Below are 55797 nucleotides of genomic sequence, written 5' to 3'. Positions count from 1 at the left end.
TGCAGGGACGAATGCGGCGGTTGCAGCACGGTCTACTCCTGACGACGGCTTCTTCGCGAGCTGGAGGGAGCCGTGGGGCCCACGTGGGCCGGGGCGACGGGTCCGGAGCGTCCGGTGCGTGCGATCGCAAGGCGCGCGCATGCCGGGCGTACCGGGTTCCGCGTGAAGCCCACGGCACCCTCCAAGAGACGATGCAGCAAGCCCTACCCGCTGTGCGCGCGCCTATGCACTGAGTCCCCGACCGCTGGGGCCCCAAGGCACTGCCGAGGCGTCACGACCTGACCGAATTCCTCCGAGTGCGACCGAATTCACAACCGTCAATGGCCCAGGTGTTTGCGCAAACCCCTGTCGACCTTGCGCGAGACGCGGTCGAGGATGTCCTCGATCACCTTGCCCCGCTTGGGCTTCGCCTCGACGTTGCCGAGTATGGCCAGCCCGTCCACGTAGACCACGGGCGCGTCGGGATCACCCGAATCCAGCGTGCTCACCTCGAAGTTGCCGAGGACACCGCCGCCCGTGCCGCGCAACGAGACATTCTCCGGGACGCGGATCTCGACGTTGCCGAAGACCGAGATCGCCTTGATCACCACCTGCTGGTACTCGAACATCGCCTCGCTGAGGTCGATCTCGATGCTGCCGAAGATGGCGTACGCGTGCATACGGCGGCCCGCGCGCCAGCGGCCCTTGCGGACGGCGCTGCTGAAGACCGCCACCACGTTGTCGTCCGGGTCGAGCGGGATCGCGCCCGGGGTGGGGTGGTTGGGTGCGGGGGTGTATCCCCACCCGGCGGCGGCCCGGGGAGCGTGGGACTGGTGGGACGCGTGGGACTGCTGGCCGGCGGGGAGGTCCCGTACGAAGACCTCCAGTTCGCCGACCGTCTTGGCGCCCAGGACGCCCTCGACGCGCTCGGCGTGCTCGTCGGGCGTGAGACGGCCCTCGGCCAGCGCCTCGCGCAGCAGGTCCGCGATGCGGTCACGGTCGGCGTCCGACGCGCGGAGTTCGTCCACGCGCGGTTCGGTGTGCTTCTGAAGGTCCACGGAAGCAGCGTACCCAAACGCGATAGATCGCGACTAGGGGTGTGGACGGACGGAGTGGATGGACGAAGTGGACATGTGGAGTGGACATGTGGAGTGGGCGGCGGGTCGTCTCGTTCGAGCCTGCTCCCTCTCAACTGAGTCTTACCTAACAAGCTGTTCCCGTCCGGCAGGTCATACGCTGGTGGGCGCCCGCCGATGAAGGCAGGCCGCTGTCTTCGTCGAGTGAGGAATGGGCGAGATGCCTGAGTTCGCGTACACCGATCTGCTCCCCATGGGAGAGGACACCACCCCGTACCGGCTGGTGACCTCCGAGGGTGTCTCCACCTTCGAGGCCGACGGGCGGACGTTCCTCAAGGTCGAGCCGGAGGCCCTGCGCAAGCTCGCCGCCGAGGCCATCCACGACATCCAGCACTATCTGCGGCCCGCCCACCTGGCGCAGCTGCGGCGCATCATCGACGACCCCGAGGCGTCGAGCAACGACAAGTTCGTGGCGCTGGACCTGCTGAAGAACGCCAACATCGCGGCGGCCGGCGTGCTCCCGATGTGCCAGGACACCGGTACGGCGATCGTCATGGGCAAGCGCGGGCAGAACGTCCTCACGACGGGCGGGGACGAGGCGGCCCTGTCCCAGGGCATCTACGACGCCTATCTGAACCTGAACCTGCGCTACTCGCAGATGGCTCCGCTCACCATGTGGGAGGAGAAGAACACCGGGTCGAACCTCCCCGCGCAGATCGAGCTGTACGCGACGGACGGGGGCGCGTACAAGTTCCTCTTCATGGCCAAGGGCGGCGGCTCGGCCAACAAGTCGTTCCTCTACCAGGAGACGAAGGCCGTCCTGAACGAGGCCTCCATGATGAAGTTCCTGGAGGAGAAGATCCGTTCGCTGGGCACGGCCGCCTGTCCGCCGTACCACCTGGCGATCGTGGTGGGCGGCACGAGCGCCGAGTACGCGCTGAAGACCGCGAAGTACGCCTCCGCGCACTACCTGGACGAGATCCCGGCCGAGGGTTCGCCACTCGGGCACGGCTTCCGGGACAAGGAGCTGGAGGAGAAGGTCTTCGAGCTGACGCAGCGGATCGGGATCGGGGCGCAGTTCGGCGGCAAGTACTTCTGCCACGACGTGCGGGTGGTGCGGCTGCCGAGGCACGGTGCCTCGTGTCCCGTCGCCATCGCCGTGTCCTGCTCGGCCGACCGGCAGGCCGTCGCGAAGATCACGGCCGAGGGTGTCTTCCTGGAGCAGTTGGAGACGGACCCGGCGCGGTTCCTGCCGGAGACGACGGACGAACATCTGGACGAGGCGTCGGACGTGGTTCGCATCGACCTCAACCAGCCGATGGACGACATCCTCGCCGAGCTGGGCAAGTACCCGGTGAAGACGCGGTTGTCGCTCTCCGGGCCGCTGGTCGTGGCGCGGGACATCGCGCACGCCAAGATCAAGGAGCGGCTGGACGCGGGTGAGGAGATGCCGCAGTACCTGAAGGACCACCCGGTGTACTACGCCGGGCCGGCGAAGACGCCCGAGGGGTACGCGTCGGGGTCGTTCGGGCCGACCACGGCCGGGCGTATGGACTCCTACGTCGAGCAGTTCCAGGCGGCGGGCGGGTCCAAGGTGATGCTGGCGAAGGGGAATCGGTCGGCGCAGGTCACCAACGCGTGTGACGCGCACGGTGGGTTCTATCTCGGGTCGATCGGGGGACCTGCGGCCCGGCTGGCCCAGGACTGCATCAAGAAGGTCGAGGTCGTCGAGTACGAGGAGCTCGGGATGGAGGCGGTGTGGAAGATCGAGGTCGAGGACTTCCCGGCGTTCATCGTGGTTGACGACAAGGGCAACGACTTCTTCAAGGATCCGGCGCCGGCGCCTACGTTCACGAGTATTCCGGTGCGGGGGCCGGGGCTGGGCTAGTCAGGGTGGCTGTCGGGGTGGTGGGGGTGGGCGTAGCGGTTGTCTCGCCCCCGCCGCCCCTACCCGTCCCATCCCCAGGGGCTGCGCCCCTTCGACCCCACCAGGGGGCTGCGCCCCCTGGACCCCCCATCGGCCTGAACGGCCTCGTCCTCAAACGCCGGACGGGCTGAGAAGACGGCCCGGGCGGGCGGGAAAAGGGGGGCGACGTGCCCCGACCCGAGCTTCAGAAGCAGCAGGGGCGGGTGGGTGGGAAAGAAGGCCCGCGTGCCCCGACCTTGGCTGGAGAAGCCTCGGGGCGGGTGGGTGGGAAAAGAAGGTTCAGGTGGCCAGGCCTGCGCTCCAGATGCCCCCGGGCAAGTGATCGTCTTCGGGGGAATACGTCTCCTCAGGCCCGCGCTGTCCCTTCCGGAGGTACGACCATGACTTCGCCCGACCAGCCTCAGCAGCCGCCGCAGTACCGGACCGAGCACGACTCCATGGGGGAGGTCCGTGTCCCCGTTCATGCCAGGTGGCGGGCCCAGACCCAGCGTGCCGTCGAGAACTTTCCTGTCTCCGGGCAACGTATCGAGCGTGCCCACATCGAGGCGCTCGCCCGGATCAAGGGTGCCGCCGCGAAGGTCAACGCCCAGCTCGGGGTGGTCGACAAGGACATCGCCGACGCCATTCAGGAGGCCGCCGGGGAGGTTGCCGCCGGGGACTGGGACGAGCACTTTCCGGTCGACGTGTTCCAGACCGGCTCCGGTACCTCGTCCAACATGAACGCCAACGAGGTCATCGCGAGCCTCGCCAGTGAGCGGCTCGGCAGGGACGTACACCCCAATGACCACGTCAACGCCTCGCAGTCGTCCAACGACGTGTTCCCCTCCTCCATCCACATCGCCGCCACCGCGGCCGTCACCCGCGACCTGATCCCCGCCCTCGACCACCTCGCGGACGCCCTCACCCGCAAGTCCGAGGAGTTCGCCGACGTCGTGAAGTCGGGGCGTACGCATCTCATGGACGCCACCCCCGTGACGCTCGGGCAGGAGTTCGGTGGGTACGCGGCCCAGGTGCGGTACGGCGTGGAGCGGCTGCGTGCCTCGCTGCCCCGGCTCGCCGAGCTGCCGCTCGGTGGCACCGCCGTCGGGACCGGGATCAACACGCCTCCCGGGTTCTCCGCCGCCGTGATCGAGGAGGTCGCCCGGGCCACCGGGCTGCCCCTCACCGAGGCCCGCGACCACTTCGAGGCGCAGGGCGCCCGGGACGGGATCGTCGAGACCAGCGGGCAGCTCCGGACGATCGCCGTCGGGCTGACCAAGATCGCCAACGATCTGCGGTGGATGGCCTCCGGGCCGCGTACCGGACTCGCCGAGATCAGCCTGCCCGATCTGCAGCCGGGGTCGTCGATCATGCCCGGCAAGGTCAACCCCGTGATCCCCGAGGCCGTGCTGATGGTCTCCGCGCAGGTCATCGGCAACGACCTCACCGTCACCACCGCCGGTGCCGCCGGCAACTTCGAACTCAATGTCATGCTGCCGGTGATCGCGAAGAACGTTCTCGAGTCCGTACGACTGCTCGCCAACGTCTCGCGGCTGCTCGCCGATCGGACCGTCGACGGGATCGTCGCCCACCGGGAGCGAGCGCGCGAGTACGCGGAGTCCTCGCCGTCCGTCGTCACGCCGCTCAACAAGTACATCGGGTACGAGGAAGCGGCCAAGGTGGCCAAGAAGTCGCTGGCCGAGAAGAAGACGATTCGCCAAGTCGTCCTGGAAGGCGGGTACGTGGAGCGTGGAGATCTCTCCGTCGAGCAGCTCGACAGCGCGCTGGATGTCCTGCGGATGACGCGCCCGTAACGTCATCCGGCCACTGGCGTGAACCGTGACACGCACTGCGGCGTCGTATGCCTGTGGCACCTAATATCTCTTCATGACAGACGACGGAGCGTTGAGACGAGTGGAAGCGGGCGGATCAGCGGCGTACTGGTCCCCCGGGAGTCAGATCCTGTGGCGATACCGTGAGAACTCCGGGGACCGCTTCCACATCGTGCGTCCCGTCACCGTCGTACGGGACGATTCCGAGCTGCTCGCGGTGTGGATGGCGCCGGGCACCGAGTGCGTCAAGCCTGTACTGGCGGACGGTACGCCCGTGCACGTGGAGCCGCTGGAGTCGCGGTACACCAAGCCCCGGACCGTGCAGCGCGACCGCTGGTTCGGCACCGGGGTGCTGAAGCTGGCGCGGCCCGCCGAGCCCTGGTCCGTGTGGCTTTTCTGGGAACCGGGCTGGCAGTTCAAGAACTGGTACGTGAACCTGGAGGAGCCGCTGGTCCGTTGGGCCGGCGGGGTCGATTCCGAGGACCACTTTCTCGACATCACCGTGAATCCCGACCGGACTTGGGAGTGGCGCGACGAGGACGAGTTCGCACAGGCCCAGCAGGCCGGGCTGATGGACGCCCAACTCGCCGAAAGGGTACGGAAAGCGGGGCGTTCCGCAGTGGAGGTGATCCAGGCCTGGGGGGCTCCGTTCGCGGATGGCTGGCAGCACTGGCGCCCGGATCCGTCGTGGGCTGTACCGTCACTGCCGGAGGACTGGGACCGTACGCCCGCGCACATGTCGTCATGAGACCCTTGATGCGCCCCCGGTACGCAACCGTAGGATCGTCCTCCGCAAGGGCGCACTACCGTAACTCCCGGAACATGCGCTGGGCCTGACCATACGTCACCGAGGGGCGGCAGGACGTGAGCGAGGGGAACGAGGGCAACACCGGTCGGAGCCGAACAGGGCTCGCCGGTGCATCAGGAACAACCTCTGACCACGCCGGTTTTCCGTTCCTGGGGCACGTATTCCGGGTATCGGGAAGTCGGCGGGACCAACTGCGCGCACAACGCGCAGCCCCGGACGGATGGATTCGACACGCGTGACGGAGCAACCCACCTCGCACGAGCGCCCTCGGCCGGGCACCGGCCGGCCGGACATCCCCGCGGACACCCGCGGGGCGCTGCTGCGTTCCCCGGAGGCGGCGGCTCTGCCCCTGCCGAAGCAGACGACAGGGCAGCAAGGGGCCGCCGGCACACCGGAGGCCGCCGCCTGCCTCGGGACGGGCTCCGAGAGCCCCGAGACCGTCGGCAGCGCCGGTACGACCGCGCACGACGCGGGAACATCGGGAACAGCGGGAACAGAGGCGGGAACAGGCGCGATGGCATCCAGCTCGGGTACGGGTACCGGTACGTCAGGCTCCACGGGGCCCAACCCCGCCGGTCCCCCGGCCACCCCCGGGCCGGAGCACTCGCAGTCCGACCAGCCGTCCTCGACCGAACCCGACGCGCACCGCCCGCGTCCGGCGCCGGACAGCATCCCGGTCCAGCCGGGCGCCGAGACGGACCGCCCGGGCACGGAGAACCACGCGACGGAGCACCACGCCACGGACACCCACCCGAGCCCGAACGGCCCCGCCGAGGGCGACAGCGCCGACCCGGCCGCGAGCGATCTCGCGGGCAGGGAGCGGCGTTCCGGGCAGGGAAGTACCACCGGCGCTCCCCTGCCGATGCGGCGGGACGGCGACCGGCTGCGGTTCGTCGGTGCCGCCACCCGGCGGATCGCGCGGGGCATCGACCTCGACGAGATCGTGATGGGGCTGTGCCGGGCCACCGTGCCGACGTTCTCCGACACGATCCTCGTGTATCTGCGCGATCCGCTGCCCGTCGGCGACGAGCGGCCCACCGGCCCGCTGGTGCTGCGGCTGCGCCGCACGGACCGGTTGCCGCAGGAGCGGGACACCGAGAACAGCTTTCTGGCCACCTCCGCCGTCCCGCAGCCGCTGCCCGAGCTGTCCCCGGTCAGCGCCGAACTGTGCGAGGTGCGTCCCGGCGGCGCGCTCGCCGAGGTGCTGCGCGGCGTCCGGCCCGTCTTCGCGGACGCGCCCGCCGCCCGCGCGGCCCTGCCCGAACTGCTCGGCGACTCCTGCGACCTGGACGTACCGGACGGCCAGCGCGCGATCCTCGCCCCGCTGCGCGGCCGGCGCCGCGTCATCGGGGCCGCGCTGTTCCTGCGCCGGCCGGACCGGATCCCGTTCGAGACGGACGATCTGCTGGTCGCCGCCCAGCTGGCCACGCACAGTGCCCTCGGCATCGACAAGGCGGTGCTGTACGGCCGCGAGGCCTACATCGCCGACGAGCTGCAGCGCACGATGCTGCCGGAGACCCTGCCGCGCCCGACCGGCGTACGGCTCGCGTCCCGCTATCTCCCGGCCGCCGAGACCGCCCGCGTCGGCGGTGACTGGTACGACGCCATCCCGCTGCCCGGCAGCCGGGTCGCGCTCGTCGTCGGCGACGTCATGGGGCACTCCATGACCAGTGCGGCCATCATGGGCCAGCTGCGGACGACCGCCCAGACCCTCGCCGGGCTCGACCTGCCCCCGCAGGAGGTCCTGCACCACCTCGACGAACAGGCCCAGCGACTCGGTACGGACCGCATGGCGACCTGCCTCTACGCGGTGTACGACCCGGTGTCGCACCGGATCACCATCGCCAACGCCGGCCATCCGCCGCCCGTCCTGCTGCACCTGGGCGGCCGGGCCGAGGTGCTCAAGGTGCCGTCCGGCGCGCCCATCGGGGTCGGCGGTGTCGACTTCGAGGCCGTGGAGCTGGACGCGCCCGCCGGTGCCACCCTGTTCCTCTACACGGACGGGCTCGTCGAGTCCCGGCTGCGGGACGTCTGGACCGGCATAGAGCAGTTGCGCGAGAAGCTCGCCGCGACCGCCCAGCTGACCGGGCCGGACCATCCGCCGCCCCTCGAAGCGCTGTGCGACGAGGTGCTCGACATGCTCGGCCCGGGCGACCGGGACGACGACATCGCGCTGCTCGCCGCCCGCTTCGACGGCATCGCGCCGAGCGACGTCGCGTACTGGTACCTGGACCCGGAGGACGCGGCCCCCGGCCGGGCCCGCCGGCTCGCCCGGCGCGCCCTGTCCCGCTGGGGTCTGGAGGAGATGACCGACTCGGTGGAGCTGCTGGTCAGCGAGGTCGTGACCAACGCGGTGCGCTACGCGTCCCGGCCGATCACCCTGAGGCTGCTGCGGACCGACGTACTGCGCTGCGAGGTCGGCGACGACGTGCCGCAGCTGCCGCGGCTGCGGCAGGCGCGGGCCACGGACGAGGGCGGCCGGGGTCTGTATCTCGTCAACCGGCTGGCCCGGCGCTGGGGTGCGACCCGGCTGAGCACGGGGAAGGTGGTCTGGTTCGAGTTGGGCCGGACGTGAAACGGTCACGTGAATGAGAGAGGGCTCCCGGTGATCAGGTGATCACCGGGAGCCCTCTCTCGTAGTGCCTACTGCCCGTCGCCCGGGTCCGGCGGCTCAAGGGTGATGCCCCCCGACCCGCCCGTCGGGGTCGGCGTGGGAGTCGGGGTCGGAGTGGGCGTGGGTGTCGGAGTCGGCGTCGGGGTCGGCGTGGGTGTCGGAGTCGGCGTCGGGGTCGGCGTGGGTGTCGGAGTCGGCGTAGGAGTCGGTGTCGGGGTCGCCGTGTCGGTCGGGGTCGGCGTCGGTGACGGCGTGGGCTTCACGCCCGCGCCGAACGAGGTGTCCAGGTCGAACTTGGTGACCTTGCCCATCGTGCCGAAGGTGTACGTCGCCCAGATCTTCGCCGGGTAGCCACCGCCGTTGATCCGGCCGCCGCCCGCGGCGATGAGACCCGTGGCGCCCTTCAGGCTGACCTGCCTCCTGGCCTTCGTGTCCTCGCCGAACAGGCCGACCGAGGTGACCAGACCGGGCGTGTAGCCCGTGAACCAGGCCGACTTGTTCTCGTCGGACGTACCCGTCTTGCCGGCCACCTGCTGGCCCTTGCGGTTGTCCGCCTGCGCCACCGAGACCCGGGCCGTACCGTCGTCGACCACGCCTGTCAGCACCGACGTGACCGCGTCGGCGGCCTCGGGGCTGATGACCTGTTCCCCGATCGGGGAGTCGAACTCGGCGGTACGGTCCTTGTGTTCGGCCGACTTCACGATGGCCGGGGTGACCTTGCGGCCGTGGTTGTCGAGGGTGGCGTAGACGCCGGCCATCTCCATCGGGCTCGCGCCCATCGTGCCGAGGGTCTGTGCGGGCACCGCCGGCAACCCGGTGGTGTCCAGGCCGAGTTCGTCCGCGACCTTCATGACCTCGGACATCCCGACGTCGACGCCCATCTGTGCGAACACCGAGTTGATCGACTTGTTCATCGCGGTCTGGACGGTGACGTCGCCGTAGTCCGCGTCGTCCTCGTTCGGCGGGCCGAAGCCGACCTTCTTGCCGTCGGAGACGACCTGCCGGCCGCTGGTGCCGTCGTAGACCGTGTTCGGGTTGATCTCGTCGCCGTCCTGCGTACGTGCCTGCTCCTCCATGGCCGCCGCGAGGATGATCGGCTTGAAGGTGGACGCGGGCTGGTAGTCACGACGGGTCGCGTTGCTGATGTAGTGCTTGAAGTAGTCGGTGCCGCCGTACAGCGCGAGCACCCGCCCGGTCTTCGGGTCGACGGACACCGCGCCGGCCTGGACGTTGGCGTCCACCTTGCGCTTCTTCGCGTCGAGCTTGCTGGTGAGCTGGCTCTTGACGGCGTTCTCCAGCGCGGTCTGCTTCTTCCGGTCGATGTTGAGCGTGATCGTCCAACCGCCCTTGTCGACCAGCGCGTTCGCGCTGTTGGTGTCGTCGGCCGTGCCCTGGGCGACGAGTTGCCTGGCCAGCTGGGCCTTGGCGGCGTCGACGAGGTACCCGGTCTGGCCCTCCAGGCCCGGGGCGCCCTTCGGTTCCTTCGGCACCGGGAACTTCATGGCGTCGCGCTTGGACTTGTCGAGCCAGCCCTCCCCGACCATGTTGTCGAGTACGTAGTTCCAGCGGGCCGTCACGAGCTTCTTGCCGGTGTCGGAGGCGACCGCCCAGTCGTACTGGCTCGGTGCCTGGAGCAGCGCGGCGAGGTACGCGCCCTGCTCGACGGTGAGGTCCTTGGCGTCGACGCGGTAGTAGGCCTGCGCGGCGGCCTGGATGCCGTAGGAGTCGCGGCCGTAGTAGTTGGTGTTGATGTAGCCCGCGAGGATGTAGTCCTTCGACCTCTTCTGATCCACCTTCAGCGAGATGACCAGTTCCTTCAGCTTGCGCGTGATGGTCTGGTCCTGCTCCAGGTAGTAGTTCTTGACGTACTGCTGGGTGATCGTCGAACCACCCTGCTTGCCCTTGCCGGACAGCGTGTTGATCAGACCGCGGGCGGTGCCCTTGAAGTCGACGCCGGCGTCCTTGTAGAAGGACTTGTTCTCGGCGGCGACGAAGGTCAGCTGGACCTTCTTGGGCACCTCGTCCAGGTCCACGATCTCGCGGTTGACCGTGCCGGTGCGAGCGAGGACGGTGCCGTCGCTGTACTTGTAGACGTTGCTCTGCTTCTCCGCGGCGGCGTTGCCCTCGGGCACGCCGATCATCAGGTAGAGCACCATGAAGGCGCCCATGCCGAGCAGCATGAAGCCGAAGAAGGCGCCGAGGATCTTCTTCCAGGTGAAGAGCCGACGCAGGAAACTCTTACCTTCGTTGCCGTTCTTGCCCTTCTTGGCGCTCTTGCCGCGCGCCGCCGCCCTGCTTGCCGCCCTGCCCGGAGTCAGGGTCGCGGTCGCGGTCCCGCCCTCGGCACCGCCCTCGACTCCTGTCTCCGCTCCGGTCCCGGTCGAGGCATCCCTGGAGGAGCTCTTGGGCGCCGCGCGGCGGCCACCGCGATGCTGCCGCGCTCGTCTCTCGTCCGCTCGTCCCATCGGTCGCTTCGCTCCGCTTCCTTCTTCGCACAGGTTCATGGCACAGGTCAGCTCAGAAAACTAACACCGGCGGATAAGACGACGAGCTTTCGAGCCCCCCTTTTCCGGACGTGACAATCAGCACCCGCCCCACTGGAACCGACTACTGGGGGGTGCGGAAGGTTGCCGCATCGGCTAAAGTGATATCACTTAGCTAGAACGCTGCTAAGCCGTCGGCGGCCAGGACCTGATCGCCGACGCTCACGAAACGGGGGCACCATCCATGACCACACACGACTTGACCCCGACCGCCGATCCCGCGGTCGATCTGCCTGACATGCCCGATCCGCAGGTCCGCGAGATCCCGGCCCGCAGCATCGGCGGTGGCGCCGCTCTCCTGCTGGGACTGCTCGGACTCGTGCTCGGCGTCGGCATGATCATCAGCGCGACAGCCGTCTCCGGCGGCGGAGCCAAGGCGGCTCTGATCGTCCCGGGCGTCCTGATCGGCCTCTGCGCCTTCATCGCCATGTGCGGTCTGAACATGGTCGCGCCGGGCGAGGCCCGGGTGGTCCAGCTCTTCGGGCGGTACCGGGGGACGATCCGGCAGGACGGGCTGCGCTGGGTGAACCCGCTCACCTCGCGCTCGAAGATCTCGACGCGGGTACGCAACCACGAGACGCCCGTCCTCAAGGTGAACGACGCCTACGGCAACCCGATCGAACTCGCCGCCGTCGTGGTCTGGAAGGTCAAGGACACCGCGCAGGCCAGCTTCGAGGTCGACGACTTCCTGGAGTTCGTCGCCACCCAGACCGAGGCGGCCGTCCGGCACATCGCCATCGAGTACCCGTACGACGCCCATGACGAGGGCGGGCTCTCGCTGCGCGGCAACGCCGAGGAGATCACCGAGAAGCTGGCCGTCGAGCTGCACGCGCGCGTGCAGGCGGCCGGCGTCCAGATCATCGAGTCCCGCTTCACCCACCTCGCGTACGCTCCCGAGATCGCCTCGGCGATGCTCCAGCGGCAGCAGGCGGGGGCGGTCGTCGCGGCGCGGCGGCTGATCGTCGACGGCGCGGTGGGGATGGTCGAGGCCGCGCTCGCCCGGATCGCCGAGGAGGACATCGTGGAGCTGGACTCGGAACGGAAGGCGGCGATGGTGTCGAACCTCCTGGTGGTGCTGTGCGGTGACCGCGCGGCACAGCCGGTCGTGAACACGGGGTCCCTGTACCAGTGAGTGATCCCTCCGGGAGTTCGGCCGCCGAGAACCCCGAACACGCCGAGCGCCGGCCGCGGCAGCAGCGCAAGCAGGTGCTGCTGCGGCTGGACCCTGCCGTGTACGACGCGCTGGCCCGGTGGGCGGGGGACGAGCTGCGCTCGGCCAACGCGCAGATCGAGTTCCTGTTGCGGCGGGCCCTGGCGGAGGCGGGCAGGCTGCCCCGGGAGACGGGTCCCATCCCGCGCCGTGGGCGGCCACCCGGGGGCTCCACCCCCGGACCCCCGTCGGCCTGAAGTGCCTCGCCCTCAAGCTCCCCCCTCTGGGGGAGCTTGATGCTCGCCGCGCGAAAGCCCGGTGACAGAACCGTGACAACCAGCTCTGACCTGCACAGTCACCGCCCTTCCACAGCCCGCCCCATGATCTATACACAGCAGGTATACACACCACGTATACCCCGTGCGTATAGTCCTTCTCATGTCCATCGGTCACACCCTTCTAGGACTCCTGGAGTCCGGCCCCCGACACGGCTACGACCTGAAGCGGGCCTTCGACGAGAAGTTCGGTCACGATCGCCCGCTGCACTACGGGCAGGTCTACTCGACGATGTCCCGGCTGCTGAAGCACGGGCTCGTCGAGGTCGACGGCATCGAGGCCGGCGACGGTCCCGAGCGGAAGCGGTACGCGATCACCGACGCCGGTATCACCGACGTACAGCGGTGGCTCGCGACGCCGGAGAAGCCCGAGCCGTATCTGCAGTCGACCCTCTACACGAAGGTCGTCCTCGCGCTGCTCACCCACCGCGACGCCGGTGACATCCTCGACACGCAGCGCGCTGAGCACCTGCGGATGATGCGCATGCTGACCGACCGCAAGCGCAAGGGCGACCTCGCGGACCAGCTCATCTGCGACCACGCCCTGTTCCACCTCGAAGCCGATCTGCGCTGGCTGGAACTGACCTCCGCGCGCCTCGACAAACTCGCCCAGGTGGTGACGTCCCGATGACCGCTCCGCTGACTGCTCCGACGACCGCCCCTCCCGGTTCGCTGCTCGTCGCGAGCGAACTGCGCAAGGCCTACGGTCCGACCAACGCGCTCGACGGCGCCGAGTTCTCGATCCACCCCGGCGAGGTCGTCGCCATCATGGGCCCGTCCGGGTCCGGCAAGTCGACCCTGCTGCACTGTCTCGCCGGGATCGTCCCGCCCGACTCCGGCTCGATCACGTACAACGGGCGTGAGATGGCCGGGATGAGCGACGCCCAGCGCAGTCAGCTGCGGCGCACCGAGTTCGGGTTCGTGTTCCAGTTCGGGCAGCTCGTGCCGGAACTCACCTGCGTCGAGAACGTGGCCCTCCCGCTGCGTCTGGGCGGGACCTCCCGCAAGGAGGCCGAGCGGACCGCGCTCTCCTGGATGGAGCGGCTGGAGGTCGACGACCTCAGGAGCAAGCGGCCCGGCGAGGTGTCCGGAGGCCAGGGGCAACGGGTGGCCGTGGCACGGTCATTGGTCACCAGCCCCCGGGTGCTGTTCGCCGACGAGCCCACCGGCGCCCTCGACTCGCTCAACGGCGAGCGGGTGATGGAGCTGCTCACCGAGGCCGCCCGGTCGACCAACGCGGCCGTCGTGCTCGTCACGCACGAGGCACGGGTGGCCGCCTACTCCGACCGCGAGATCGTCGTACGGGACGGCAAGTCGCGGGACATGGAGCGCGTCATATGAACCTGCGCCAGTGGATACGGGACCTGGGTATGGGGGTCCGATTCGCCTTCACGGGTGGGCGCGAGGGCTGGGGCCGGGTCCTGCTGACGGCCGTCGGGGTCGGGCTCGGGGTGGCGCTGCTGCTGCTGACGACCGCCATCCCGAGCGCGCTGGCGGCCCGGAGCGAGCGGGGCGAAGCACGTACGGACGTCGTGTTCGTCGACAAGCAGCCCCCGAAGGCCGACAACACACTGATCGTCGCCGTCGTCGACACGACCTTCCGCACGGACGACGTACGCGGGCGGGAGCTGCAACCCGAAGGGGTACGGGCGCCCTTGCCGCCGGGGGTCGACAAGTTCCCCGCGGTCGGGGAGATGATCGTCTCGCCGGCTCTCGAACGGCTGCTGAAGTCGGCCGACGGCAAGCTGCTGCGGGAGCGGCTGCCGGACCGGATCGTCGGCACCATCTCAGGCACGGGGCTCGTCGGACCGGCCGAACTCGCCTTCTACCGAGGGGGCGAGGGACTCGAGCACCGTTTCAGCGGTGGTTCTGTGGGGCGGATCGCCCGGTTCGGGGATCTGCATCCGACGTCCGAGGGTATGGATCCCGTCCTGATCCTGCTCACCCTCGTCGTCTTCATCGTGCTGCTGATGCCGGTCGGCGTCTTCATCGCCACGGCCGTACGGTTCGGCGGTGAGCGGCGCGACCGGCGGCTGGCCGCGCTGCGGCTGGTCGGCGCCGACGGCATGATGACCCGCCGGATCGCCGCGGGCGAGGCGTTCGCCGGTGCCGCCGTCGGGCTCGTCTTCGGCGCCCTCTTCTTCCTGATCGGCCGTCAGGCCGCGGGATACGTCGAGCTTCTCGACCTGAGCGTGTTCCCCAGTGATCTGAATCCGGCGCCCGCGCTGGCCGTCCTGGTCGCGGTCGTCGTGCCGGTGGCCGCCGTGCTGGTGACCCTGCTCGCGCTGCGCGGTGTGGTGATCGAACCGCTCGGTGTGGTGCGTACGGCCCGGCCCCCGCGCCGCCGGCTGTGGTGGCGGCTGCTGATGCCGCTGGGCGGGATCGCGGCGCTCTCCCCGATGATCGGGCAGGGCAACGACGCCGGGCAGTTCAACGACCTCCTGGTCATCGCCGGCGTCTCGCTGCTCCTCATCGGGGTGACCGCGCTTCTGCCCTGGGTCGTCGAGGCGGCGGTCGCCCGGCTCGGCTCCGGCGGGGTCGCCTGGCAACTGGCCGTCCGAAGGCTCCAGTTGAGCAGCGGTACGGCCGCCCGCCTGGTGAACGGCATCGCGGTGGCGGTGGCCGGCGCGATCGCGCTGCAGATGTTCTTCTCAGGGGTCGCCGGCGCCTACGAGACCCCGTCGAAGGAGCATGTCGAGCGGGCCCAGATGGAGGTCGGCGTGCCCTACGGCGTCCCGCTCCTCCCGGCGGGCCGGCAGCTCGCAAGGACAGAGGGCGTTCGGAAGGTCACCGTTCTTTTCTACGGTTCGTTGGGCGAAAAGGCCAGGTCCGCGGAGAAGTACACCGAGGTGACCATCGGCGACTGCTCGGCGCTGCGTGAGGTGGGCCGGCTCCCCTCGTGCCGAGACGGCGACGTCTTCGCCGTTCAGGGTGCCGACTACGAAACGGACACAGCCCTGCTGGTCAAACCGGGCCTGAAGGTGTGGGTCAGCCCGCGCAGTCTGGGGACCGAGAAACCGGCGGTCGCCTGGACGGTGCCGGCGGGCCTCAAGCAGGCCGACTCGCGCGAGGACCCGTCGGGTGGCGAGAACGGTGGCGTCCTCGCCACACCGGGCGCCCTGCCCAAGGAGATCGTGGCGCAGGCCGCCGGACGCATCTTCGTCGTCCTCGACCCCAAGGTGGCGGACGCCCCCGACCTGGTCCGCAACACGGCGGCGCGGATCGACCCCCTGACGGATCCCCAGACCTGGACGGCCACCAACCGCACGAGGCAGTTCGAGTCGATCCGCACCGGCCTGTTCGTCGGCTCCGCCTGCGTCCTGCTGCTGATCGGGGTGAGCCTGCTGGTCTCCCAGCTGGAGCAGCTGCGCGAGCGCCGAAAGCTGCTGTCGTCCCTGGTCGCCTTCGGCACCCGGCGGCGGACGCTGAGCCTGTCGGTGCTGTGGCAGACGGCTATCCCGATCGGACTGGGGCTGCTGCTGTCGACGGGAGTGGGGCTGACCCTGGGCGTCGTCCTGCTGAAGATGACGAGCAGGTCGCTCGGCGTCGACTGGGCCGCCGTACTGGCGATGACCGGTATCGGCGCGGGCGTCGTGCTGCTGGTGACGGTGCTGAGTCTGCCGCCGCTGCTGCGGCTGATGCGGCCGGACGGCCTGCGGACGGAGTAGCTCCTGACGCGCCCGCTCGTCGCACAGGCCCCTCCCCCGGACCTCGGAATCCGGCGGAGGGGCCTGTCGGCGTTCGTGCTCAGCGGATGTTCAGAGGCTGTACTCCTTGACCACCCGCCGCACCTGGGCGAAGAGCATGCCGACGTTGACCGCCTTGCGGCAGACGACCACGGCGACGACGTCCTGCTGCTCGTTGAGCCGCACGAACAGGTGAGTGAGGTTCTCGCTGTTGACGAGGATCTCCTGGAAGAAGTGCTGGTCGCTCGGAGTGCCCCGCCGTTCCTTGAACACGTCCTCGATCATCACGACAGTACGGCCCTGGAACAGGTCGAGAGTCGCGCCCGCCAGCAGGTCGAGCACCTCCGGCGGATGGTTGTCGACCGTCTCGTACGAGAGCAGCATCCCGGTGGCCATGTCGACCACCCCCGACGCGACACACTCGGGGGCATCGGTTCGGAGCGCCTTGACCAGGCTCATGACCTGGTCGGAGAAACCTGTGGTCATGCGTTTCGTCGCCATCCTTTCCTTCACACTCCTTCGGTCGCCACGGCGGGTTCCGTGGCGGTGAGGATCGAGCCGATACGGCGCAACGCCGGCTGCGTCGCCCGGTGCAGCCTGTCCAGGTCGACGCCCTCGTCGCCGAGTACGACCATCAGCGCGGTGTCCCCGACGGCGTAGAAGGCCGCGCAGCCCTGGCTGCCGTAGGTGACCGTCCGACGCAGGGTGCCCCGGCCGGTCGCCTGGGCGGCCCGTCGGGCGAGACCGAGTCCCGCGGCGGCGATGGCGGCGAGACCCTCGGGGTCGATCGACGCGGCGGTGTCCGCCGCTATGAGCAGTCCGTCGGTGGCTGCGATCGCCGTGTCGGTGATTCCGTCCACCTTTTCGCGCAGGTCGCGCATTTCCATGGCCAGCGCTTTGTGGTCCATGTACTCAACTCCCCTATGAGCTCTTCGAACATCTATGAACTTCGATGAACTTCTATGGCCCTCTATGACCTTCTACTGAATTTCACGAATTTCCTTGGGTTCCGTTCCGCATCCGGAAGAACCCTTTCCAGCTCGACCCGCGCTTTTCGGGGGCGAGAGATTCGGTGATGCCACTGGCGCCGGGTTCACGGCGGGGCAGCGGGGTGACGACGGCCGGGTTCACGTACGGGGGCGCCAACGGCGGAGGCGGGGGTGGCGGCGCCGGAGGCAGTCGCCTGCGCTGTCGCAGACCCTCCTGCGGCACCCGGACGACCGGGAGCGGCGCGACCCCCTCGGCGCACTCCAGCAGCCCCGCACCGAGCATCCGCGCCACCTCGACCGTCACCGCGTACACCCCCCGGCCGGTACGGAACGCGAGGTCACGGGCGGTACGGCGGCCGTCGGCCTGGGCCAGCAACTCCTGCTGTACGGGAGTGAGTTGCCCTGCATCGATCGGCACCGGCACCGAACTCGGGCTCGGGCGCTCCCGGTTGGGGCGTACCGGGTGGGACAGGGCGGCAAGGGCGGCGAGTTTGCGGTTGGCGTCCTGGAGGAGGCGGACCGGCCCCTCGCCCACCGGGACCGGGGCGGACGGCTCGGCCTCCGGGTCGCGTTCGCAGGCGTCCACGCGGCCCGCGACGACCGCGAAGACGGCGTCCCGTAACGCCATCATGCAGACGACGCGCAGTTGGGCGGCGCCCGCGTAGCCGTGCCTGATCAGTTCCGCGCCCGGCCAGCGCGCTCCCCCGGCCTCCCGTACCAGCTCGGCCCACTCCTCGCCGCTGATCCGGCGGGAGCGCAGGAGCAGCGCCTCGGGGCCGGGGGCGCCGGGGCTCTCGGCGCCGACGACCAGTCCGCGCCGGAAGTGGAAGGCCCCGCCGGGGCTGCCGGCCGCGCGCAGCGCCCCGGTGTACTCCTCCTGCCCGCACTCGGCCAGGGCGTCGAGCAGCAGGCCGTAGCCGACGCGGCCGAGGGAATCCGGGGAAGCGGATGCGGGAACGGGGTCAAGGGCGGACGCGGAGACGGAATCGCGGATGACCGACATCACTCCCCCTGGCCTTACTCACCGGCATTTCGCACATACGCCTGACGCGTAGCACTGAGGGGGTATGTGTATCAGTCCGGGCGCATATTCAGACCGGGGTCTCGCTACCTGACGGAAGTTGAGATCTCTCGCCGTTCAACGGTCTTTGTTCGACGCTCATTTGATCGAACTGTCACCTGTTTAGTCACCCAACACCCGGACGGGCAACGGCCGCAGCGCCTCCCGCAGAGCCGCCGCCAGTTCCTCGTACTCCGCGCCCCGCACGGCGCCCGCGCGCGTCGCGAGGCCGATCCGGCGGGTCGGGGCCGGGGCGGCGAAGTGGCCGGTGCGGAGCTGGTCGCTGCGGCCCGCCTCGACCCTGACCGCGGTGTGCGGCAGCAGCGTCACGCCGAGGCCGCCGGCCACGAGCTGGACGAGGGTGGACAGGCCGGCGGCCGTCGTGGTGGCCGGGGCGTCCGCGCGCCCGGCCTCCCGGCAGACGTCGAGCGCCTGGTCGCGCAGACAGTGCCCTTCGTCCAGGAGCAGCAGGTCGAGCCCGCGCAGCGCCTCACGCGGGATGTCCGTGTGTCCGCCGAGGGGGTGGTCGAGGGGCGTGACGAGCACGAAGTCCTCGTCGAAGAGCGGGAGTTCGAGGATGCCGGGCATTCCGGTCGGGACGGCGATCAGGAGCAGGTCGAGGCGGCCGGTGGTGAGTCCGTCGAGGAGTCCGGCGGTCTGCTCCTCGTGGACCTGGAGGTCGAGGTCCGGGTAACGGTCGTGGACCAGGCGCAGCACGGCGGGCAGGAGGTAGGGCGCGACGGTCGGGATCACACCGAGCCGCAGCGTCCCGGTGAAGGGCGCGCGCACGGCCTCGGCCTCCTCCATCAGCGCGGCGACCGACTCCAGGACGTCCCGGGCGCGTACGGCGAGGCGCTCCCCGGCGGGCGACAGCAGCACCTTGCGGGTGGTGCGCTCCACGAGGGTGACACCGAGGGCCTCCTCCAGGGCGGAGACGGCACCCGAGAGCGCGGGCTGGCTCATGCCGATCGCGGCGGCGGCGTCCCGGAAGTGCAGGTGTTCGGCGACGGCGACGAAGGCGCGCAGCTGGGCGAGACTGGGCCTGCGGCGCCCGTCGGTGTTCCTGGGCGCGGCCATACCCGTACTCCTGACTGATGACGATGCTGATGCTGATGCCGGTTTCGCTGATAGTTTTCGTGGATCAACATGGCAGAGTGTAGCGATTCGTCTGATCAATTGATCAATGGTGGTGAGTGGTATGGGCCTCGCGGAACTGAAGTCCGCCCTGCCGGACTACGCGGCGGACCTGCGCCTCAACCTGGAGAAGGTCGTCGGCGGCTCCCGCCTCACCGAGCAGCAGCTGTGGGGCACAGTGCTGGTCTGCGCAATCGCGTCCCGCTCGCCGCGTGTGCTGCGCGAGCTGGGGCGGGAGGCCAGGGCCCGGCTCTCCCCGGAGGCGTACACGGCCGCCCGCGCCACCGCCGCCGAGATGGCGATGAGCAACGTCTTCCACCGCACCCGCCATCTGCTCTCCGACCCGGAGTACGGGCGACTGCGCGCCGGTCTACGGGCCAACGTGCTCGGCGACCCGGGCGTCGGGCGGACCGACGTCGAGCTGTGGTCGGTGGCGGTGTCGGCGATCAACGCCTGCGGCGCCTGTCTGGACGCCCACGAGCGGGTGCTCCGCGCGGCGGGCGTCGACCGGGAGACGGTGCAGGAGGCGTTCAGGATCGCGGCGGTCGTCCAGGCCGTCGCCACGACACTGGACGCGGAGGCGATCCTCTCCGAGTGACCGGGGCACGGTCGCCCGGTCGCCCGGTCGTGCGGTCGCCGGGCAGGGGCCTTGTGACGGAGGGGCCCCGGTGGGTGACTGGACGCGGCGTGCAGGACGTCCGACAATGGGCGCACCCTCTCTCCGTTCGTCGCCGCCTTCGTCGTACCGGCCGCGAGGACCGTCCTTCTCCGATTGAGGGAGCCACCCGCAATGACCGTCGTCCTGGTGCTGATGGCCGCCGTCGCCCTGACCGCCGCCGCTGTCCTGCCGCGTGTGCTGACCCGGGCCGGCTGGCCCGACCGGGAGCCGGTGCTGGGGCTGTGGGTGTGGCAGTGCCTGGTCGCGACCGTGCTGGTGTGCTGCCTCGCCGCGCTGCTGCTGGGCACGACGGCCGCGTTCGGGACGGTTCGGGCCCATGCCTTCGCACCGGCCCCGTCCTCGGTCACCGCCGCCTACCAGCTGGGACCGGCGCCCGTCTGGCTCACCGTACTGACGCTGCTGCTGGCCTGCGGGGCGGCCTGGACGGTCGCGATGCTCGGCCGGGAACTCGTCGAGGCACACCGGCGGCGTCGGCTGCGGCGCGTCCATCTGCGGGAGCGGGCGCCGGACCTGCCCGCCGGTTTCCCGGCCGCCCGGGGGCCGCTGCTGGTGCTGGAGGACGAGTATCCCGACGCCTGGCTGCTGCCCGGGCCGACGCCCCAACTCGTGGTCACCACAGGCGCGTTGCGGCGGCTGTCCGACCACGAGCTGGACGCCGTACTCGCCCATGAACTCGGTCATGCCCGGGCCCGCCACGACTGGCTGCTGCATCTCTCGCAGGCGCTGGCCACCGGTTTCCCGCGCGTCCCCGTCTTCGCGCACTTCCGGGACCAGACGCACCGTCTGGTCGAACTGGCCGCAGACGACACCGCGTCCCGGCGCTGCGGCCACCGCACCACGGCGGTCGCCCTGATCGAACTCAACCGGCATCGGGGTGTGTTGTCCTGCGCGTGCACCCGTGGGCAGCTGGGCGACCGGGTCGAGCGGCTTCTGGCGCCTCCGCCGCGCCTGGACGCGCCGTATCGCGCCGCCGCACTCCTGGCTGCCGCCGTGGCCCCGTTGATCCCGTTGCTGATCGCTCTGGGGCCGGCACTGAAGGTGCTCAACTGACCTTTTAGTGGGGCGCGTTGGCTGCGCCTGCGCCTGCGCTGCGCGGGACCTGCCGGTCCGCTGTGGCTGGTCGCGCAGTTCCCCGCGCCCCCTGAGGGCCTGCGGCCGCTCCCGGGCGCCCATACAGACAGGTCGGACGGCGGCGCATCAGCGTTGGCTGCGCCTGCGCTGCGCGGGACCTGCCGGTCCGCTGTGGCTGGTCGCGCAGTTCCCCGCGCCCCCTGAGGGCCTGCGGCCGCTCCCGGGCGCCCATACAGACAGGTCGAACGGCGGCGCATCAGCGTTGGCTGCGCCTGCGCTGCGCGGCCGCCGCCGGTTCGCTGTGGCTGGTCGCGCAGTTCCCCGCGCCCCCTGAGGGCCTGCGGCCGCTCCCGGGCGCCCATACAGACAGGTCGAACGGCGGCGCATCAGCGTTGGCTGCGCCTGCGCTGCGCGGCCGCCGCCGGTTCGCTGTGGCTGGTCGCGCAGTTCCCCGCGCCCCTTGAGGGCCTGCGGCCGCTCTAGGGCGGCTACGCAGGGGGGTCGGACGGTGGCGGGGCCTGCTCGTGCTGCTGTTGGGCTCTCGTCAGGGCGATCGTCGCCGATGTCGCTCCGCGCGGCTTCGGTGCGTGGTGCAGGGCTGCCGAGTCCTGGGTGTGGGCCTGGGAGTAGACGCGCAGATAGCCGACGACCGTGTTCGTCACCGCGACCAGCGGTACGGCGACCACCGCGCCGCCGATCCCCGCGACCATGCCGCCCGCCGCCACGGACAGCACCACCGCCAGTGGGTGGACCCGGACCGCTCGGCCCAGGATGAACGGCTGCAGGACGTGCCCCTCGATCTGCTGTACGGCCAGCACCACCGCGACCACCAGCACCGCCGTGACGACGCCCTGCGTCACCAGCGCCACCACCACCGCCAGGGCGCCCGAGGCGACCGCGCCGACGAGGGGGATGAAGGAGAACAGGAAGATGAAGACGGCCAGCGGGACGGCCATCGGCACGTCCAGGAAGTAGATGCCGAGGCCGATGAAGATGGCGTCGATCAGAGCCACTATCACCGTGCCCCGCACATACGCCGTCAGCGTGCGCCACGCTCGCGGTCCCGCGCCGGCGACACCGGGCCGGGCCGCCGCCGGGACCAGCTTCAGCGTCCACTCCCAGATGCGCTTGCCGTCGTAGAGGAGGAAGAGGGTCGAGAAGGCCGCCAGGAGTATGCCGGTCAGCCCCTCGACGATGACGGTGACGCCCTCCAGGCCCACCGAGGTGATCGAGTCCGTGTTGGCGCCGATCGCGTCGCGCAGATTCTCGGCGATCTTGTTGATCTGCTTGTCGGTGACGTGGAAGGGGCTGTTGAGCAGCCAGTTGCGAAGTTCGTCGATGCCGTCCTGGACCTGGTCGGAGAGCTGGTCGGTGTTCTCTATGACCTGCCAGGTCACGAACCAGCCGATCAGCCCCATCACGACGAACCCGAGGATCGCGGTGAGCGCGGTCGCGGGCCCACGCGGCATGCCCCACCGGGTGAGGCGGGCGACCGCCGGTTGGAGCAGCGCGGTGATGAGCAGCGCCACCACGAAGGCGAAGACGACGAGTTGGACCGCGCCGATGACCCGCATCAGCACCCAGAGCGTGCCGGCGAGCACCAGCAGCCGCCAACCCGCCTCGGCCGCGACCCGTACGCCCCACGGGACGACGGAGGCGGGCTCGGGCCGCACGGCGATCGCGCCGGGGCCGGTGGGGGTGGTCGTGGTGCGGGCCCGGGGAAGCTGTTCGCGCTCATCGTGCTCGCGCTGACCCGGCTCGCGCGCATCCGGCTCGGACTCGTCGGGTTCGGGCTGGAGGCCGTGCTCATGCCGGGGGTCGTGCTCATACGAAAGGCCGTGCTCATGCCCGTGCTCGGGTGGTGAGGTGTCCGGCAGTGACGGAGTGCCCAGCGGCGAGTCCCCGTCGTCCGTGTGCTCCTTCTCCACCTCGGCCCGGCGTGCGTCCAACCGCTCACCCATCTCGGTGAGTCGGCCACCGATCCGGCCGAGCAAATGCGGCAGTCGCGACATGATCCGCCCTCGTCCCCCGTCTCTCCCTCTGCCCATCGATCCCCCAAAGCCTCCGGAGCCTCGGGAGCAGCGGTCCACGTCCGACCGTACATGGCCGAAGCCCCCCACCGAAGGACGGTGAGGGGCTCGGAAAGGTTGAGACAACTGAACGCGGAATCCGCGCCAGCCGCGGCAGGCTCAGTAGTAGTTGTTGGCCTGCCAGAAGTTCCACGCGCCGCACGGGCTGTCGTAGCGGTCGTTCATGTAACTCAGGCCCCACTTGATCTGGGTTGCCGGGTTCGTCGCCCAGTCGGCGCCCGCCGAGGACATCTTGGAACCCGGAAGCGCCTGCACGAGGCCGTACGCGTCGGAACTCGGGTTGTCCGCCTGGTAGTTCCAGCTGGACTCGTGGTCCACGATGTTGCTGAAGCACTGGAACTGGTCCGCCGGGACGATCGAGCGAGCCATCTCCTGGACTTCGGCGATCGTGTACGAGGCCTGCTGCGGGAAGCTGGACGGGTCACGCGTCGCGGAACGGCTGGCCGCCTCTTCCGCTTCCTTGCGTGCCTTCGCCTCGGCCTCGGCCTTCTCGGCCGCCTTCTGCTTGGCTACCGCGTCCTTGGCCGCCTGCTTGCGAGCAGACTCCTCGGCGTCCTTCTTGGCGGTGGCGTCGGCGGCGATGGCCTGGACATCGGCCTGCTGCGTCAGGGACGCGGTCTGCACCTCGGCCTGGGAGCCCACGGGAATGTCCGTGAGCAGCGTGGTGTCGCCTACCAGTGCCTCGGCGTTGTTGGGGGTCCCGGTGTCGCCCGAGGCCACACCCGTAACTGCGCCGACAGCGGTGACCGCGGTGGCCGAAGCCACTGCGAGTCCCCGGACCGAAATCCGGCTCACACGGTTTCCTTCCAGCATCGCCCGCTTCGGTGACCCTGGCGGACGCAATCTTGCCCCCAAGACGCTGGCCTCCCAACTGCGGGGTCACGGGAGACACGGGCCCGGTGGGCAACTCCCTTGCGGGGAGCGCCGCGTGGTGCACGGGCGGCATACGACGACGGTATGGAGTTGAAGGCGGTGCTTCGGTGGTGCCGTACTACTGGGGGTACAGATGTGTCGTATGCGGGGCCTGACAGGAGTGAGACTCTGCCGCACCCGGACGCCGGGTGGCAATTCTGAGTTGCGTGTGAAAGCTCACACCTCGTTTGTCCCCAGTGATTTCCGGAAAGCCGCAGACGCGGAAGCGCCGCCCGGCTAGGCTCTTCGCCTTTGCCGGACGGCGCCTCTTTTGCGAACTACTCGGTAACCGGACGCAATTACCCAATCACCCGAGCGAGTTCCTATCTGCCCAACCAGGGTCAGATCTGCCCGTCCTCCAGCATTTCGGTCACCAGTGCGGCGATCTGGGATCGCTCCGACCGGGTGAGGGTGACGTGCGCGAAGAGCGGGTGCCCCTTCAGCTTCTCGACGACGGCCACGACACCGTCGTACCGGCCGACCCGCAGATTGTCCCGTTGCGCCACGTCATGGGTGAGAATCACCCGCGAGTTGGAGCCGATGCGGGACAGAACGGTGAGCAGGACGTTCCGCTCCAGCGACTGTGCCTCGTCCACGATCACGAACGCGTCGTGGAGCGACCGGCCGCGGATGTGGGTGAGGGGCAGCACTTCGAGCATGCCGCGTGCGGTGATCTCCTCGATGACCTCGCGGCTGGTGACCGCGGACAGCGTGTCGAAGACCGCCTGCGCCCAGGGGCCCATCTTCTCGGACTCGGAACCCGGCAGATAGCCGAGTTCCTGGCCACCCACCGCGTACAGCGGCCGGAAGACCATCACCTTCTGGTGCTGCCGCCGTTCCAGCACGGCTTCCAGCCCCGCGCACAGCGCGAGCGCCGACTTGCCGGTGCCGGCCCGACCACCCATCGACACGATCCCGATGTCCGGATCGAGCAGGATGTCGAGCGCGATGCGCTGCTCGGCACTCCTCCCCTTGATACCGAACGCCTCGCGATCCCCGCGTACGAGGCGGACGTTGCCCTCCGCCGTGACGCGCCCCAGTGCCTTGCCGCGCTCCGACTGGATCGTCAGACCGGTGTGCACCGGCAGCTCGGCGGCCTCGGGAACGTAGGCGTGCCCCTCCTCGAAGAGAAGGTCGACCTGCTCGCCGGCCAGGGTCAGTTCGGACATTCCGGTCCAGCCGGACGAGCCCGTGATGGCCAGCTCCGCGCGGTACTCCTCGGCGAGGAGACCTACGGAAGAGGCCTTGATCCTGAGCGGCAGGTCCTTCGACACGACGGTTACGTCGTACCCCTCGGCCTGCAGATTGCGGGCGACCGCGAGGATGCGGGAGTCGTTGTCCCCCAGGCGATAGCCGCTTGGCAGCACGCTGGGGTCCGAGTGGTTGAGCTCGACACGGACGGTCCCGCCCAGCTCCCCGATCGGAATCGGGGCGTCGAGGCGACCGAACCGGACGCGGAACTCGTCCAGCAGGCGCAGGGCCTGCCGGGCGAAGTACCCGAGTTCGGGATGGTGCCGCTTGGCCTCCAACTCCGTGACCACGACGATCGGCAGCACGACTTCGTGCTCCTCGAAGCGGTTCAGGGCGCCTGGATCGGCCAGCAGAACGCTGGTGTCGAGAACATAGGTGCGCCGGTCTGGCATACGGCGCTTTGTGCTGGTCACCACGGAAGGACGTACCCCCTCGGATGAGGTCGGGGAGCGACGAAGGAGATCTGGACCGGTCGACGGCCCCAGTGCGCGGGCCGAGAACCGGCCCTCCGCCTGTTCGCCCGTGCTGTGACCACACGGTCGGGCTGGTGCAAAGGGCCTCCCGGGCGGACGGCCCCGTGCCGTCCGCTGAGATACGACACCCGTGGTTCGGGTGTCGACCTGCTTGGCTTATGCCCTCGAACATGCGCGGCCATGCCACGACAAACGGCGGCGCGCTGGTGAACTCCTTGTTACATCCGTCCCAGGGAGGGCGAATTTCACCCCGTGGGCCCACTCGTGACCGGGTCGGCTCCGGTCCGGGTCAGCCGCCGAAGCGCCGGTGGCGGGCCGCGTAGTCGCGCAGGGCACGCAGGAAGTCGACCTTGCGGAAGGCCGGCCAGAAGACCTCGCAGAAGTAGTACTCCGAGTGGGCGGTCTGCCAGAGCATGAACCCGGACAGCCGCTGCTCGCCGCTGGTGCGGATGACGAGGTCGGGGTCGGGCTGGTCGCTGGTGTAGAGGTGCTTGCCGATCATGTCGACGTCGACGCTCTCGGCGAGTTCCGCAAGCGGGGTGCCCTTGTCGTGGGCGTCGAGCATCATCGACCGCACGGCGTCGGCGATCTCCTGCCGGCCGCCGTAGCCGATGGCGACGTTGACCAGTATCCCGCCCGCCACGTGCGCGGTGGCCTCCTCGGCCTCCTTGAGCTGGGTCTGCAGCTGCCCGGGGAGCAGGTCGAGGTTGCCGACGTGGTGGACACGCCAGCGGCCGTCGGCGGCGAGCGAGGTCACGACGTTCTCGATGATCTCGAGAAGCGGTGCCAACTCCTCCTGCGGACGGTTGACGTTGTCCGTGGAGAGCAGCCAGAGGGTGACGACCTCGACGTCGGTCTCGGAGCACCAGCCGAGGAACTCCTCGATCTTGTCCGCGCCGGCCCGGTGCCCCTGGGCGGTGGTGGAGCCGGCCGCCTTCGCCCAGCGGCGGTTGCCGTCCACGATGACGCCGATGTGCTTGGGCACCTGGTCGTGGTCGAGGTGGCCCTCCACCCTGCGTGTGTAGACCCTGACCAGCAGTCGGCGCAGGTTGTCGCGCAGGTTCACGTGTTTGTCAGCCCCTCCGTACGGATCGGACAGGCGCGGCCGGGCGCGATCCCTGGCGCGATTTCCTGCCCGTGTGGTGGTCCTCGGGGGTGGCGATCCCCGGAGGGGAAGCGTACCGCTGCGGGACGGGGGGTCCTGCGCCCGGGGAACGGGGGCCGTGCGCCCAGGGGGCCATCGGCGGGCAAAGGGGACCTTGCCACCGGGACGCCATCATCGCGCCGCCACCACGACAGAAGGGGGCGCGGAGCAGGGCGCGGGAGGGTGCGGGAGGGGGGCCGGGGAGGGTACGGAAGGGGGGCCCGGACGTATGCGGATGGCCGGGTCGGAGAGCGGCGGCATCCGACTGGCGCCGACCGGCTCCGGCTGGGCACAAAAAACGGGCCGGTCCGTGGGGGGGGAGACGGACCGGCCCGAGGGGGGGCTTCCACCATAACCCTTCGTGAGTGATGCTGCGTACATCGACGCGGAACAACTACTCTCCGAAGTCGTCCGGCAACGCGCGGATGGCCTCGGAAGCCCGTTTTCACGGCCGGATCATGGCTGGAAAACAGCTGATTCCCAGGAAATTGCCCGAGATTCTGGGCGATCCAGAGGCATCCGAGGGATTTCATCCCCTGATCCGGCATCACCCGTCAACCCCGCACCCATCCGGGTGCCCCCCTCTGCAGGGCGACCCTGTCGCGAACGCTTGCTTGACGCCGTCGCTAACTTCGCAGCCATGGCCACGTTCACCACCACAGAGACACCGGAGCCGGTTCCGCTGGAGCTCGCCGAGTCGGGACGAGCACGCCGACGCGGGCTGCTGGGCCGGGACGGAATCGAGGGCGCGCTGCTGCTGACGCCCGCGAGTTCGGTGCACACGTTCGGAATGCGATTCGCGATCGACGTCGCCTACCTCGACGGAAAGGCGCGGGTCCGAGCGGTAAGAACCATGCGCCCGGGCCGAGTTGGACTCCCCCGCCCATGGGTCCGGTCGGTCCTGGAAGCGGAGGCCGGAGCCCTGGAGAGATGGGGGGTTCGGCGGGGCGTACGACTCGCGATCCGGGCCGACGACGCGACGCCGGAGGGCTGCTGAGCAGGCGCGGGACGTCCTCGCACGAGCCGGTGACAGCCGGGCAGGGCACCGCGCAGGCCCCTCCTCTGCGCGGTGCCGTCCACGCAACTTTGCTGACGCGAATTGCCTTTACCCAAATTTACGTGACGTCGACCCCTGCTCACGAACCCCAGGGGTAACGATGTGGAAACCTCGTGAAACCTTTTCGGGCATACACACACATGTCGTACGGAAGGCAGGGCCGTCGCGGAGGACCGCCCTCCTCCCGCTGGATTCTCGCCAATATTCGGACGAGGGCGAACGATATCCGGATGCCCACGGGCAACGGCCCGACGGCGGCCCCTCCCTCGGTCGCGCCGCTTCTCGGACGTTCTCGGACGTTCCCGGGAGTTCCGCCGAGTTCCTCGATCGCGGGCCGGCCGGCTCAGCCTGAGGGCTTGCGGGCCTCGAAGAGATGGCGGCTGCTGTGCGCCACGAACGAGCCCTCGGCTTCGATCAGCTCGTGCAGGGACCGGAGTTGGGGCCGGTAGGCGTCGACGGTGAACCCGGGCACCATCCAGATCACCTTGCGCAGGAAGTGCACGACGGCGGCGATGTCGTAGAACTCCATCCGCAGTCGCTCGGCGCGCAGTTCGACGATCTCCAGCCCGGCGGCTTCCGCGCCGGCCCGCTCACGGTCGGGGTGGCGGACGCTGCGCTGCTGGTCCGACTGCGGTCCGAGGAAGTGCTCGACGAGTTCGTACGCGCTGGCGGGACCCACGTGCTGGGCGAAGTACGTACCGCCGGGTCGCAGGACGCGGGCGATCTCGGTCCAGTGCGGGGACACGGGGTGCCGGCTCACGACCAGGTCGAAGGCCTCGGCGGCAAAGGGCAGCGGCGCGTCGTCCGGTACGGCGACGACCGCCGCGCCGCGCGGGTGGAGCAGGGCGGTGGCCTTGACGACGTTCGGCGGCCAGCCCTCGGTGGCGACGGTGAGCGGGGGCAGCTTCGGGGCGGTGTTGAGCACCTCTCCGCCCCCGGTGTGCACGTCGAGCGCGGCGGACACACGGCCCAGCCGCTCCCCCATGGCCCGGGCGTACCCCCAGGAGGGCCGCGCCTCGGTGGCCCGCCCGTCGAACCAGGAGAAGTCCCAGCCCTCGGTGGGCACCGCGGAGCCTTCGGCGAGAAGTTGCTCGAAGGTGGAGGTGGAGGTGGGTGCGGAGGCGGGCTCGAACGTGGACATGCGGGCGATGTTCGCAGGCAGTTGTCAGTCGGCGCTGATAATTTCCGCCGCACGACGAAAGCAGGGCGACAGAAGAGGTGGTCCGCAACATGCTGTACGCCGATGACGAGACGACGACGCTGCGCGCGAAGCTCGACCAGGAGCGGGACGCGGTGCTGTGGAAACTGGAGGGCCTGGACGAGGAACAGGTCCGCAGGCCGATGACACCTTCGGGGACGAGCCTGTTGGGGCTGGTGAAGCATCTGGCGTCGGTCGAGTACGGCTGGTTCGTCTCGACGTTCGGCCGGGAGACGGAACCCTTCTGGTTCGACCCGTACCTCGGGGAGGACATGACCGCGGGCCCGGACGAGACCAAGGCCCGGATCACCGACTTCTACGCCCGCGCCCGCGCCGCCGCCGACCGCGTACTGACGGAACTCCCGCTGGACACCCTGGGCAAGCCCGCGTGGCGGGACGACGAGTGCTCCCTGCGCTGGGTCCTGGTCCGTATGACGGCGGAGACGGCACGGCACGCGGGGCACATGGACATCGTGCGGGAGTTGATCGACGGGGGAACAGGGGTGTACCGCCCGTCATGACCCGACTGGGCTGTCATCGCTGTCATGGCTGTCGAGGACGAGCATGATGTGCTCGTCCTCACCGTGGCGGACGGTACCGGTGCGACGGAAGCCGTGCTTTTCGAGGAGGCGGACGGAGGCGGCGTTCCCGGCGAAGGGGTCGGCGTAGAGGGGCCGGTTGGTCTCGCGCAGCAGGAACAGCCCGAGGGCTACGCTCCCGACCCCTCTCCCCCAGTACGGCCGCGCCAGCCAGTACCCGATGAAGCGCTGTCCTCCGACACCCTGTTCACCCTCCCACCAGGCGACGATGCTGCCGGCGGGTTCACCGTCCAGGGTGACCATCTGCACGAACACTGTGCTGTCGCCGAGGATCCTCGACTTCCAGTGCCTCATGAAGGCGTCCCGCGGCCGAGGAGTGAACCGCGACCGCCGGACGGCTTCGGGGTCGTTCTCAGAGACGAACAGGAACTCCAGGTCGGCTTCGGTGACGTCGCGAAGGCGCACGTCGTCCTTGCCGGTCATGTTGCCGTTCACCTTGCCGGGCACGTTGTCGGTCATGGTGGGGAGTGTGGCAGGGGGCACTGACATTGATGCCGATACAACGGCTGCGGTGCAACACCGGCAAGGCCCACGCCCTTACGCGACTGGCACCTCGGGCGCGTCCGCCCGCCCGTACCGCAGCATCACGACTCCGTTGCCGAAGGTCCGGGACTCGATGAGCCGAAGCCGGGTGATCCGGTCGGCTTCGGGGAAGAGGGGCTTACCGCGCCCGACGAGAACCGGATGGACGTACACGAGATACTCGTCGACAAGGTCCTGTCGCATGAACTCGGCGGCGAGCTCGGCACCTCCGAGCCCCAGATCCCCACCGGGCTGCTCCTTGAGCGCCCGAATCTCGTCCGGGACGACCTCCCGCACGATCGTGCTGTTCCACTCCGCATGGTCCAGGGTCCGGGAGAACACGTACTTCGGCATGTCCCGCCAGATCCCGGCGAACTCGATCACATGCTCCGGACTGTCCGGGTCGGCATCGGCGGTGGGCCAGTAGTCGGCCATGAGTTCATGAACAACACGCCCGTGGAGAAAGGCACCCATGGCTTTGACCTGCTGATTGAGATGCCGATGCAACTCGACATCGACCACATGCCAGCCGATGTCACGGTTGGGCCCCTCGATATACCCGTCAAGCGAGACGGACATCATCAGAACAACTTTCCTCGCCACTACCGCACCCCTCACCACCGACGCCGTTGTCGTACGAACGCCCACGGTACGCACCGGGGCAGCGGGTGACTGGGGTGCCACGCTCATCCGCGGCGCGGAGCACCCACGAGGTGGCGGGCGGTTTCCTCGGCGGACCCCATGCCCACCATTACCGTTCCGCGCTGGTCCCGAACTCCAGGGGGTTCTCAAAACTGACCGTCTCGACGACCTGCCGGAGGATCACGCGATACTCCGCGCGACGGGCCACTGCAGTCGTGTTCATGGTAAAGACTGCCAAACGCTTGCAGTCCGGGTGCGGTACATGAGCGTGGACCTGCAGAAGTGGCTGCTGTGGAAGACCGCTGTCGACTGACGCTGTCAACGCAGTCTCACTGAGCGTTGCCGGTCCGCAGGGGAGTTCGAGGTATTCGATGTGTGTGTGGCCCGCAGTGGATGTCACCGCGCGGGCCGCAATGACACCGCGCGGGGCGATAGCAACGTCACGCCAGGAGATGGTGAAGAAAGAGAGCAAGGGCCGACCGCTTGTCGCCCCCGTTTCGTGCACGTCGTCATGGTGCAAACCGATCGAGCAGTGGACGATACCGAACTCGCTCAGAGCGCCCAGTAGTTGCTGCCCCTGTGCCAGTTGGGAAATGAACTGTTGCCGGGCCGTCTCGTTGGTCGCGGCGTCAAGAAACGGCGCGAAAGAGCCGCGCAGCTTGTCGGCTGCCGAGGATCCGGGATAGGCCAGCAGCGCATCGAGGGGAATGGCGGCGAAGCCTGCGGGCTCTGCGAACCAGACATCGGCGTCAGGGTCCGTCGCAGAGTCATCGATTGTGAAGAGGGGGGCCGTGGTCATCGAGTCCTGTCCAGTAGGAGTCAGAACGGGCGCGGCTGGCGCGGGGCCGAGTCTGGAACGTGAGCTCCGGCTCTTCGGGCACGGTCGAGCGCTCCAGCACTGGCGTTCCAGTCAATAGGCGTGCCCCCTCGGCGCCCCGTTGCCGTGCGCTGATAGAGGAGGTGCAACCGCTTCGGGGCCTGGCCGCCACGGCCGGTAGCCGCAACCACGGCGATGAAACGCGGGTCGCCTGCAAACCAGAGAGGTTCGATCTGTGCCTTCAGTTCCGGTTTGGTGCGAACGGTGCCGAAGCGCTTCATCCACCACAGGGTGCGCATGTTCGAAAGAAAGAGCAGAGGGATCTGCTCCTCGGGCTTTTCAGGATTAGGGAACTCGAACCACATCTCGTCCTCTTGGGCCTGAGGGTGCTTGTTCCTGCCCCGAGGGACGTCAGTGAGGAGGAGCCAGGGGTACTGCCGCAAGATCCGTTGGATGCGGATTGACGGGCGGAAATAGGCCAGTTGGAGAACACTGCGGAAGGTTGCGTAAACGAGGACGGGAAGAAAGATCCACCCCACCCAAGTGGGTGTTCCCACGATGAGAAAGAGACACCCGAACCAGGCGGCACTCCAGCCGACCAGCCGCGCACCAATCATGATCATGTGCTGGATCCAGGCCCGCTGGGTCGGCGGATGTTCCCAGGCTGTTGGGTAGGCAGTGGGCTGCATTGATGGCGCTCTCTCTGTGTTCAAGGCTCAGCGAAGGTACTGGACAAGACCAAAAAGTGCACCGCCGTCAATCCCTAGCCGCGCGCCGTCGATGCCCGCCACGGTGCCGTCCTTGATCCCGTCGTCATCTGCGTCCACCCACTTGTTGTACAGGCCAAAGCCAGCGGTGCCCACGCCAATCGAGCCAGAGGCGATTTCGACCGCTTTAATGGACTGGCTTGCCCGGGCACCCCGAATCGTCAGGCCAAGCAGGGAGTTGTCCAGGTCGGCGATGGCCTTCGCATGCTCCATTGATGCGCTACCGAAGCGGGCCAGCCGCTGACCGGCCGTGGCGGCTTCCCCTGTCTCACCAGTGACCCGCAGGGCAGCCATGGCACCTTTACCCGCTGCACCGATTCCAGGCAGCATTCCGAGGGCATCGCCACCGACCGTGACGAGGTTGCTCCAGAAGTCCGCGTCAAGCTCGCCATGCCTGAACCCGTCCCACAGCGAAGCACGCAACGCTGGGTCGCCGACTACGCGCATCGTCAGCGCCGTAGCGCTCAACATCGCCGCAGCGATCAGCAGCACCGCAGCGGCCGTCCCGCCCGTCACGACGAATAGCGCCGCCAGCCCAACTACAGCTGCCACGCTGCTGAGGATGTCCGGAAGGTTGTCGCCCAGCCAATCGAGTGTTTCATCGAGCCACCCGGGCTCATGCGGTGCCAGTTTCTTCGTCGCGTCGCGGATCTTCGTTGCCCGGTATTTCGCTTTGTCCTCGTGTTCCTCGGCCAGCGTCCGAGCCCTGCCCCGGATCTTCTCCAGCTGAGCCTCGGCATCATCCACGACCGCGTTCGCACGGGCCACCGCCTTTTTCGCGGCGCCGTGATCGGCGCCCTTCCTGTCCAGGCCCGGATCGCCTTCGGCCTCGGTCGCGCGCCCCTTCGCCCGGTCCACGACGCCTTGGGCTTCTTTCGCGTCCCCTTCGAGACGCTTGGCGCGACGCTGGAAGTCCTCCAGTTCGCCTTCCCAACGGTCGAGTTGCCTGGCCGCCTTGCGGATTGAGTGCGCGGCGTTCCTCAGATTCAGCGGCAGCGGACCGCCGTCAAGCTGCTCTCGGAATGCGACGGCGGCGTCGCCCTCCCAGTAGCTGCCGTCCATCAGGTTGGTGACGAGTTCATGCGTCCCTTCAAGGACCTTCGCGCAACCGACGAGCTTCTTGTGCAGCCCCCGGACGGTCTCAGGGTCGCCCGGCACAGGATTGAACCCCAGGTGCGGGTAGTCAGGGTTCGGGACGGGCGGGTAAGACTTCAGCCCCTGCGGAAGGTCACCGTTCCTACGCGCCTGGGAATCTGGGTACGGTGACGGTTCGACCCCCGGAGCAACACTCACTTCTGGCCCCCGCCCTTGCCGTCCCGGGCCTTCTTCAAGGCTTCTTCAAGCGCCTTGTCGACCTCTCGGTAGCTGTCCTTGCTCTTCCCGATGATGTCGGCGAGATCCTCGGTCTGCTTTCCGATCTCCTCGGCCCCGTACTTCCAGTCCTCCTGGAATTCCTGGCATGCGGAGTCCAGATCGTCCGTGCCGAGTCCGGTGATCGTCGCGTCCGACAGTGCATTGCGGACACCCTTGAGTGAATCGGTGGAATTCTTCAACATTTTCATGAATCGCGAGAGTTCGTCACCGTCGACTGCCAGCCGCTCCGCCATGCTCCCATTGCCCCCAAGGCCTCAACTCGCCTGTACGTGTAGAGCGTGGCGATCCTCAGTAGGCGACACATTTCCCTCCAGTATCGGAAAGGATCACCGGGTAGTGGAAATAGCTGGCCGCACCAACCCACGTGTCAGAAGTGTGTGACAAGCGGGCCCTTACGGGGTTGCACCGTAAAGCGGTGAACACGCACTTTGGCGGCCTACGCCATACGCTCGCCGAATGCCACACCTGGCAAGTCCCCCGAGCAGAGTCGTGGCATCTTCCGCACAGCCAGCTTGGTGATCCGGCTTACGCGGCGCGCTCAACGAAGGCCACCGTGTTGCCGCCGTCGGCCACTACGTGCAGATCTACTGTGACGTCCAGCGCACCTGCCAGACGGACCAGAAGGTCAGCAGTCACAGGCAGTATGCCGCCCAGTTCCAAGGCCTCCACCGCATCGGCGGTCATTCCGAGGCGTTCGCCCAGCGCAGACTGAGGTAGGCCAAGGGAGGTACGCCGGTCGTACACCAGTTGCCCCAGGGCGTGTGCCAGCCGAATTTGCTCACGTTCGGCGACGATCTCCGGGGGTTCCTCGTGCCCCTGAACAGCGCGCCGTTCCTGAGCCAGCCTCCAACGGGCGTGATTCACCATTCCTCCCGGAAGTCACGTGTGAACTCCTCATGCGCGGGGCCGTGCTCCGCCTCGCACAGTACCTTTGCCTGCTTGGCACGCTTGACCTCCGCCTCCTCCCGCATCCGAGTCTTCCGAAAGACCGTGAGCAGGACGATACGCCGGCCTGGCGCCAGCCAGTACGTCACTCGTACAGAGTTTCCGTCCAAGATGAAGCGCAACTCCCGTACACCCTCACCCAGACTACGTGAATGCGGCTCACCGAGCGTGGTTGGCCACAACGCAAGCAGTTCTGCTTTCTCCTCAGCCTGCCGAAAGTGACGAGGAGGGAGCGTCTCAAGCCAGAGTCGCACTTCTGGTTCCAGTTCGATCGCGAAGAGCGCTGTCACACCTCGAACGTAGACATCAACGCGAGTCGGCATCCTCGTATCCAGTCCCGCTTCACCCATTCGTGGACTCCCCCGACGCCCCTTACCCGTCGAAGCCCCAGTCCTCCCGGTAGGCCGGGCTGCTGGACGTCGCGGAGCCGGAGCGGTTTGCCACCCGTGTGCGAACCGTCCAGGTCATGCCCGTACCAGAGCTTCTCCCGCACCCAGGAGTGCGCCTGAGCTGTTTTCGCCGTGGTTCTACCACCCTTGCCCCGGCTGCAGATGGAGTTGCGCAGCGCCCACCGCATGGGGCGCCAACAGCTCGTCAAACGTTCCATGCCGATGTCGTACGTTGCGTACGTCCATGAAGCCGCCTTGCGTGTGCCGTCGGCGGTAGCGGCGTGACCCGTGAGCAGCTCAAGGGGCTGTGTGTGCGGTCCAAGTGCGCGGACGCCGAGGTGCGGGTAGCTCATTCGGCGTGGGCGGTTTTCCCGGAGCGGGGTATGCCCTTCCGTTGGTGTGACACATGGAGGCTGCCGTCCAGTCCCGACGCCACACTGAGACTCCTCCGCAAGGTGGAGATCTCGGCGGAAGAGACCTCACTCCCCCTTCTGGAACGTCACCTCCACCCGCCGGTTCTTCCGTCGGCCCTGTTCCGAGGTGTTGTCGGCGATGGGGTAGTCCTCGCTGTAGCCCCGCACCTGGAAGGTGACGTCTCCGCCGAGGCCGGCGGCCAGTTCGTCGTGGACCATCTCCGCGCGGTTCTTGGAGAGGGTCAGGCCGTGGGCGTACGAGCCGAGGTTGTCGGTGAAGCCGAACACCCTGACGTTCGTTGCCTTCTGGGCCTTGATCTCGTCCGCGATCGCCTGGATGCGGGAGCGGGCCTCCGGGTTGAGCTTCGAGCTGTCCTTGGGGAAGAGGACCTCCGCCTGGAGGGCGAACGTCACGGTCTCGCTCGTGTCCACTCGGCGTTCCTCGCCGCCCATGTCCTCCACGATCGACTTGATGTCCAGGACCTTGGCTGCGGCGAGCGTGGCACCGTCGGCGAGTTTCAGGCCGGGGCTGTTCGCATCCACCTCAGGTGGTGGAGAGGTCGTGACCGAGCCCGGGGGCGCGCTGGGATCGTCCGCGGCAGCGGGCGGACCCGTCAGGGAAAGGGTGGCGAGTACGACCAAAGCCGTGAGTAGCGTCGAGGCGGGGCGGCTGGTGACGGCCATGGTCACTCGCCTTCGGAGATCTCGATCGACGCCGGAGGCATCGCACCGACAAGGAAGTCCACCTGGGTGGAGCCCTCCGGAGGAGCGGGGAACTGGGCGAACCAGGCGGTCGTCTGGCCTCCGTCTACGCCACCGCCCTCGAACTTCGTACACAGGCAACGCCCGTCGGTGTCGCGGAGGACGAGGTACTTCTTCTTGGCTTTGCTGTCCACCAGTGCCGCTCCGGCGAGGGAGGAACCGTTCTTACTCAGCTCACGTTCGTCACCGCGCCAGTCCGCCGCGATCCAGAACTCCCCGCCGTTGTTGGTGACCGTGCCATTCACCGTGACGAAGCCTCCCTGGTCCCGAACGGCCGAAGTGACGCTGAGTGTGATGTCGCCGCTCTTCACCTCGGCCAGCGCCGGTTCGGCGGCCGGTGCCGGAGAATCCGTTTTCTCTTCTCCGCCACTCTCGGTCCGGCTCGGTGCCGATGAGGACGTCTTGCTGTCGGTCTTGTCGCCGTCTCCTCCCCCGCAGCCGGCCACCGTGAGGAGCAACCCGGTCGCGATCGCCACCGCGGTCACTGCCCTACGGCTCTTCATGGTGTGCCGAAACTTCATCGGTACGACTTCCTCTCACTCGGCCAGATGCACAGAGAACAGCACGGACGCGTCGGGGAAGTCGTCCGGATCGAAATCTACGGGGTCGATGTTCACGGTCTGGCCGTCACAGTCCAGGACGATCGGCTTCGTGGGATCCGCAGCGGGATCGAAATCGCAGCGGGGCTGGATGACGGCGACGGCATCGGCCTTGGCGTGCATGCCCTCCGTGCCCGGGATGATCGACGCGCCGACCGTGTTGTTGGTCTCCACGGCGACGCGGAATCCGGGATAGCCGTCCATCACGACAGGTTCGGCGCCGCCCTGGACGGTTGAGTCGTTCGCGGCAGCCAGAGTCTGTGCGGCCTCGGTGGCCCCGACAGCCGGCGGATCCTGGCCGTTCAGCCAGTCGAGCCAGTCGCCGCCCTGTCCGATCGTGCCCGTCAGCGTGTCCACCAGTTCGTCCCGGGCGTCCTGTGCCGCCGCCAACGCAGCAGCGTCCGCCGCGGATTGGGCTCCGTTGCGGACGGACGCTGCTTGGGCGAAGACGAAGAACGCCACGGCGGTGAAGAGCAGGATCCCCGTCAGCCAGATGTAGATCGGCAGCGTCTGCCCACGATCACCCAGAAGGCGTGCGGCGGTCAGCCGCCTGTGACGTTGGTGACCGCGGTCCGAATCGCCGTCGAGATCAGACCGTCCAGTCCGATTTGGTCGATCAGTGTGAAGATCCCGGCAATGATGATCATCAGGCCCGCGTACTCCACGAACCCGGCTCCCGCGTCCCGCTGTCTGCCCCGCATCCGAGAGACGACAGTCCACGTCCACCTGTTGAACCTGTCCACTGCGCCTGCCCTTCCGCCGAACGCCACTACCGACCCGGACACCGTACGTGAAAGACCCTCTACTCCGCGTGGGCCCAAGGGCCCAACTTCCCCCCTCCGTACGCCCCATCACTCCCACCCCTCCCGAGCCGTACCCAGCCATCGGGCGATCGCTTCGCTCCGTGTCGTGCTGTGCAGCTTTGCGAAGATGCGGTTGATGTGGTTCTTGACGGTCTTCTCGCTGATGAAACAAGTGGCGGCGATTTGCTGGTTGTTCACCCCAGCCGCGATGAGATCCATGACCTCCACCTCCCTTGAACTCAGGCCGAAGTCCGGGCGGTTGCGGTCATGGACGGCCAGTGTCGTCGCGTGGCCCAGCCTGGTCTTTGGGGTCTGTCGCAAGAGTGCCATAATTGGTTGCAGGTGCGAAGAACTTTCGTTCGGTTCGTAGGAAACGCCGAGCGAATCCGCCGCCTCCCGGCCCGGAGCCGGGGCGGGCGTCGACCGGGTTCGCCGCCCCACCGCCCGTACCGCCTCCGTCAGCTCCTCCGTCGTGAAGCCTCCGTGGACCAGGTAGCCCGACGCTCCCTTGTGCAGCGCCTGCCTCACCACCGCCGGCTCGCTGCTGTACGTCAGCATCATCACGGGGGCCAGCCGGGCCAGCCGGGGCAGGGCTGTGAGGCCGTCGGTGCCTGGCATGCGTACGTCGAGCAGGACCACGTCAGGGTGCACTCGCTCCGCCGCCGCCACCGCCTCCGTGCCGTTCGACGCCTCCGCGACGACCTCCATGTCCGCGTGACCGCCCAACAGCGCCGTCAGGCCCGCCCGTACCACCGGGTTGTCGTCCGCCACCAGAACTCTCAGCGGCTCCGGCCGCCGTTCAGCTGTGGACATGCGATGCGGCCTCCTTCCGGGACCGGGGGCCGGGTACGTAGTCGAGGCCGGGAGACCTCACGTCCACGCTGATCTCCGTGCCCCCCTCCTCGCACCGGCTCAGGTGAATCACGGCGCCCAGCGTCCTCGCCCGTTCCACCATGCCCAGCACGCCGAAGTGGCCTGATCTGGCGCTCTCTTCGAGGTTCAGGGGGGTCGGGAGGCCCACTCCGTTGTCCCGGACGCGGAGCGTCACGCCCTCCCCCGACGACTTCGCCTCCAGCGTCACCCTCGTCGCGTCGGCATGCCTGCGCGTGTTCTCCAGTGCCTCCGACACGATCGCCAGGAGGTGGTGTGCCGTCCGGTGCGGGAGGGTGGCGAGCTGTCCGGACTGCGTTTCCAGGGTTGTACGGATTCCCGTGCTCTGCTCGAACTCCGCCGCCCTGTGCGCCAGTTCAGCGCGCAGGTCCACGTCCGGTGCCGTCAGGTCCGTGTGGTGGCGCAGGTCGGTGAGGAGCTCGCGGGACTCCGCTGCGGCGCGGCGGGCCGCCGAGGCCACCAGGGTCGCCTGGCGGCGTACCGCCTCCGGTTTCGCCCCGTCGTCCGACGAGGTCGCCGACAGGGCCTCCGCCGCCAGTGCCAGACCGTACAGGGTCTTCGCCACCGAGTCGTGCATCTCCCGTGCCAGGCGGGCCCGTTCCGAGTCGACCGCTTCCGCCACCGCCAGCCGGGAGTTCGCCTCCGCCAGTGCCTCGCTCGCCGTACCGAAGCGGAACATCAGGTTGCGCAGCGTGACGCCGATGATGCCGGCGCCGATGCAGAAGCCCGCTATGAGGAGGGTGCTGGTGCCGGTGCCCGGGCGGTGTTCCCAGGCTCGGTGGACGGTGAGGAGCACCACCAGTTGCAGGCCCGTGAAGACGCCTGAGCCGCGCCAGCCGTAGAGGAGGCCTGCGAGGAGCGGGGTGCAGACCGTGGCGTAGGCGAGCGGGGAGGCGGGGGACGCCATGAGGAGGAGTATCGCCGCGAACATCAGGTCCGCCGCCATGAGGGTGGGGTGGGCCAGGAGGCGGGGGGCCAGGCGGTCCCAGTCCCGGTACATGGCGTACGAGGCCGTGATGCCCAGGACCGCCGCCGCCAGGACCGCGTAACGCGGGGGCCCCTGAGCCGTGTTGGTCATCGCGAAGGGGGTGCCGAGGGCCAGCATCGTCATGCGTACGGCGAACGTCTGGCGGCACAGGGCCTGGAGGGCGTTCAGTTGGAGGCGGACGGTGGCAGGCGCGGGGGCGTCGTCGGCCAGGTAGCCGGCGGTCGGGTCGTAGCCCCGGCCGTGCCTCACACGCCGTCGCATGTCCGTCACCCACGCCTTCATGGCCTCAACGCCCCAGAATCGAGCCGAAGTTCGTACCCGAGCCGAGGAACATGCCGGTCGCGATGAGGATCATCGTCGCCGGGAGCATGAACACCAGGGTGACGAGGGTTGCCTTGGGGATCGTCTTCGCGGCGCGGCGGCGGGATTCCTGGGCGTCCGTACGGCGCATGTCCGCCGCGATCTGGATCAGGGTCTCGGCGATCGGGGAGCCGAGTTCCTCGCCCTGCTGGAGCGCCGAGACGAACTGGGCCACCTGCTCACTGGAGTTGCGCTTGCGCAGCTCGTCGAAGGCCTGGCGGCGGCTGACACCCATGTCCATCTGGCGCAGGGTGATACGGAGTTCGTCCGCCCAGGGGCCCTCGTACTTCTCGGCCACCCGGTCCAGGGCCTGTCGGAAGCCCAGGCCCGCCGAGACCACCACCGCGAGTACGTCCAGGAAGTCCGGGAGCGTGCGGTCGATGACCTCCTTGCGTTCCCGTACCGCCTGCCAGATCGCGAGGTCCGACGCCGTCGCTCCGAACACGAACGTGACGACCGCCAGGAGCAGTTGGCCGTTCGTGAGGAAGATCAGGCCCATGAGGACGCCGAAGGAGACGTAGACCGCGCGACGGGCCGCGTAGCGGGAGATGGTCAGGCCGCCGGGGTTACCCGCCATGTCGATGCGGAGGCGTTTCGCGTCGACCCGGCGGGGGCCCATCAGGCGTAGGACGAGGGGCGCGAAGCGTATGCCCATGCGGTCGACCGCCGAGTCCGCTTTCGAGACCCGGGTGCCGCCCACCTCCAGGGCGAGTTGCAGGTCGGAGGGGAGTTTGACGTCGGCTCGGATCATGCGGATGCCCAGCAGGACGCCCGCGACCGCGATCGCCATCAACAGGGCCAGCAGCAGTGGCAGCAGCACAGTGAACTCCCCCCTCACACTTCGATCTTGCCCAGGCGGCGGATGACGAAGAAGCCGACCGTGTACAGGCCCAGGGAGAGGAGGATCAGGCCCTGGCCCAGGCCGGAGCCGGTCACCTTCTCCAACGCGCCCTCGTTCGAGGAGTTGATGAGGAGGAGTGAGCCGAGGCCGAGGCAGGGGACCGTGAATGCCGTGGCGTTGACCTCCGACAGCATCGTGCGGACCTCGCGACGGGTCTCCTTGCGGTCTTCGAGGGTCTGGGTGAGGTTGCGCAGCGAGCTGACCACCGAGCCGCCCGCCTTGTTGGCCAGCACCAACGTGGTGACGAGTACGACCAGTTCGCGGGACGGGAGGCGTTCCGCAAGCTCGCTCAACGCGTCGTCGACCGTCCGGCCCAGGCTCAACTGGTCGGCCACCCGCGCCAGTTCCTCGCCCGCGGGGGCCTCCAGTTCCTCCGCCGCCATCGCCAGTGACGTACGCAGCGCGAGGCCGGCCGCTGTCGCGTTGGCCAGCAGTCGGGCCACGTCGGGGAGTTGGTTGATGAACGCCTCGATGCGTTTCTGGCGTTGCCAGTTGAGGAAGATCGCCGCGCCCCAGATCGTCACCAGCGCGGCGATCGGGCCGAAGAAGGGGGCCAGTACGGCTGCTGCCAGCAGCCAGAGCGCCACACCGACCGCGGTGACGTAGGTGAAGAACTCGCCCGCTGTCAGGTCCAGTCCGGTCGCCGAGAGACGCAGGTGGATCGTACGGCCGAGGCGGGTGCGGCGCAGTCGGCGGTCGACGGTCGCGAACCGGCGTACGCGGCCTGCCGCCGTGTGCAGCGCGCCGCCTCCGGAGAGACGGTCTTCGAGCGCCTGGCGCTGGGCGCGGCCGGTGGCGTACGTGTGCACGCCCGCGACGGCGAGTGTGCAGCACAGCATGGTGGCGCCCAACGCCAGCGGGACCGAGTTGTTCATGGCTTCTCGCTCCGCACGGTCGTCCTGGTCGTCGTCGGTTTCGTGGTCGGTTTCGTGGTCGGTTTCGTCGTCCGGGTGTTCATCCGATGGCCTGCCTCGTGTCCGTCACGTCGAGCACCTCGGCCACTCCGAACGCCGGTGGCAGCGACTCGTTCGCCAGGTACAGCTTCTCGGCGACCGGGCGGGGCACCGGAAGGTGTTCGAAGTAGCCCTGGGCGCGGCGGTCGGGGCCGGTCGGTCGGGTGACGTAGCGGGAGACGGTCGCGATGCGGAACTGTTCGCGGCCGTGGGAGACGAGCAGGGCGATCTCCGCGATACGGCGGGAACCGTCGACATGGCGGGCGAGTTGGACGACCACGTCGACCGCCGAGTTGATCTGGTCCTTCAACGCCTCGAAGGGGATCATGACTTCGGACATCGAGCCCAGGGTCTGCAGCCGCATCAGCGCGTCCTCCGCCGAGTTGGCGTGGACGGTGGCCAGCGAACCGTCGTGGCCGGTGGACATCGCCTGGAGCATGTCGAGGGTCTCACCGCCTCGGACCTCACCGACGATGATGCGGTCGGGGCGCATACGCAGGGAGTTGCGGACCAGGTCGCGGATGGTGATCTGGCCCTTGCCCTCCACGTTCGGCGGACGCGATTCGAGGCGGATCACGTGTTCCTGCTGGAGCTGGAGTTCGGCCGAGTCCTCGATGGTGATGATGCGTTCGTGGGAGGGGACCAGGCCGGAGAGGGCATTGAGGAGGGTGGTCTTGCCGGTGCCCGTGCCGCCGCTGACGATGACGTTGAAGCGGGCGCGGACGAACGCCGCGAGAAGCATCAGCATCTGCTCGTCGAGCGAGCCGAGGCCGATCAGCTCCGGGAGTGTGTAGGCGCGGGGGAAGCGGCGGATCGTGAGCGTCGGGCCGGTGAGGGAGAGCGGCGGGATGATGACGTTGACGCGTTCGCCGGTGGGCAGCCGGGCGTCGACCATCGGATTCGACTCGTCCACCCGCCTGTTGACCGTCGAGACGATCCGCTCGATGGTCTGCATCAGCTGCTCGCTCGACGCGAAGCGCATGGGGAGCTGTTCGACGCGGCCCGCTCGTTCCACGAAGATCGAGTCGGGGCCGTTGACCATGATCTCGGTGATCGACGCGTCGGCGAGGAGCGGTTCGAGGACGCCCAGGCCGAGGGCTTCGTCGACCACCCGCCGGATGAGCTGCGAGCGTTCGGCGGAGGAGAGGACCGGGCCCTCACGGCTGATGATGTGGCCGAGGACGCGTTCCAGGCGGACGCGTCGTTCGGCCGCTGCGAGGCTCGACATCTCCGCAAGGTCGATCTCTTCGAGGAGCTTGGCACGGTAGACGGCGACGAGGTGGCCGTCCTCGCGCGCGGTTCCGTTGCCGTGGTCGTCGGCGGAGGCTATGCGGGAGCGCAGGCTCATGGTCTCGGTCTCAACTCCTCTCCAGTCGGCATGTGTTGCTCGGTTCGGTCGAGGCGGCGTCTCGGTCGTTGGCCTGAGGTCAGCCGTTCAGGCCTCAGCCGTTTTAGGGCTTCAGCCGTCGTCGTCGTTGGGCATGGTGGCTCGGCGGGTCACGGGCCAGGAGTCGAAGATCGGGATGATCGCGGGGACGGTCACGGTCACGGTCGCGGTGGTCGTGTCCCCCGCGCCCGGCGGTGCGTCCACCTGGGGGTTGAGCCAGTCGCTGACGGAGGCGACACCCGCCGCCTGTCCGTCGCCCCCGAGGGAGGTCGCCCGGGCCGCGGCGCGGGCCCCCGTGCCGGCCTGGTTGATGCCGTAGCCGATCAGGCCGAGCTGGATGCAGGCCAGGCCGATGACGATGAGGATCGGGAGGAAACCGGTGAACTCCAGGATGGAGGAACCTCGGTCCCTCTCTTCCCGGACCCGGTTCGCGAGTCGGCCCCGAAGGCTCCTCGTCCTCATCCGCCCTCGTCTCCCTCCAGCGCCGCTCCCGCCTCACCGTTCACCGTCCAGTTGACGTCGAACCCCGGGAAGAACAGCGGGACTTGGGCGCTCACGGTGGCCTTCATGACCTCACCCTGGGGGCCGCAGTTGATCGCGGCGCCGTTCCAGGCTCCGGGGAGGTGCTCGCTGCCGGCGCTCTCGCAGGCTCCCTCGTAGCCTCCGGGGTCGAGGGTGTACGCCGCTGTGGCCGCGCGAGCCGCCTCGTCCGCCGCGTTCCCGGCCAACGAGTACGTGTAGCCGTACAGCACGCACTGCCACAGGATGCTCATCACGACGAGCAACAGCGGGAACATGCCCGCGAATTCGAGGGTGATCGCCCCTCGGTCGCCGCCCTTCTCCGCTCGCCGTCGGAGCGTGAGTGAGCCCCGGTCGGACGACGATGATGACTTCCGTCGCCTGCCACCGCCGCCCTCATGGACGACGACGAGCCCCAGCTCCGCGGCGAGCGCCCACAGCGCCTGCTTGACCGTCGATCTGCTGTCCAGGTCCTGGAGCCGTCCGGCGTCCACGACGCCCTGAAGTTCCTTGAACGCGGCCGGAATCGATGCGCGGGCGACCTTGGTGCCGGTGACCTTCTCGACGAGCGAGGGCTGGATCTCCGTACCCTTGGACTGCCTGTTGACGACCGTCAACGTCTCCTCGGCCTTACGGATCTGGAGGCGGTCCCAGAGGCGGACCATGCGTTTGGCGGCGCGGACGGCGACGACGTCCGGGGTGACGAGGAGCAGGGCGTGGTCGGCCATCTCGACGGCGGCGGCCGTGGCCGAGTCCATCCGGGCGCCGCAGTCGACGATCACGACGTCGTGGCGGGAGCGCAGGGCTGCGACGATCTGGCGGGTCACACGGTCGGTGACCTCCTCGCCCCGTTCGCCCTCGGCGGGGGCGAGGAGCAGGCCGATGCCGGTGTCGTGGGTGAAGACGGCGTCCTGGAGGACGCGCGGGTTGATGTCCGTGATCGCGGCCAGGTCGGCGACCGACCGGCGGAACTGGACGTCCAAGTAGGAGGCCACGTCCCCCGACTGCAGGTCCAGGTCCAGCAGGGCGACCGTATGCCCCGACGCCCTTGCCGCGAGGGCGAGTTGGACGGCGGTGACGGTGGCGCCGACGCCGCCCTTGGCGCCGGTCACGGTGACGACCGTACCGCCCGGTCCCGCGTACAACTCCGGTGCGTTGCTGCCGAGATGGCGCCGCATGCCCGACGACCAGGCCGCCGCCGCCTGTACGCGCTCGGCCAACGCCTCGTACCCGAGCGGTAGTTGGACGATGCCGCGGGCGCCGGAGTCCATGGCTGCGGTGAGGACGCCGGTGCTGGGGTCGGCGGTGATGAGGACGACCCCGACTGCCGGGAACCGCATCACCAGGTCGCGTACGAGGTCGAGGGCCGGGACCGGCCCTATCCGTTCGTGCACGAGGACGACTTCCGGCAACTCGTCGAGGGACTCGGCGGCCATCCGGGCCAGCGTGTCGAGCAGCGCGGTCGAGTCGGCGACGGGCGGGGCGGGTTCGGCGTCCGGGAGCCGGCTGAGGAGGGTGCTCAGGGCGCGGGCGGACTCGACGTCGGGGGTGGCGGCGAGGATGCGGATGGTCATCGGCGCGCCCTCGGCAGGCATGCCTGCGACCGCGACTGCGACTGTCGCTGCGACCGCCGCCGGGGCTGCGAGTGCGACTTCGGCTGCGGCTTCGGCTTCGGCTTCGTACGTACGGACCTCATGCCGGCCTCCTACTTGTCCTTCTCGAGGGTGTACGTACGGTCGGCGGCGCCGGGGACGGCCGTCAGCTCGCCGCCCGCGACGAGGGACAGCCGGACGTGCTCGGCGAACGACTCGGCGTACGCGACACGTTGGGCGTCCGGTGTCTTGAGCGCGAAGGTGATCGGGACGGCCTCCGTCGACGTACGCCGGCGTTCGTTGCTCGACTGTCCCGGTTCGAGGGCGGTGATCTTGCCGACGTCGATGACGCGCGCGTTCGTGACGAGCAGCTTGGCCTCGTCGACGCCCTTCTCGCTGTCCTTGGACTCGAAGGTGGCGTAGATGTTGACGAGCGACCCCGGGTCGATCTTTCCGGCCACACCCGTCGACGCGTCGATCATGATCGCGATCTCCTGCTCACCGGCGGCCAGGGCGGGCCGGTCGACGATCATGTCCGTCTGCAGCAGCGAACCCTTCTCCAGCCGGGTCACCGCGACCTTGCCGCGGATCTGGGAGACACGTGTGACCGCGGTCGCCGACAGCCACCGCTTCGGCATGGAGATCTTCTCGAACTGGTCGGCCGTGAGCTCCTTGTAGGGCGCGATGTCGCTCCTGAGGCGGTACGCCGTCACCTCCGGGCCGACCTTGGAGTTCACGTCGCGGATCACCGAGAGCACCCCGACGAAGGCGCCGATGGCGCACAGGGCCGAGAGGACCAGCAGGACGACGCCGCGGCGCTGGCGTGAGTTCATGACGCGGACAACCTCGATCGGGGGTGGGGACGGACACGTCTTCTACGTCTCTTACGTCGTACCTCGGGGCAGTGCTCGTACTGTTGTTCCTGTTACTCCTGCCGGGGTTCCTGCCCGTTCGAGGGCCGCGGGAAGCTCCGGAGGCGGGGCGAGTGGTGCGGCGCAGAATCCGCAGCGGTCTCCGATGAGTTCGAGACCGCACCAGTGACACTCCTCGCGGCGTACGGAGGAGACCAGTTGGTAGAGCACGGAGACGTCGTGCAGCCCCGCCGCGAACTCGACGATCTTCCCGGTTCCCCACCAGCGAGCGGACTCCGCGGGCAGCGGAACGGGTGCGACACCCTGCACACGCCAGGCGGGTGCGAGGGTGGAGGTGACCCAGTCGGAGGGCGCCTGCCCCTGCGCGACGAGCAGCCGCGTCCCGAACTCGGGCCCGGCCAGCTCCTCCTGGCCCACCCGTACGAGCTGGGCTCGCGGATTGGCCAGTACGGCGAACTGCGCGCCCGGCACCCAGGACTTGGCGTGCGACTTCAGCGACACGGGCACCCGGTCGAGCTTGGCGACGGAGCCGAGGTGGGCGCCCGCGTAGATGTAGTGGGCGAGCAGCCGGGCAGAGGAGGCGAGCACCCCGGGGCTGAAGTCGCACATGGAGAGCTGCCTCAACTGCTGTGCGAGCAGGGCGAGTCCGAGGGGCGGCAGATCGACGGCGAGCAGCGCGATCCGGTCACTCTCCAGGACGGAACGCACCGTGTGCAGCCGTCGGGTGAGGGCCGCGTCCGTGGACGCCGGGTAGAGGGCGATGACGTACCCGTGCTGCTCGATGAGCGTGTGCATCCCCATGAGGGCGCCGTCGAGACTGTCGAGGGACGGGACGGCGGCGGGCGGGGTCTGCCGGTCATGCGGTGGGAGCACCAGATCGGAACTGGTGACGGCTATCGCGGTCGGCACGCTGCACACCACCCCGTTCACTGCGACGGGGTGGTCGGCCACCGCCTCAGATCGCCCCTGTGACGTCCTCTTGCATCAGCACCTTATCCACGGCATGGCCCGCTCAACACCGAATCTTCTAGATCAACTAACGGAAGGTGGAGCTTGATCGACGGAGAGTAAGGCGAATATGCCACAAGTCGGGTGCCGGGGAGGGTAGTTGACTGGGGCCGGTGACCGAAGCCGGCGCACGCACCGAGAGTGGATCTACCAGGATTCTTCACACGTTCGACAACATCACGTCTAAACATCATCCGCGGAATTGTGGCCTCCGTCACAGCGCGTGCGGTTCACGCCTGATCCACTGCCCGGATGCTTCTCAACCTGCTCTTCCGCGTCCTCCCCTGGTACATCCGTGAGCCCTTGGTCATCACCATCTGCCTCACCCTGAGCTGCTCCAGCTTCTACTGGACCGTCAAGGGCCGAGGGTGGGGCATGTTCGGCTTCAGCGTCCTGTTTCTCGCCTTCGCGGCCTTCCGGGCATACGTCCTCAGAGGGGAGTTGAGGTCACGGCAGGCGGCGAAGAGTGCCACCCCGGCTCCTCCGTCGGCTTCTCCGGCGGCGGACGGGGTCTGATCGTCAGCGGGCCCGAGCCGGACCACGTCCAACATCGTCCTCGCGCTACCCAGGACACGGCGGTCACAACGGTGGGACCGTGCCGGGCCCCGTCCCCGGCACGGTCGGCTTCAGCCGGTCAGCAGCCGTCGGTCCAGGAGTGCGAGGCGATGTTGTCGTTGACCGACTTGTTCTTCGCCTCCCACCACGGCAGGCCGTTGTTGAAGATGTAGTCCCCTCGCGAAAGGTCCTGCCACGCGTCGCCGTGACCGAGGCAGGCGTACACCCCGCCCTGGTCCTGGTTGTAGTAGAGGTTGACGTCGTCGTAACCGCCGCCGAACCCGCGGTTCTCCAGCGACGAGGCAAGGTTGCGCATCGGCCGGCAGTTGCCCGTCACGCCGTCGTCGCCGTAGTCCCAGTCACGATTGTTCCCCGACCAGGAGCAGTGGGCGCCCCTCTGGTAGGGGTCCGCCCACGCGTGCAGCCTGCCGTCCTCCGCGGCGGCGGCCACGCGCGGCGCGGCGGCCGGTCCGTCCGCGGCCTGCGCGGCTGAGACCGGGCCGACTGTCGCGAAAAGCATCGCGGCACTGGTGGCGAGCAGGGTGAGTCGCTTCATTTCCTCATACCTCTCAGAGATTTTTTGATGGGGGGAGTCAGCCGGTCCTGACGATGTCCCGGGCGCGGTTCAGCGCCCCGGACTCCAGCGTCTTCCTGTTGATGAACTCGGTGGAATGGTCGGACTCGGTCCTCGCCCGTTCGGCGAGTGCGAGCGTGCGGGCCGTCTTCGCGAGACCCGAGGTGCCTGCGCACTGGGCCTCCGCCCTCGCGGTCGCGATCTCGGCGACGCGGGACTCGCCCGCCGAACGCAGGAACCGCTGACGTGCCTCCAGGGGGGAGCTGTACGAGTGGCCCTTGGTCCGCATGCACGTCGACCACCGTGAGACCGCCGCCGTGAAGCGCTCGTCCCGTGCGACCGCGGGCGGTACGGACCGTTCGAGAGCGTCCGTCACCTTCCACGCGCTGTACCACTTGTGCAGGTCCGAGTAGAGGGACCGTTGCGCCTCGGACTCGCACCCCTGATCGCTGTGCTGGACCGTGCCCATGCCGGGAACCCGCGCTTCCAGGCCCGTCGGCTCCGGCCCGTTCAGCGCGTCCACGGCGGCGTCCTTGCGCTCCGCGGAGAGGCTCCGGAAGTAGAGCTGGTTCGGATTCTTCGCGGCGAGCGTGTCCCGTTCCCGCTGGATGTCGCTGCCGTAGCCGTGCTCGGCGGCCCAGCCCTCGTCGTCGACAACGTACGGGAAGAGGCGGTCGACCCCTTCCGGCAGCTCCTCGACGACGTGGAAGGAGAATCCCCGCTCCTCCATGCAGTTCCGCGTCAGGAGCGCCTCGGCCTTGGCCAGGGTCTGCCGTTCGGCGGACGTGAGCGCGCGGGCGGCGACGGTCGGCCCGGGGAGGGTGGTCGTGGGGACGGTAGTCCTGGGATACGGGGGTGGTGGTGCGGTCGTGCAGGCCGACAGCGCCGGGGCTGCCAGACAGAGCAGCAGCGCGGCCACGACCTTGCCCCACCCTGGACGGGCCCTGGTGCGTCCGGCCATGTTCATCCCTCTTTCCCCCGAACCCCTGCGACACCTCGAACGGTAGGAGGACCGGCTCGCCTGCGGTCCTGACATGTGTCAGGACCACGGGACGGGCTCGGGTCGCCGTGGAAGTGCCTGCGTCAGAAACGCTGGTCAGGGGCGCCGCCATGGCGGATGAGACGGGCGGCAAGGGAACTCGACGGCGACTGACGCCCTCCGGGGCTGATGGGCGGGTTCGGTCGTCCGGCAGGGGGAAGACGGCCCGAAGTCACGTATGGGCGCGATGTGTTCGGTCCGGGGGCGAAGGGGTTTGGTCGCTTCTGCTCACCCCGGGGGAGGTGTAGAGGGCGCCTGCTGCCCGCCTCAGACGTACAGCCTCGCGATGGCGAAGCCGACGAGTTCATCGAGCCCCGTCTCCCTCGGTGTGCCGTTCTGGGTGTTCCACTCGGCGACGAACCAGGATCCGTGCCATTCGGCACGCCACACGTCGCCGTGCCGGTTCTCGAACTCCACGAAGCTCCCGGTTCCCCCGTCCATCAGCCGCAGCTCCTCCACGAGCCGCGTCGGCTCGGTGAAACCCCGTCCCGGGTTCGTGCTCCTGCCCCGGGTTCGCGTGTTGGCGTACCGCATCTTCAGAAAGGGGAGAGGTTCGCGGCCGAGATGGTTGAGGCGCAGCATGCGGTACCAGGTGACGGCCTCGTCCAGCGTCTCGTCGCCGGAGAACTCGCAGGCGTACGCCGGAAAGGTCAGCCGGACGTGCGGGGTCAGGTCCGGGTTCTCCACGCGGTAGAAGCGGTGGACCTCGGGCGCGATGCCGACGACCGCGTCGAAGCGATGGCCGGCGGGCGGTTCGAAGCCGTCGAGTGAGCCCAGAAAGGGACTACGGGCGAAGAGGGCGTCCTCGTGGTCCCGGGCGAAACGGAGGGTGCTGACAGCGAGGTCCTGGTCGTAGGAATTACGGCCGCTCAGCTGGAGCAGCCGTTTACCGTCGGCGGACAGCGCCCCCGCGAAGTCGATTCTGGGAGCCGGCGACCAGTGCCAGCTGTCGGGCAGGCCGGGAAGCGGCTCCGCGCCACGGAAGCCCGTCACTGCGGCGCGAATGTCCATCAGCGCGACCCGGCTCCTGCGTTGAGCGCTTTCGCCGTCTGTGGCAAGGCGTTGTTGACGATGCGGCGCCCCATGGGATGGTTCGGTAAACCCAGAGCGCGCCATCGGGTATGTGGTGACGGAGGCCCAGTCGGCCCTAGACGAAAACAGTCGTATGCGGGGCGTAGTTGCGAGTGCTGGTCGTGAGTCGTTGAACTAATTGAAGTCGGCATCCGAGAAGGGCTCCGGGTGTTCTCCCCAGTGAAACGCGTAGCCCCCTCCCCCCTCACGGGAAACGGCGTGCATATCTTGGTCCGGGAGGCCGAATTCCTCCCTGACCCAGCCATCCATCGCCAATGCCGCCACTTCTGATCTGAAGTGGGCGAGGGGAAAGGTAAGCGACGTGACCTTGATGATCAAACCGTCCGGGTGAGCGGCAGAGAGGTTCGGTGCATGAACCGAGAGCCCGAATGAGAGCCACGCGGCATCACGCCAATTGATCCCATCGGGAGGCGTCAACCACACTCCACGGTAAACTTGCAGGCAAAATTCCTTGTGTACGCCAGGAACCTGATGATTCCCCGTCAAGTCTGCGGCCAAGCCTCCGAACGGGCCGCGAAGACGGTAGTTGAATGTGCTGGTCATATTCTTCCCCCTAGAATTTCAAGAGATGGAAGACGGATTTACTGAATATATTTTCCGCCTGCCCCATTCCGGTAGGCGCCCGTACGTAATCATAGTCGTGAGGCGTACCGTCTCCCCATAGTCGACTGTGCTTTTCAGCAAATTCGGTTGCAGCATCCTCTCCGATCTCATGAAGATCGATCTTTTTCATGTTGGAGAAGTCGCTTGCGCTGACCCTGAACGGCATTACTTCCACATCGACCCCGCGGGAGCGAAGTCGCTCAGCATAGCGGTCGGCGTCAGCACGCGATTCCCATGAGTAGACGCCTTCCCCATAGTGGCCTCGATTTTCCGCAGTGGGCCACGGCGTGCCGTCACCCCGTAGACGTGCGGCGTTTTCTGCATCCTGCACTGAATAGAACTCGTGGTAATCGGGCGCCAATCCCAGACTATCGGATCGAGTATACGGGTTGTTGACATAGGCGACTGGGTTCGGCGCGGGTTCGAGACCGAGTGGATCCGGTGAAAGATAACGTGCCGTTTCAGGGTCGTAATGCCGGAAGTAGTTGTAGTGAAGTTCCGTTTCTGGATCGAAGTACTGTCCTGGAAAGCGGAGTGGTGTGTAGGTCGTGCAGTCGGCCGACCATGCTGTGCGGCCCCACACTGTGCTGCGTGTCCGCCAAGCGATCTCGCCTGCCTCATCGACAAGCTCGCTCGGTGTGCCGACCAGATCTGTGACGATGGCGAAGAAGCGGGAGTCGATCTCTTCCTGGGGCGCCTCCACCCGGGTAACGCGCTCGGTCTGAGTGATCGGGTGAAGGCCCTGATGATCCCAGGTGAGGGTGACCGAGTTCGCCAACTTCTGGCTGACAGTGGTCTGTTCGCAGAGTGTCGTACCGTCCCAGGTGAAGTCGGTTCGCTCAACAACGGTTTCGCCGTCGTCGGCCATGCGGAACTTGGCCGTGCGGCGGCCCATCGGGTCGTAGGTGTACCGCCACAGCGTCCCGTCGGGAGTGACAGAGGACATCAGTCGATCTTCGGCGTCCCAGGTGTAGCGCCAAGTGTCCGGTTTACGAGACAGCCGCGTTTTCTGCCGCAGCGTGATGCGTCCGAGTGCATCGTTTTCGTAGCGAACCTGGCCAGCACGTGTGATCCGTGTGCCGGTGTATGTGCGGGGCCCCGTGGCGTCATGGCTGGGGTGGGAGGTGGGCCACGTGGCGTCGATCTGGTTGCCCACCTCGTCATAGGCGTACGTCTCCGTCCAGTTCGCCGCGTGAACAGCCGTGACTCGTCCCGTCGTATCGACGTCGAGGCTGCGTGCGCCGGCCAACTGATCATCGACGCCGATGAGGTGACCGTCCGCGCGATAGGAATACGCCCGCTGTTGCACCGATCGGCCGTCCGCCGCAGTGACCGACTGGGCCGTCAGGCGCCCCCGGGCGTCGAAGGTGTGAAGGAGAGACGCGAAGTCAGCCGTGCGGCGGGTGAGTTCACGACCGGCCAAGTCGTAGCCGAACTCCACCACGCGGCCCGACGTCGTCAGATGGGTGCGGTGCCCTGCCGCGTCGTAGACCCAGGTGCTGACGGCTCCGGAAGGTGTCGTGCGCCCGGTTCGGCGACCCAAGCCGTCGTATTCGTAGGTCATGGTCCGCGCACCCGTCGTCGCGGACACGGTCTCGGACTTCAGACGGTGCAAGTTGTCGCGTTGAAGCGTGAGAGTGACGTCAGGGCCCACGGCCTGTGCGAGTTGATCGGCACGGTCGTAGCTGAAGGTGGTCACCCGACCATCCGCACTCATGCGGATTATCTGGCCCAGGACATTGCGCTCGTAGCCGATCGTCTGGCCGAGGACGTTCGTGCGGGCTCGGAGGCGCCCGGCTGCGTCGTGCTCGTACGTAAGGGTGCGGTCGTCGAAGTCCGTTTCGGATATCAGGCGGCCTGCCGAGTCGTACTCGTAATTCCACGTCATGCCCTGCGGGTTGGTCACCTGCGTGAGACGCAAATCCGTGTCGTGGGTGAACTCGTAGCGTGCTCCGTCCGGACCGGTGCGCGCGGACAGTAGATCGAAGTGACTGTATTCGTACCGGGAGACAGCACCCGTCACATCCGTGTGAGCAGTGCGGTTGCCCTCGCCGTCGTACGTCCAGGAATCAGCCGTGCCATCTGGACGGACGCGCCGGGCGAGGTATCCCTCGGCCGTCCATTCCAAGCGGGTGACGGCGCCCAAAGCATCGGTAATCGCGGTGGGCCTGCCAAAGGTGTCTCGCTCACAACGGGTCACGGCGCCGAGCGGGTCGGTGACCGATAGGGGGAGCCCCTGTGCGTCACAACTGATGCTCGTGATACTGCCCGACGGGTCGGTGACCGAGGCAAGGCCTCCCGCACCGTCATAGGCGAAGTGGGTTACGAGACCGGCCGGATCCACGACTGTCGTGCGGTTACCGCGGTTATCGTATGTCTGGAGCCGGATGGAACCATCGGAGTGCACCGCCCTTACCGGAAGTCCGAGTTCGTTGTACTCGGTCCAGATCTCGCGACCGTCCGGACGAATGATCGCGGTGGGCTGACCGTTCGCGTTATTTACGAATCGTGTTGTGTGGCCGAGTTCATCGGTCTGCGATACCACATGATGGTGGGTGTCGTACGTAGTGCGGGCCACGCCGCCCAAAGGATCGATCTCAGCGACTACTTGGCATTCGGCGTTGACGACGAATCTGGTGACCTCACCCTCGGCGTTGGTGAGGGAGGTGACGCGGCAGTTGGGCCATGCGGGATCGGTCCCGTCGTAGTCAAGCGCGATGGTGAGGTGGCCGCCTTCGCCGCCCTCCGCGATACACCGGTCCTGGTCGTCGTAGCTGTATGCGTAGCTTCGCTGGTTACTGTCGGTCCACGAGGTGACCCTCAGGCGGTCGTCATATGTGAAGTTGAGTGGGTGACCGGTCGCGTTAACGACCGTGGTCAAGGAACCGTCCGTGTAGTCGTACGTCCTGAGGACGACGTCAGAGCCGTCTTCGGCCGTCGTTGCCAGGGCCAGGGAAGTAATGCGGCCGCCCTCGACAGCGAGTTTGAGGTGTTGGCCGCTTGAGTGACGAATGGACAACGGAGTGCCATATGCGTCGTAGTCGAAGGTGATCGTGTTGTTGTTGCGATCCACTATTCGGATCAGCAGGGCGATGCCATCGACGGGGTGGCTGAAGTGGCGGGCATGGCCGGTGAGCGGGTCGTCGATGCGGTAGCCGCCGGTGTCGAGCCGGGTCAGGGGCCAGCGTGGGCCGACTGCGGGAAACACCGGCCTGTCGTCCGGTCCGGCGGGGTGCGGATAAGCGAGGAGGAGGCCGTCCTCGGTGACGAAGATGATGCCGTCCGCGTCCGTTTCGAGGTGTTGGTCGAGCGTGGAGGACCATGTAGGGCCGAACCACCAGCCGGTGCGGTGGTCGGAGGCCACACGGCGGCTGAAGACCAGCGGCAGGGTGCCGGGCAGGCTGAGGTCGGTCTGCGGCAGAAACATCGCGCCGGTGGCCATGTCCACGGGGTCGCTGCCTTTTGAGCGGACCACGTTCTTGAACCGGTTGTAGGCGCCCTTCGCTCCATCCGCCAGAGCGCCCCGAGCACCTTTACCCAGGCCTCGTACGGCCAGCCCCATGCCCTTCATGCCGCCTTTGAGCCCTTTGAGGGCGGCAACCCCGCCTTTGAGGCCCTTGGCGAGCCCGCCGAGCGTCGTCAGCCCCTTCATCCCCGGTATGCAGTCCAGCGCGGCAAAACCCACATCCCACAGGGACGCCTGCCCCTTGGAATACTTGTAGAGCGTGTCCGCGAGCACGACCAGGGCCGCGATCAGCACGATCGCACCGAGAATCGGCCCCCCGATGATCATCGCGACAACCCCGACCACCGTGACCACGATCTTGCAGACCGCCACGATGGTGTCCCAGTTGTCGACGAACCAGTCGCCGACGTCCTCCCACCAACTCCGGTTCTGAATACCGGCGTCGGAGGCCTCGTCGATCTTCCGCTTCGCCTCGCCCGCCGCCTCCTCACGCATCTTGCGCGCGTCCTCGGCCATCTTCTTCGCCGCGTCAAGAGCCGACTGCGCGCCCGACACGTCCGACTGGGCACTGCTCTGCGCCGACTTGGCATGCTGGGCGTCACGCGTGGCCGCCCGGACCTTCGCCTCGTCCGGCTTCTCCGCCGACTTGCTGCCCGTCGGATCGTCCTTGTACTTGTCCGACTCCTTCGCCGCCCGCGTCACCCACGAATCAGCAGAGGAGAGACGGGACTTGGCGGAGGACAGGTCCGCCTGCGCCTCCCTGCCCTTGGCCAGCGCCTTGTCGGCGAGGGCCTGCGCACGCTCCAGCTTCGGCCAGTAGTCAGTGAGCGCGTCACCGCACAGGTCGTACGACTTCTTCAGCTTCTTCAGGTTCTTCGGTACGTCCGAGAACTCGTCCTGGAACACCTCGGCGGTCTTGCCCGCCCACTCCAGCGTCTCGTTCTCCGACGCCATCCCCTTGATCAGACGCAGCGCATCCGCGACATCGTCCGCGAAGTCATGCAGCGTACGGGCCAGTTGGCGGACGCGGTCCGGATCCCCCGGCGTCGGGTCCTTGTCCAGGTCCAGCACATGCCAGTCAGCCGGCCGGTACCCCGCCATCCCGCAACCCCCGTCACACGAACCACTACGACAACAGTCGTACGCATAAGCGAACTTACTGGATAGGGAGTTCGAGGTGAAGGAGGTACAGGCGAGCCAGGTCGACCGTCTACGCTTGGGCGCCGTCTGGCCAGGAGGCGCCGTGCCACTCGATCTCAAATGCCTGACGGGTGATGACGACCGCCTCGAATTCGGGCTGGGAAACCACGTCTTCGATGGAACCGACCGGGACCGTGCCGAGGCCTATTTCATAGGATTCATGGAGTTCGTCAGCCCT

At 68.2% G+C, this 55797-nt stretch carries 54 protein-coding genes (2 of these 54 only partly in view); 15 read left to right on the top strand and 39 right to left on the bottom strand.

Translation table 11 applies throughout. The features are described from left to right. Positions 1-29, bottom strand: partial view of a WhiB family transcriptional regulator gene (locus OG241_RS36995; protein ID WP_059072941.1) — the start only. 343 nt of this gene lie to the left of the window's left edge; 29 of the gene's 372 nt are visible here — the first part of the coding sequence; its start codon is at positions 27-29; the stop codon falls past the left edge of the window. A 288-nt stretch (positions 30-317) separates the two neighbouring features. Continuing rightward, positions 318-1037 carry a DUF1707 domain-containing protein gene (locus tag OG241_RS36990; protein ID WP_405821711.1) on the bottom strand — a complete coding sequence of 240 codons (720 nt, stop codon included), beginning with the start codon at positions 1035-1037 and terminating at the stop codon, positions 318-320. A 229-nt stretch (positions 1038-1266) separates the two neighbouring features. On the opposite strand from OG241_RS36990, the gene OG241_RS36985 reads away from it, so the two are divergent. The 4 genes from OG241_RS36985 (at position 1267) to OG241_RS36970 (ending at position 8176) form a co-directional block, all read left to right on the top strand. Continuing rightward, complete coding sequence (locus OG241_RS36985) at positions 1267-2943, top strand: fumarate hydratase (protein WP_405821709.1); 1677 nt, start codon at positions 1267-1269, stop codon at positions 2941-2943. 419 nt (positions 2944-3362) lie between these two features. Next, positions 3363-4775 carry a class II fumarate hydratase gene (locus OG241_RS36980; RefSeq protein ID WP_405821708.1) on the top strand — a complete coding sequence of 471 codons (1413 nt, stop codon included), beginning with the start codon at positions 3363-3365 and terminating at the stop codon, positions 4773-4775. A 73-nt stretch (positions 4776-4848) separates the two neighbouring features. Beyond that, complete coding sequence (locus OG241_RS36975) at positions 4849-5541, top strand: DUF402 domain-containing protein (RefSeq protein ID WP_405821706.1); 693 nt, start codon at positions 4849-4851, stop codon at positions 5539-5541. Positions 5542-6115: 574 nt separating this feature from the next. Next, positions 6116-8176: a SpoIIE family protein phosphatase gene (locus tag OG241_RS36970; RefSeq protein ID WP_405826644.1), complete on the top strand. Its 2061-nt coding sequence runs from the start codon at positions 6116-6118 to the stop codon at positions 8174-8176. 68 nt (positions 8177-8244) lie between these two features. Here the strand turns inward: OG241_RS36970 and OG241_RS36965 are convergent, their stop codons facing one another. Beyond that, positions 8245-10680 (bottom strand): transglycosylase domain-containing protein, encoded by a 2436-nt coding sequence (locus OG241_RS36965; RefSeq protein WP_405821704.1) that lies wholly within the window; start codon positions 10678-10680, stop codon positions 8245-8247. A 262-nt stretch (positions 10681-10942) separates the two neighbouring features. Here OG241_RS36965 and OG241_RS36960 point away from each other — a divergent pair, with 262 nt between their 5' ends. The 5 genes from OG241_RS36960 to OG241_RS36940 all read left to right on the top strand — a co-directional run bounded on the left by OG241_RS36960 (position 10943) and on the right by OG241_RS36940 (position 15911). Beyond that, positions 10943-11890 carry an SPFH domain-containing protein gene (locus OG241_RS36960; protein WP_405821702.1) on the top strand — a complete coding sequence of 316 codons (948 nt, stop codon included), beginning with the start codon at positions 10943-10945 and terminating at the stop codon, positions 11888-11890. Continuing rightward, positions 11887-12165, top strand: coding sequence for a hypothetical protein (locus tag OG241_RS36955; RefSeq protein WP_405821700.1), 279 nt, complete (start codon positions 11887-11889; stop codon positions 12163-12165). The genes OG241_RS36960 and OG241_RS36955 overlap by 4 nt, the downstream gene beginning before the upstream one ends. A 181-nt stretch (positions 12166-12346) precedes the next feature. Then, positions 12347-12874, top strand: coding sequence for a PadR family transcriptional regulator (locus OG241_RS36950; RefSeq protein ID WP_405821698.1), 528 nt, complete (start codon positions 12347-12349; stop codon positions 12872-12874). Then, positions 12871-13584, top strand: a complete 714-nt coding sequence (locus OG241_RS36945) for an ABC transporter ATP-binding protein (RefSeq protein WP_405821696.1) — start codon at positions 12871-12873, stop codon at positions 13582-13584. The genes OG241_RS36950 and OG241_RS36945 overlap by 4 nt, the downstream gene beginning before the upstream one ends. Continuing rightward, positions 13581-15911, top strand: coding sequence for an FtsX-like permease family protein (locus OG241_RS36940; RefSeq protein ID WP_405821694.1), 2331 nt, complete (start codon positions 13581-13583; stop codon positions 15909-15911). The genes OG241_RS36945 and OG241_RS36940 overlap by 4 nt, the downstream gene beginning before the upstream one ends. Before the next feature lie 90 nt (positions 15912-16001). Here the strand turns inward: OG241_RS36940 and OG241_RS36935 are convergent, their stop codons facing one another. The 4 genes from OG241_RS36935 to OG241_RS36920 all read right to left on the bottom strand — a co-directional run bounded on the left by OG241_RS36935 (position 16002) and on the right by OG241_RS36920 (position 19055). Further along, on the bottom strand, positions 16002-16430 hold the full coding sequence (locus OG241_RS36935; protein WP_319092234.1) for a hypothetical protein: 429 nt from the start codon (positions 16428-16430) through the stop codon (positions 16002-16004). 8 nt (positions 16431-16438) lie between these two features. After that, on the bottom strand, positions 16439-16837 hold the full coding sequence (locus OG241_RS36930) for a roadblock/LC7 domain-containing protein (RefSeq protein ID WP_006379691.1): 399 nt from the start codon (positions 16835-16837) through the stop codon (positions 16439-16441). Positions 16838-16919: 82 nt separating this feature from the next. Beyond that, positions 16920-17921: a MarR family transcriptional regulator gene (locus tag OG241_RS36925; RefSeq protein ID WP_405821691.1), complete on the bottom strand. Its 1002-nt coding sequence runs from the start codon at positions 17919-17921 to the stop codon at positions 16920-16922. Between the two features lie 180 nt (positions 17922-18101). Next, complete coding sequence (locus OG241_RS36920; RefSeq protein WP_405821689.1) at positions 18102-19055, bottom strand: hydrogen peroxide-inducible genes activator; 954 nt, start codon at positions 19053-19055, stop codon at positions 18102-18104. A 121-nt stretch (positions 19056-19176) separates the two neighbouring features. On the opposite strand from OG241_RS36920, the gene OG241_RS36915 reads away from it, so the two are divergent. Further along, the gene (locus OG241_RS36915; protein ID WP_405821687.1) at positions 19177-19710 is read left to right on the top strand and encodes a carboxymuconolactone decarboxylase family protein; all 534 of its coding nucleotides are present in this window, start codon (positions 19177-19179) and stop codon (positions 19708-19710) included. A 192-nt stretch (positions 19711-19902) separates the two neighbouring features. Next, a complete protein-coding gene (locus tag OG241_RS36910; RefSeq protein ID WP_405821685.1) occupies positions 19903-20841 on the top strand; it encodes a M56 family metallopeptidase in 939 nt (312 codons plus the stop codon). Between the two features lie 509 nt (positions 20842-21350). Here OG241_RS36910 and OG241_RS36905 read toward each other — a convergent pair. The 4 genes from OG241_RS36905 to OG241_RS36890 all read right to left on the bottom strand — a co-directional run bounded on the left by OG241_RS36905 (position 21351) and on the right by OG241_RS36890 (position 26654). Then, entirely contained in the window at positions 21351-22874 is a 1524-nt protein-coding gene (locus OG241_RS36905; protein ID WP_405821683.1) for an AI-2E family transporter, read from the bottom strand. A 177-nt stretch (positions 22875-23051) separates the two neighbouring features. Then, positions 23052-23765 carry a transglycosylase SLT domain-containing protein gene (locus tag OG241_RS36900; protein WP_405821681.1) on the bottom strand — a complete coding sequence of 238 codons (714 nt, stop codon included), beginning with the start codon at positions 23763-23765 and terminating at the stop codon, positions 23052-23054. Positions 23766-24205: 440 nt separating this feature from the next. Continuing rightward, positions 24206-25531, bottom strand: coding sequence for a PhoH family protein (locus OG241_RS36895; protein WP_319092242.1), 1326 nt, complete (start codon positions 25529-25531; stop codon positions 24206-24208). Positions 25532-25877: 346 nt separating this feature from the next. Next, positions 25878-26654 carry an isoprenyl transferase gene (locus OG241_RS36890; protein ID WP_405821678.1) on the bottom strand — a complete coding sequence of 259 codons (777 nt, stop codon included), beginning with the start codon at positions 26652-26654 and terminating at the stop codon, positions 25878-25880. Positions 26655-27372: 718 nt separating this feature from the next. Here OG241_RS36890 and OG241_RS36885 point away from each other — a divergent pair. Continuing rightward, positions 27373-27729, top strand: a complete 357-nt coding sequence (locus OG241_RS36885) for a DUF192 domain-containing protein (protein WP_405821676.1) — start codon at positions 27373-27375, stop codon at positions 27727-27729. Between the two features lie 403 nt (positions 27730-28132). Here the strand turns inward: OG241_RS36885 and OG241_RS36880 are convergent, their stop codons facing one another. After that, positions 28133-28930 carry a class I SAM-dependent methyltransferase gene (locus OG241_RS36880; RefSeq protein ID WP_405821674.1) on the bottom strand — a complete coding sequence of 266 codons (798 nt, stop codon included), beginning with the start codon at positions 28928-28930 and terminating at the stop codon, positions 28133-28135. An 89-nt stretch (positions 28931-29019) separates the two neighbouring features. Between OG241_RS36880 and OG241_RS36875 the strand changes: the two genes are divergently transcribed. Then, positions 29020-29508: a DinB family protein gene (locus tag OG241_RS36875; protein WP_405821673.1), complete on the top strand. Its 489-nt coding sequence runs from the start codon at positions 29020-29022 to the stop codon at positions 29506-29508. On the opposite strand, the gene OG241_RS36870 is transcribed toward OG241_RS36875, so the two are convergent. The 8 genes from OG241_RS36870 to OG241_RS36835 form a co-directional block, all read right to left on the bottom strand. Continuing rightward, complete coding sequence (locus tag OG241_RS36870) at positions 29503-30045, bottom strand: GNAT family N-acetyltransferase (RefSeq protein WP_405821671.1); 543 nt, start codon at positions 30043-30045, stop codon at positions 29503-29505. The two genes, OG241_RS36875 and OG241_RS36870, sit on opposite strands and share 6 nt — an antisense overlap. Positions 30046-30123: 78 nt before the next feature. Beyond that, a complete protein-coding gene (locus OG241_RS36865; protein ID WP_405826642.1) occupies positions 30124-30729 on the bottom strand; it encodes a dihydrofolate reductase family protein in 606 nt (201 codons plus the stop codon). Between the two features lie 130 nt (positions 30730-30859). Continuing rightward, entirely contained in the window at positions 30860-31549 is a 690-nt protein-coding gene (locus OG241_RS36860) for a hypothetical protein (protein WP_405821669.1), read from the bottom strand. Positions 31550-31569: 20 nt separating this feature from the next. Continuing rightward, entirely contained in the window at positions 31570-32256 is a 687-nt protein-coding gene (locus tag OG241_RS36855) for a hypothetical protein (RefSeq protein ID WP_405821667.1), read from the bottom strand. Positions 32257-32283: 27 nt separating this feature from the next. Next, the gene (locus OG241_RS36850; RefSeq protein WP_405821665.1) at positions 32284-33492 is read right to left on the bottom strand and encodes a hypothetical protein; all 1209 of its coding nucleotides are present in this window, start codon (positions 33490-33492) and stop codon (positions 32284-32286) included. A 131-nt stretch (positions 33493-33623) separates the two neighbouring features. Further along, positions 33624-33941, bottom strand: a complete 318-nt coding sequence (locus tag OG241_RS36845; protein WP_405821663.1) for a type VII secretion target — start codon at positions 33939-33941, stop codon at positions 33624-33626. A 292-nt stretch (positions 33942-34233) separates the two neighbouring features. Continuing rightward, positions 34234-34575, bottom strand: coding sequence for a helix-turn-helix domain-containing protein (locus OG241_RS36840; RefSeq protein ID WP_405821661.1), 342 nt, complete (start codon positions 34573-34575; stop codon positions 34234-34236). After that, positions 34569-34943: a type II toxin-antitoxin system RelE/ParE family toxin gene (locus OG241_RS36835; RefSeq protein ID WP_405821659.1), complete on the bottom strand. Its 375-nt coding sequence runs from the start codon at positions 34941-34943 to the stop codon at positions 34569-34571. The genes OG241_RS36840 and OG241_RS36835 overlap by 7 nt, the downstream gene beginning before the upstream one ends. 231 nt (positions 34944-35174) lie before the next feature. On the opposite strand from OG241_RS36835, the gene OG241_RS36830 reads away from it, so the two are divergent. Then, complete coding sequence (locus OG241_RS36830; protein WP_405821657.1) at positions 35175-35327, top strand: Scr1 family TA system antitoxin-like transcriptional regulator; 153 nt, start codon at positions 35175-35177, stop codon at positions 35325-35327. Between the two features lie 194 nt (positions 35328-35521). On the opposite strand, the gene OG241_RS36825 is transcribed toward OG241_RS36830, so the two are convergent. The 13 genes from OG241_RS36825 to OG241_RS36765 form a co-directional block, all read right to left on the bottom strand. Beyond that, positions 35522-36139, bottom strand: coding sequence for an OmpA family protein (locus tag OG241_RS36825; protein ID WP_405821655.1), 618 nt, complete (start codon positions 36137-36139; stop codon positions 35522-35524). Positions 36140-36141: 2 nt separating this feature from the next. After that, on the bottom strand, positions 36142-36738 hold the full coding sequence (locus OG241_RS36820; RefSeq protein ID WP_405821653.1) for a hypothetical protein: 597 nt from the start codon (positions 36736-36738) through the stop codon (positions 36142-36144). Between the two features lie 15 nt (positions 36739-36753). Beyond that, complete coding sequence (locus OG241_RS36815) at positions 36754-37323, bottom strand: pilus assembly protein TadG-related protein (protein WP_405826640.1); 570 nt, start codon at positions 37321-37323, stop codon at positions 36754-36756. A gap of 35 nt (positions 37324-37358) precedes the next feature. Further along, positions 37359-37517: a hypothetical protein gene (locus OG241_RS36810; RefSeq protein WP_405826638.1), complete on the bottom strand. Its 159-nt coding sequence runs from the start codon at positions 37515-37517 to the stop codon at positions 37359-37361. A gap of 150 nt (positions 37518-37667) precedes the next feature. After that, positions 37668-38432 carry a response regulator gene (locus OG241_RS36805; RefSeq protein ID WP_405821651.1) on the bottom strand — a complete coding sequence of 255 codons (765 nt, stop codon included), beginning with the start codon at positions 38430-38432 and terminating at the stop codon, positions 37668-37670. Continuing rightward, on the bottom strand, positions 38419-39759 hold the full coding sequence (locus OG241_RS36800; RefSeq protein WP_405821649.1) for a sensor histidine kinase: 1341 nt from the start codon (positions 39757-39759) through the stop codon (positions 38419-38421). Before OG241_RS36800 ends, OG241_RS36805 begins: the two co-directional genes overlap by 14 nt. Positions 39760-39784: 25 nt before the next feature. After that, positions 39785-40675, bottom strand: coding sequence for a DUF5936 domain-containing protein (locus tag OG241_RS36795; protein WP_405826636.1), 891 nt, complete (start codon positions 40673-40675; stop codon positions 39785-39787). Positions 40676-40692: 17 nt separating this feature from the next. Continuing rightward, positions 40693-41634, bottom strand: a complete 942-nt coding sequence (locus OG241_RS36790) for a type II secretion system F family protein (RefSeq protein WP_405821647.1) — start codon at positions 41632-41634, stop codon at positions 40693-40695. A 79-nt stretch (positions 41635-41713) separates the two neighbouring features. Further along, positions 41714-43060, bottom strand: a complete 1347-nt coding sequence (locus OG241_RS36785) for a CpaF family protein (protein WP_405821645.1) — start codon at positions 43058-43060, stop codon at positions 41714-41716. 111 nt (positions 43061-43171) lie between these two features. Beyond that, on the bottom strand, positions 43172-43561 hold the full coding sequence (locus OG241_RS36780; protein ID WP_405821643.1) for a TadE/TadG family type IV pilus assembly protein: 390 nt from the start codon (positions 43559-43561) through the stop codon (positions 43172-43174). Then, the gene (locus tag OG241_RS36775; protein WP_405821641.1) at positions 43558-45192 is read right to left on the bottom strand and encodes a CpaE family protein; all 1635 of its coding nucleotides are present in this window, start codon (positions 45190-45192) and stop codon (positions 43558-43560) included. The genes OG241_RS36780 and OG241_RS36775 overlap by 4 nt, the downstream gene beginning before the upstream one ends. A 131-nt stretch (positions 45193-45323) precedes the next feature. Then, positions 45324-46043: a Flp pilus assembly protein CpaB gene (cpaB, locus tag OG241_RS36770; RefSeq protein WP_405821640.1), complete on the bottom strand. Its 720-nt coding sequence runs from the start codon at positions 46041-46043 to the stop codon at positions 45324-45326. A 51-nt stretch (positions 46044-46094) separates the two neighbouring features. Then, complete coding sequence (locus OG241_RS36765) at positions 46095-46991, bottom strand: hypothetical protein (RefSeq protein ID WP_405821638.1); 897 nt, start codon at positions 46989-46991, stop codon at positions 46095-46097. 351 nt (positions 46992-47342) lie between these two features. On the opposite strand from OG241_RS36765, the gene OG241_RS36760 reads away from it, so the two are divergent. Next, entirely contained in the window at positions 47343-47606 is a 264-nt protein-coding gene (locus tag OG241_RS36760; RefSeq protein ID WP_405821636.1) for a hypothetical protein, read from the top strand. 118 nt (positions 47607-47724) lie between these two features. On the opposite strand, the gene OG241_RS36755 is transcribed toward OG241_RS36760, so the two are convergent. The 6 genes from OG241_RS36755 to OG241_RS36730 all read right to left on the bottom strand — a co-directional run. Further along, complete coding sequence (locus tag OG241_RS36755) at positions 47725-48201, bottom strand: hypothetical protein (protein WP_405821634.1); 477 nt, start codon at positions 48199-48201, stop codon at positions 47725-47727. Between the two features lie 37 nt (positions 48202-48238). After that, positions 48239-49180: a hypothetical protein gene (locus tag OG241_RS36750; RefSeq protein ID WP_405821632.1), complete on the bottom strand. Its 942-nt coding sequence runs from the start codon at positions 49178-49180 to the stop codon at positions 48239-48241. A 345-nt stretch (positions 49181-49525) separates the two neighbouring features. Then, positions 49526-50269: a hypothetical protein gene (locus OG241_RS36745; protein ID WP_405821631.1), complete on the bottom strand. Its 744-nt coding sequence runs from the start codon at positions 50267-50269 to the stop codon at positions 49526-49528. Between the two features lie 195 nt (positions 50270-50464). After that, positions 50465-50893 carry a hypothetical protein gene (locus OG241_RS36740; RefSeq protein WP_405821629.1) on the bottom strand — a complete coding sequence of 143 codons (429 nt, stop codon included), beginning with the start codon at positions 50891-50893 and terminating at the stop codon, positions 50465-50467. A 10-nt stretch (positions 50894-50903) separates the two neighbouring features. Next, positions 50904-55520, bottom strand: a complete 4617-nt coding sequence (locus OG241_RS36735) for a DUF6531 domain-containing protein (protein WP_405821627.1) — start codon at positions 55518-55520, stop codon at positions 50904-50906. Between the two features lie 109 nt (positions 55521-55629). Continuing rightward, positions 55630-55797 carry the 3' portion of a DUF6881 domain-containing protein gene (locus OG241_RS36730; protein WP_405821625.1) on the bottom strand. Its footprint extends 126 nt past the window's final position, so 168 of the gene's 294 nt are visible here — the last part of the coding sequence; the start codon falls outside the window, past its right edge — the gene reads right to left on this strand; its stop codon occupies positions 55630-55632.

The organism is Streptomyces sp. NBC_01390, from assembly GCF_045040105.1.
In the GTDB taxonomy this organism is placed as follows: domain Bacteria; phylum Actinomycetota; class Actinomycetes; order Streptomycetales; family Streptomycetaceae; genus Streptomyces.
The sequence above is the reverse complement of the archived record's forward strand: the minus strand, read 5'-3'. Positions and strand labels throughout refer to the sequence as shown.

Excerpts from the sequence above, each read along its gene's own strand:
- OG241_RS36745 (WP_405821631.1), bottom strand. The coding sequence starts at position 50,269 with ATGGACATTCGCGCCGCAGTGACGGGCTTCCGTGGCGCGGAGCCGCTT.
- OG241_RS36930 (WP_006379691.1), bottom strand. The coding sequence starts at position 16,837 with ATGGACCACAAAGCGCTGGCCATGGAAATGCGCGACCTGCGCGAAAAG.
- OG241_RS36925 (WP_405821691.1), bottom strand. The coding sequence starts at position 17,921 with ATGTCGGTCATCCGCGATTCCGTCTCCGCGTCCGCCCTTGACCCCGTT.
- OG241_RS36750 (WP_405821632.1), bottom strand. The coding sequence starts at position 49,180 with ATGGCCGGACGCACCAGGGCCCGTCCAGGGTGGGGCAAGGTCGTGGCC.
- OG241_RS36900 (WP_405821681.1), bottom strand. The coding sequence starts at position 23,765 with ATGCTGGAAGGAAACCGTGTGAGCCGGATTTCGGTCCGGGGACTCGCA.
- OG241_RS36840 (WP_405821661.1), bottom strand. The coding sequence starts at position 34,575 with ATGGTGAATCACGCCCGTTGGAGGCTGGCTCAGGAACGGCGCGCTGTT.
- OG241_RS36970 (WP_405826644.1), top strand. The coding sequence starts at position 6,116 with ATGGCATCCAGCTCGGGTACGGGTACCGGTACGTCAGGCTCCACGGGG.
- OG241_RS36935 (WP_319092234.1), bottom strand. The coding sequence starts at position 16,430 with ATGGCGACGAAACGCATGACCACAGGTTTCTCCGACCAGGTCATGAGC.
- OG241_RS36960 (WP_405821702.1), top strand. The coding sequence starts at position 10,943 with ATGACCACACACGACTTGACCCCGACCGCCGATCCCGCGGTCGATCTG.
- OG241_RS36860 (WP_405821669.1), bottom strand. The coding sequence starts at position 31,549 with ATGACCACGGCCCCCCTCTTCACAATCGATGACTCTGCGACGGACCCT.
- OG241_RS36885 (WP_405821676.1), top strand. The coding sequence starts at position 27,373 with ATGGCCACGTTCACCACCACAGAGACACCGGAGCCGGTTCCGCTGGAG.
- OG241_RS36820 (WP_405821653.1), bottom strand. The coding sequence starts at position 36,738 with ATGAAGTTTCGGCACACCATGAAGAGCCGTAGGGCAGTGACCGCGGTG.
- OG241_RS36915 (WP_405821687.1), top strand. The coding sequence starts at position 19,177 with ATGGGCCTCGCGGAACTGAAGTCCGCCCTGCCGGACTACGCGGCGGAC.
- OG241_RS36775 (WP_405821641.1), bottom strand. The coding sequence starts at position 45,192 with ATGACCATCCGCATCCTCGCCGCCACCCCCGACGTCGAGTCCGCCCGC.
- OG241_RS36870 (WP_405821671.1), bottom strand. The coding sequence starts at position 30,045 with ATGACCGACAACGTGCCCGGCAAGGTGAACGGCAACATGACCGGCAAG.
- OG241_RS36965 (WP_405821704.1), bottom strand. The coding sequence starts at position 10,680 with ATGGGACGAGCGGACGAGAGACGAGCGCGGCAGCATCGCGGTGGCCGC.
- OG241_RS36755 (WP_405821634.1), bottom strand. The coding sequence starts at position 48,201 with ATGAAGCGACTCACCCTGCTCGCCACCAGTGCCGCGATGCTTTTCGCG.
- OG241_RS36880 (WP_405821674.1), bottom strand. The coding sequence starts at position 28,930 with ATGTCCACGTTCGAGCCCGCCTCCGCACCCACCTCCACCTCCACCTTC.
- OG241_RS36905 (WP_405821683.1), bottom strand. The coding sequence starts at position 22,874 with ATGTCGCGACTGCCGCATTTGCTCGGCCGGATCGGTGGCCGACTCACC.
- cpaB (WP_405821640.1), bottom strand. The coding sequence starts at position 46,043 with ATGAACTCACGCCAGCGCCGCGGCGTCGTCCTGCTGGTCCTCTCGGCC.
- OG241_RS36805 (WP_405821651.1), bottom strand. The coding sequence starts at position 38,432 with ATGTCCACAGCTGAACGGCGGCCGGAGCCGCTGAGAGTTCTGGTGGCG.
- OG241_RS36855 (WP_405821667.1), bottom strand. The coding sequence starts at position 32,256 with ATGCAGCCCACTGCCTACCCAACAGCCTGGGAACATCCGCCGACCCAG.
- OG241_RS36945 (WP_405821696.1), top strand. The coding sequence starts at position 12,871 with ATGACCGCTCCGCTGACTGCTCCGACGACCGCCCCTCCCGGTTCGCTG.
- OG241_RS36920 (WP_405821689.1), bottom strand. The coding sequence starts at position 19,055 with ATGGCCGCGCCCAGGAACACCGACGGGCGCCGCAGGCCCAGTCTCGCC.
- OG241_RS36785 (WP_405821645.1), bottom strand. The coding sequence starts at position 43,060 with ATGAGCCTGCGCTCCCGCATAGCCTCCGCCGACGACCACGGCAACGGA.
- OG241_RS36940 (WP_405821694.1), top strand. The coding sequence starts at position 13,581 with ATGAACCTGCGCCAGTGGATACGGGACCTGGGTATGGGGGTCCGATTC.
- OG241_RS36740 (WP_405821629.1), bottom strand. The coding sequence starts at position 50,893 with ATGACCAGCACATTCAACTACCGTCTTCGCGGCCCGTTCGGAGGCTTG.
- OG241_RS36825 (WP_405821655.1), bottom strand. The coding sequence starts at position 36,139 with ATGGCCGTCACCAGCCGCCCCGCCTCGACGCTACTCACGGCTTTGGTC.
- OG241_RS36985 (WP_405821709.1), top strand. The coding sequence starts at position 1,267 with ATGGGCGAGATGCCTGAGTTCGCGTACACCGATCTGCTCCCCATGGGA.
- OG241_RS36790 (WP_405821647.1), bottom strand. The coding sequence starts at position 41,634 with ATGAACAACTCGGTCCCGCTGGCGTTGGGCGCCACCATGCTGTGCTGC.
- OG241_RS36760 (WP_405821636.1), top strand. The coding sequence starts at position 47,343 with ATGCTTCTCAACCTGCTCTTCCGCGTCCTCCCCTGGTACATCCGTGAG.
- OG241_RS36735 (WP_405821627.1), bottom strand. The coding sequence starts at position 55,520 with ATGGCGGGGTACCGGCCGGCTGACTGGCATGTGCTGGACCTGGACAAG.
- OG241_RS36910 (WP_405821685.1), top strand. The coding sequence starts at position 19,903 with ATGACCGTCGTCCTGGTGCTGATGGCCGCCGTCGCCCTGACCGCCGCC.
- OG241_RS36800 (WP_405821649.1), bottom strand. The coding sequence starts at position 39,759 with ATGCGACGGCGTGTGAGGCACGGCCGGGGCTACGACCCGACCGCCGGC.
- OG241_RS36845 (WP_405821663.1), bottom strand. The coding sequence starts at position 33,941 with ATGGCGGAGCGGCTGGCAGTCGACGGTGACGAACTCTCGCGATTCATG.
- OG241_RS36950 (WP_405821698.1), top strand. The coding sequence starts at position 12,347 with ATGTCCATCGGTCACACCCTTCTAGGACTCCTGGAGTCCGGCCCCCGA.
- OG241_RS36875 (WP_405821673.1), top strand. The coding sequence starts at position 29,020 with ATGCTGTACGCCGATGACGAGACGACGACGCTGCGCGCGAAGCTCGAC.
- OG241_RS36975 (WP_405821706.1), top strand. The coding sequence starts at position 4,849 with ATGACAGACGACGGAGCGTTGAGACGAGTGGAAGCGGGCGGATCAGCG.
- OG241_RS36780 (WP_405821643.1), bottom strand. The coding sequence starts at position 43,561 with ATGAGGACGAGGAGCCTTCGGGGCCGACTCGCGAACCGGGTCCGGGAA.
- OG241_RS36810 (WP_405826638.1), bottom strand. The coding sequence starts at position 37,517 with ATGCGGGGCAGACAGCGGGACGCGGGAGCCGGGTTCGTGGAGTACGCG.
- OG241_RS36980 (WP_405821708.1), top strand. The coding sequence starts at position 3,363 with ATGACTTCGCCCGACCAGCCTCAGCAGCCGCCGCAGTACCGGACCGAG.